Origin of the sequence: Pseudoalteromonas sp. A3, assembly GCF_025942345.1 — a bacterium.
GTDB classification, from domain to species: domain Bacteria; phylum Pseudomonadota; class Gammaproteobacteria; order Enterobacterales; family Alteromonadaceae; genus Pseudoalteromonas; species Pseudoalteromonas atlantica.
The window spans coordinates 115,343-171,413 of record NZ_JAPCKL010000007.1; the positions used below are offsets into that span (position 1 = coordinate 115,343).

General features: G+C 41.1%; 57 protein-coding genes, 7 tRNA genes and 1 pseudogene (2 of these 65 cut by a window edge). 38 read left to right on the forward strand and 27 right to left on the reverse strand.

The genetic code is table 11. The features are described from left to right. The 3 genes in view from OIZ54_RS13635 to OIZ54_RS13645 are tightly spaced (at most 20 nt apart) and all read left to right on the forward strand, a layout consistent with a single transcriptional unit that may run on beyond the window. Positions 1-1,401 carry the 3' portion of an autotransporter assembly complex protein TamA gene (locus OIZ54_RS13635; protein ID WP_408003090.1) on the forward strand. It extends 303 nt beyond the left edge of the window, so 1,401 of the gene's 1,704 nt are visible here — the last part of the coding sequence; its start codon lies off the left edge, out of view; its stop codon occupies positions 1,399-1,401. Next, on the forward strand, positions 1,401-5,084 hold the full coding sequence (locus OIZ54_RS13640; RefSeq protein WP_264390615.1) for a translocation/assembly module TamB domain-containing protein: 3,684 nt from the start codon (positions 1,401-1,403) through the stop codon (positions 5,082-5,084). Before OIZ54_RS13635 ends, OIZ54_RS13640 begins: the two co-directional genes overlap by 1 nt. Before the next feature lie 20 nt (positions 5,085-5,104). Continuing rightward, positions 5,105-5,986 (forward strand): peptidylprolyl isomerase, encoded by an 882-nt coding sequence (locus tag OIZ54_RS13645; RefSeq protein ID WP_264390616.1) that lies wholly within the window; start codon positions 5,105-5,107, stop codon positions 5,984-5,986. A 65-nt stretch (positions 5,987-6,051) separates the two neighbouring features. Here the strand turns inward: OIZ54_RS13645 and queF are convergent, their stop codons facing one another. Beyond that, the gene (gene queF, locus OIZ54_RS13650) at positions 6,052-6,897 is read right to left on the reverse strand and encodes an NADPH-dependent 7-cyano-7-deazaguanine reductase QueF (protein ID WP_264390617.1); all 846 of its coding nucleotides are present in this window, start codon (positions 6,895-6,897) and stop codon (positions 6,052-6,054) included. Between the two features lie 59 nt (positions 6,898-6,956). Between queF and syd the strand changes: the two genes are divergently transcribed. Continuing rightward, the gene (gene syd, locus OIZ54_RS13655) at positions 6,957-7,496 is read left to right on the forward strand and encodes a SecY-interacting protein (RefSeq protein ID WP_054982268.1); all 540 of its coding nucleotides are present in this window, start codon (positions 6,957-6,959) and stop codon (positions 7,494-7,496) included. 226 nt (positions 7,497-7,722) lie between these two features. Here the strand turns inward: syd and OIZ54_RS13660 are convergent, their stop codons facing one another. The 3 genes from OIZ54_RS13660 to OIZ54_RS13670 all read right to left on the reverse strand — a co-directional run bounded on the left by OIZ54_RS13660 (position 7,723) and on the right by OIZ54_RS13670 (position 9,284). Then, the gene (locus tag OIZ54_RS13660; protein WP_004585968.1) at positions 7,723-8,496 is read right to left on the reverse strand and encodes a Zn-ribbon-containing protein; all 774 of its coding nucleotides are present in this window, start codon (positions 8,494-8,496) and stop codon (positions 7,723-7,725) included. A gap of 13 nt (positions 8,497-8,509) precedes the next feature. Then, entirely contained in the window at positions 8,510-8,773 is a 264-nt protein-coding gene (locus OIZ54_RS13665) for a hypothetical protein (protein WP_004585969.1), read from the reverse strand. 271 nt (positions 8,774-9,044) lie between these two features. Next, on the reverse strand, positions 9,045-9,284 hold the full coding sequence (locus OIZ54_RS13670) for a DUF2789 domain-containing protein (protein ID WP_004585970.1): 240 nt from the start codon (positions 9,282-9,284) through the stop codon (positions 9,045-9,047). 211 nt (positions 9,285-9,495) lie between these two features. Between OIZ54_RS13670 and OIZ54_RS13675 the strand changes: the two genes are divergently transcribed. Beyond that, the gene (locus tag OIZ54_RS13675; RefSeq protein WP_024033694.1) at positions 9,496-10,140 is read left to right on the forward strand and encodes a GNAT family N-acetyltransferase; all 645 of its coding nucleotides are present in this window, start codon (positions 9,496-9,498) and stop codon (positions 10,138-10,140) included. 740 nt (positions 10,141-10,880) lie between these two features. Here the strand turns inward: OIZ54_RS13675 and OIZ54_RS13680 are convergent. Both OIZ54_RS13680 and OIZ54_RS13685 read right to left on the reverse strand, forming a co-directional pair. Beyond that, positions 10,881-11,180 carry a DUF3301 domain-containing protein gene (locus OIZ54_RS13680; RefSeq protein ID WP_004585972.1) on the reverse strand — a complete coding sequence of 100 codons (300 nt, stop codon included), beginning with the start codon at positions 11,178-11,180 and terminating at the stop codon, positions 10,881-10,883. Beyond that, a complete protein-coding gene (locus OIZ54_RS13685) occupies positions 11,180-12,208 on the reverse strand; it encodes a DUF3549 family protein (protein ID WP_004585973.1) in 1,029 nt (342 codons plus the stop codon). The genes OIZ54_RS13680 and OIZ54_RS13685 overlap by 1 nt, the downstream gene beginning before the upstream one ends. A gap of 105 nt (positions 12,209-12,313) precedes the next feature. Here OIZ54_RS13685 and OIZ54_RS13690 point away from each other — a divergent pair, with 105 nt between their 5' ends. Genes OIZ54_RS13690 through OIZ54_RS13700 form a run of 3 tightly spaced genes read left to right on the forward strand, consistent with a single transcriptional unit; the run spans position 12,314 to position 13,840 of the window. Further along, positions 12,314-12,634 carry a YqcC family protein gene (locus OIZ54_RS13690; protein WP_264390618.1) on the forward strand — a complete coding sequence of 107 codons (321 nt, stop codon included), beginning with the start codon at positions 12,314-12,316 and terminating at the stop codon, positions 12,632-12,634. Further along, positions 12,627-13,391 (forward strand): tRNA pseudouridine(65) synthase TruC, encoded by a 765-nt coding sequence (gene truC, locus OIZ54_RS13695; protein ID WP_154945286.1) that lies wholly within the window; start codon positions 12,627-12,629, stop codon positions 13,389-13,391. The genes OIZ54_RS13690 and truC overlap by 8 nt, the downstream gene beginning before the upstream one ends. Beyond that, a complete protein-coding gene (locus tag OIZ54_RS13700) occupies positions 13,391-13,840 on the forward strand; it encodes a flavodoxin (protein ID WP_024033689.1) in 450 nt (149 codons plus the stop codon). The genes truC and OIZ54_RS13700 overlap by 1 nt, the downstream gene beginning before the upstream one ends. Positions 13,841-14,113: 273 nt before the next feature. Here the strand turns inward: OIZ54_RS13700 and OIZ54_RS13705 are convergent, their stop codons facing one another. Continuing rightward, the gene (locus OIZ54_RS13705; RefSeq protein WP_096041966.1) at positions 14,114-15,691 is read right to left on the reverse strand and encodes a LysM peptidoglycan-binding domain-containing protein; all 1,578 of its coding nucleotides are present in this window, start codon (positions 15,689-15,691) and stop codon (positions 14,114-14,116) included. Positions 15,692-15,875: 184 nt separating this feature from the next. Next, positions 15,876-16,649, reverse strand: a complete 774-nt coding sequence (gene gloB / locus OIZ54_RS13710) for a hydroxyacylglutathione hydrolase (RefSeq protein WP_264390619.1) — start codon at positions 16,647-16,649, stop codon at positions 15,876-15,878. A 53-nt stretch (positions 16,650-16,702) separates the two neighbouring features. On the opposite strand from gloB, the gene OIZ54_RS13715 reads away from it, so the two are divergent. Further along, positions 16,703-17,479, forward strand: a complete 777-nt coding sequence (locus OIZ54_RS13715; protein WP_004585979.1) for a class I SAM-dependent methyltransferase — start codon at positions 16,703-16,705, stop codon at positions 17,477-17,479. Between the two features lie 77 nt (positions 17,480-17,556). On the opposite strand, the gene rnhA is transcribed toward OIZ54_RS13715, so the two are convergent. After that, a complete protein-coding gene (gene rnhA / locus OIZ54_RS13720; protein ID WP_264390620.1) occupies positions 17,557-18,021 on the reverse strand; it encodes a ribonuclease HI in 465 nt (154 codons plus the stop codon). Positions 18,022-18,089: 68 nt separating this feature from the next. Between rnhA and dnaQ the strand changes: the two genes are divergently transcribed. The 11 genes from dnaQ (at position 18,090) to OIZ54_RS13775 (ending at position 22,234) form a co-directional block, all read left to right on the forward strand. Beyond that, positions 18,090-18,803 (forward strand): DNA polymerase III subunit epsilon, encoded by a 714-nt coding sequence (gene dnaQ, locus OIZ54_RS13725; RefSeq protein ID WP_004585981.1) that lies wholly within the window; start codon positions 18,090-18,092, stop codon positions 18,801-18,803. 8 nt (positions 18,804-18,811) lie between these two features. Then, complete coding sequence (locus tag OIZ54_RS13730) at positions 18,812-20,182, forward strand: TIGR03503 family protein (protein ID WP_004585982.1); 1,371 nt, start codon at positions 18,812-18,814, stop codon at positions 20,180-20,182. A gap of 98 nt (positions 20,183-20,280) precedes the next feature. Next, positions 20,281-20,357: transfer RNA gene (locus OIZ54_RS13735), tRNA-Asp, on the forward strand. A 27-nt stretch (positions 20,358-20,384) separates the two neighbouring features. Then, a tRNA-Asp gene (locus tag OIZ54_RS13740) sits at positions 20,385-20,461 on the forward strand. Positions 20,462-20,502: 41 nt separating this feature from the next. Continuing rightward, positions 20,503-20,579 (forward strand) — tRNA-Asp (locus OIZ54_RS13745). A gap of 22 nt (positions 20,580-20,601) precedes the next feature. Further along, positions 20,602-20,678: transfer RNA gene (locus OIZ54_RS13750), tRNA-Asp, on the forward strand. A gap of 37 nt (positions 20,679-20,715) precedes the next feature. Then, a tRNA-Asp gene (locus tag OIZ54_RS13755) sits at positions 20,716-20,792 on the forward strand. Between the two features lie 37 nt (positions 20,793-20,829). After that, positions 20,830-20,906 (forward strand) — tRNA-Asp (locus OIZ54_RS13760). Positions 20,907-20,959: 53 nt separating this feature from the next. Further along, positions 20,960-21,036 (forward strand) — tRNA-Asp (locus OIZ54_RS13765). A gap of 217 nt (positions 21,037-21,253) precedes the next feature. After that, positions 21,254-21,400: a helix-turn-helix domain-containing protein gene (locus OIZ54_RS13770; RefSeq protein WP_223230549.1), complete on the forward strand. Its 147-nt coding sequence runs from the start codon at positions 21,254-21,256 to the stop codon at positions 21,398-21,400. A 267-nt stretch (positions 21,401-21,667) separates the two neighbouring features. Continuing rightward, the gene (locus OIZ54_RS13775; RefSeq protein ID WP_264390621.1) at positions 21,668-22,234 is read left to right on the forward strand and encodes a transcriptional regulator; all 567 of its coding nucleotides are present in this window, start codon (positions 21,668-21,670) and stop codon (positions 22,232-22,234) included. A gap of 68 nt (positions 22,235-22,302) precedes the next feature. On the opposite strand, the pseudogene OIZ54_RS13780 reads toward OIZ54_RS13775, so the two are convergent. Continuing rightward, a pseudogene (locus OIZ54_RS13780) lies at positions 22,303-24,224 on the reverse strand (alpha/beta fold hydrolase). Between the two features lie 167 nt (positions 24,225-24,391). Here OIZ54_RS13780 and OIZ54_RS13785 point away from each other — a divergent pair. Together OIZ54_RS13785 and OIZ54_RS13790 are read left to right on the forward strand one after the other, a co-directional pair. Next, positions 24,392-24,982, forward strand: coding sequence for an ATP-binding cassette domain-containing protein (locus tag OIZ54_RS13785; protein ID WP_264390622.1), 591 nt, complete (start codon positions 24,392-24,394; stop codon positions 24,980-24,982). Next, positions 24,979-26,091: a DUF6136 family protein gene (locus OIZ54_RS13790; RefSeq protein ID WP_264390623.1), complete on the forward strand. Its 1,113-nt coding sequence runs from the start codon at positions 24,979-24,981 to the stop codon at positions 26,089-26,091. The genes OIZ54_RS13785 and OIZ54_RS13790 overlap by 4 nt, the downstream gene beginning before the upstream one ends. 4 nt (positions 26,092-26,095) lie before the next feature. Here the strand turns inward: OIZ54_RS13790 and fadE are convergent, their stop codons facing one another. Beyond that, positions 26,096-28,552, reverse strand: a complete 2,457-nt coding sequence (gene fadE, locus OIZ54_RS13795) for an acyl-CoA dehydrogenase FadE (RefSeq protein ID WP_264390624.1) — start codon at positions 28,550-28,552, stop codon at positions 26,096-26,098. A gap of 297 nt (positions 28,553-28,849) precedes the next feature. Here fadE and OIZ54_RS13800 point away from each other — a divergent pair, with 297 nt between their 5' ends. Further along, positions 28,850-29,614: a class II glutamine amidotransferase gene (locus OIZ54_RS13800; protein ID WP_004587229.1), complete on the forward strand. Its 765-nt coding sequence runs from the start codon at positions 28,850-28,852 to the stop codon at positions 29,612-29,614. A gap of 73 nt (positions 29,615-29,687) precedes the next feature. Here the strand turns inward: OIZ54_RS13800 and OIZ54_RS13805 are convergent, their stop codons facing one another. The 5 genes from OIZ54_RS13805 to cmoA all read right to left on the reverse strand — a co-directional run bounded on the left by OIZ54_RS13805 (position 29,688) and on the right by cmoA (position 34,028). Further along, positions 29,688-30,425 (reverse strand): DUF3108 domain-containing protein, encoded by a 738-nt coding sequence (locus tag OIZ54_RS13805; protein ID WP_029772580.1) that lies wholly within the window; start codon positions 30,423-30,425, stop codon positions 29,688-29,690. A 16-nt stretch (positions 30,426-30,441) separates the two neighbouring features. Further along, on the reverse strand, positions 30,442-31,089 hold the full coding sequence (purN, locus tag OIZ54_RS13810) for a phosphoribosylglycinamide formyltransferase (protein WP_004588939.1): 648 nt from the start codon (positions 31,087-31,089) through the stop codon (positions 30,442-30,444). Beyond that, on the reverse strand, positions 31,089-32,141 hold the full coding sequence (gene purM, locus OIZ54_RS13815) for a phosphoribosylformylglycinamidine cyclo-ligase (protein ID WP_029772582.1): 1,053 nt from the start codon (positions 32,139-32,141) through the stop codon (positions 31,089-31,091). The genes purN and purM overlap by 1 nt, the downstream gene beginning before the upstream one ends. Positions 32,142-32,321: 180 nt before the next feature. Next, on the reverse strand, positions 32,322-33,290 hold the full coding sequence (cmoB, locus tag OIZ54_RS13820; protein WP_064386948.1) for a tRNA 5-methoxyuridine(34)/uridine 5-oxyacetic acid(34) synthase CmoB: 969 nt from the start codon (positions 33,288-33,290) through the stop codon (positions 32,322-32,324). 12 nt (positions 33,291-33,302) lie between these two features. Next, entirely contained in the window at positions 33,303-34,028 is a 726-nt protein-coding gene (gene cmoA / locus OIZ54_RS13825; RefSeq protein ID WP_064386949.1) for a carboxy-S-adenosyl-L-methionine synthase CmoA, read from the reverse strand. Between the two features lie 116 nt (positions 34,029-34,144). Between cmoA and OIZ54_RS13830 the strand changes: the two genes are divergently transcribed. Continuing rightward, entirely contained in the window at positions 34,145-34,834 is a 690-nt protein-coding gene (locus OIZ54_RS13830) for a DUF3334 family protein (protein ID WP_004588943.1), read from the forward strand. 208 nt (positions 34,835-35,042) lie between these two features. Here the strand turns inward: OIZ54_RS13830 and OIZ54_RS13835 are convergent, their stop codons facing one another. Both OIZ54_RS13835 and OIZ54_RS13840 read right to left on the reverse strand, forming a co-directional pair. Beyond that, positions 35,043-35,540 carry a M48 family metallopeptidase gene (locus OIZ54_RS13835; protein WP_055255240.1) on the reverse strand — a complete coding sequence of 166 codons (498 nt, stop codon included), beginning with the start codon at positions 35,538-35,540 and terminating at the stop codon, positions 35,043-35,045. A gap of 13 nt (positions 35,541-35,553) precedes the next feature. Continuing rightward, complete coding sequence (locus OIZ54_RS13840) at positions 35,554-36,402, reverse strand: DUF72 domain-containing protein (RefSeq protein ID WP_096739850.1); 849 nt, start codon at positions 36,400-36,402, stop codon at positions 35,554-35,556. Between the two features lie 247 nt (positions 36,403-36,649). Here OIZ54_RS13840 and aspS point away from each other — a divergent pair, with 247 nt between their 5' ends. From aspS to OIZ54_RS13855, 3 genes are all read left to right on the forward strand, one after another. Further along, positions 36,650-38,428: an aspartate--tRNA ligase gene (gene aspS, locus OIZ54_RS13845; RefSeq protein WP_029772588.1), complete on the forward strand. Its 1,779-nt coding sequence runs from the start codon at positions 36,650-36,652 to the stop codon at positions 38,426-38,428. A gap of 189 nt (positions 38,429-38,617) precedes the next feature. Then, positions 38,618-38,848 carry a hypothetical protein gene (locus OIZ54_RS13850; RefSeq protein ID WP_264390625.1) on the forward strand — a complete coding sequence of 77 codons (231 nt, stop codon included), beginning with the start codon at positions 38,618-38,620 and terminating at the stop codon, positions 38,846-38,848. 29 nt (positions 38,849-38,877) lie between these two features. Beyond that, positions 38,878-39,474: a pentapeptide repeat-containing protein gene (locus tag OIZ54_RS13855; protein ID WP_264390626.1), complete on the forward strand. Its 597-nt coding sequence runs from the start codon at positions 38,878-38,880 to the stop codon at positions 39,472-39,474. A gap of 90 nt (positions 39,475-39,564) precedes the next feature. On the opposite strand, the gene OIZ54_RS13860 is transcribed toward OIZ54_RS13855, so the two are convergent. Next, complete coding sequence (locus OIZ54_RS13860; protein WP_004588950.1) at positions 39,565-39,888, reverse strand: hypothetical protein; 324 nt, start codon at positions 39,886-39,888, stop codon at positions 39,565-39,567. A gap of 124 nt (positions 39,889-40,012) precedes the next feature. Here OIZ54_RS13860 and OIZ54_RS13865 point away from each other — a divergent pair, with 124 nt between their 5' ends. Continuing rightward, the gene (locus OIZ54_RS13865; RefSeq protein WP_096739848.1) at positions 40,013-40,759 is read left to right on the forward strand and encodes an alpha/beta hydrolase; all 747 of its coding nucleotides are present in this window, start codon (positions 40,013-40,015) and stop codon (positions 40,757-40,759) included. 105 nt (positions 40,760-40,864) lie between these two features. Here OIZ54_RS13865 and OIZ54_RS13870 read toward each other — a convergent pair whose 3' ends face one another. From OIZ54_RS13870 to OIZ54_RS13890, 5 genes are all read right to left on the reverse strand, one after another. Further along, the gene (locus OIZ54_RS13870; protein WP_096739847.1) at positions 40,865-41,437 is read right to left on the reverse strand and encodes a hypothetical protein; all 573 of its coding nucleotides are present in this window, start codon (positions 41,435-41,437) and stop codon (positions 40,865-40,867) included. A gap of 119 nt (positions 41,438-41,556) precedes the next feature. Beyond that, positions 41,557-42,129, reverse strand: coding sequence for a hypothetical protein (locus OIZ54_RS13875; RefSeq protein WP_096739846.1), 573 nt, complete (start codon positions 42,127-42,129; stop codon positions 41,557-41,559). Beyond that, the gene (locus OIZ54_RS13880; protein ID WP_232510928.1) at positions 42,126-42,533 is read right to left on the reverse strand and encodes a M35 family metallopeptidase; all 408 of its coding nucleotides are present in this window, start codon (positions 42,531-42,533) and stop codon (positions 42,126-42,128) included. Before OIZ54_RS13880 ends, OIZ54_RS13875 begins: the two co-directional genes overlap by 4 nt. Beyond that, positions 42,530-42,739 (reverse strand): hypothetical protein, encoded by a 210-nt coding sequence (locus OIZ54_RS13885; RefSeq protein ID WP_232510927.1) that lies wholly within the window; start codon positions 42,737-42,739, stop codon positions 42,530-42,532. Before OIZ54_RS13885 ends, OIZ54_RS13880 begins: the two co-directional genes overlap by 4 nt. A 144-nt stretch (positions 42,740-42,883) precedes the next feature. Next, positions 42,884-44,086, reverse strand: a complete 1,203-nt coding sequence (locus tag OIZ54_RS13890) for a bifunctional alpha/beta hydrolase/OsmC family protein (RefSeq protein WP_064386443.1) — start codon at positions 44,084-44,086, stop codon at positions 42,884-42,886. A gap of 267 nt (positions 44,087-44,353) precedes the next feature. Between OIZ54_RS13890 and OIZ54_RS13895 the strand changes: the two genes are divergently transcribed. Next, the gene (locus tag OIZ54_RS13895) at positions 44,354-45,193 is read left to right on the forward strand and encodes an isopenicillin N synthase family dioxygenase (RefSeq protein ID WP_004589526.1); all 840 of its coding nucleotides are present in this window, start codon (positions 44,354-44,356) and stop codon (positions 45,191-45,193) included. Between the two features lie 279 nt (positions 45,194-45,472). On the opposite strand, the gene OIZ54_RS13900 is transcribed toward OIZ54_RS13895, so the two are convergent. Beyond that, entirely contained in the window at positions 45,473-45,895 is a 423-nt protein-coding gene (locus OIZ54_RS13900) for a DUF1801 domain-containing protein (RefSeq protein WP_264390627.1), read from the reverse strand. A gap of 136 nt (positions 45,896-46,031) precedes the next feature. Here OIZ54_RS13900 and OIZ54_RS13905 point away from each other — a divergent pair, with 136 nt between their 5' ends. After that, positions 46,032-47,423: a DEAD/DEAH box helicase gene (locus OIZ54_RS13905; protein WP_264390628.1), complete on the forward strand. Its 1,392-nt coding sequence runs from the start codon at positions 46,032-46,034 to the stop codon at positions 47,421-47,423. A gap of 102 nt (positions 47,424-47,525) precedes the next feature. Here the strand turns inward: OIZ54_RS13905 and OIZ54_RS13910 are convergent, their stop codons facing one another. Then, positions 47,526-48,269: a DUF3307 domain-containing protein gene (locus OIZ54_RS13910; protein ID WP_154945834.1), complete on the reverse strand. Its 744-nt coding sequence runs from the start codon at positions 48,267-48,269 to the stop codon at positions 47,526-47,528. Beyond that, positions 48,269-48,892, reverse strand: coding sequence for a hypothetical protein (locus OIZ54_RS13915; protein ID WP_264390629.1), 624 nt, complete (start codon positions 48,890-48,892; stop codon positions 48,269-48,271). The genes OIZ54_RS13910 and OIZ54_RS13915 overlap by 1 nt, the downstream gene beginning before the upstream one ends. A gap of 166 nt (positions 48,893-49,058) precedes the next feature. Between OIZ54_RS13915 and OIZ54_RS13920 the strand changes: the two genes are divergently transcribed. The 8 genes from OIZ54_RS13920 to OIZ54_RS13955 all read left to right on the forward strand — a co-directional run. Further along, entirely contained in the window at positions 49,059-49,562 is a 504-nt protein-coding gene (locus OIZ54_RS13920; RefSeq protein ID WP_004589523.1) for an NYN domain-containing protein, read from the forward strand. A 152-nt stretch (positions 49,563-49,714) separates the two neighbouring features. After that, positions 49,715-50,638 (forward strand): NAD(+) diphosphatase, encoded by a 924-nt coding sequence (gene nudC, locus OIZ54_RS13925; protein ID WP_264390630.1) that lies wholly within the window; start codon positions 49,715-49,717, stop codon positions 50,636-50,638. A 9-nt stretch (positions 50,639-50,647) separates the two neighbouring features. Beyond that, positions 50,648-51,829 (forward strand): cystathionine beta-lyase, encoded by a 1,182-nt coding sequence (locus tag OIZ54_RS13930; protein ID WP_138686097.1) that lies wholly within the window; start codon positions 50,648-50,650, stop codon positions 51,827-51,829. 163 nt (positions 51,830-51,992) lie between these two features. After that, complete coding sequence (locus OIZ54_RS13935; protein WP_264390631.1) at positions 51,993-52,817, forward strand: ABC transporter permease; 825 nt, start codon at positions 51,993-51,995, stop codon at positions 52,815-52,817. Next, positions 52,814-53,722: an ABC transporter ATP-binding protein gene (locus tag OIZ54_RS13940; RefSeq protein ID WP_264390632.1), complete on the forward strand. Its 909-nt coding sequence runs from the start codon at positions 52,814-52,816 to the stop codon at positions 53,720-53,722. The genes OIZ54_RS13935 and OIZ54_RS13940 overlap by 4 nt, the downstream gene beginning before the upstream one ends. Next, a complete protein-coding gene (locus tag OIZ54_RS13945; protein ID WP_004589518.1) occupies positions 53,722-54,096 on the forward strand; it encodes a PH domain-containing protein in 375 nt (124 codons plus the stop codon). Before OIZ54_RS13940 ends, OIZ54_RS13945 begins: the two co-directional genes overlap by 1 nt. A gap of 199 nt (positions 54,097-54,295) precedes the next feature. Beyond that, complete coding sequence (locus tag OIZ54_RS13950) at positions 54,296-55,090, forward strand: putative porin (protein ID WP_264390633.1); 795 nt, start codon at positions 54,296-54,298, stop codon at positions 55,088-55,090. 476 nt (positions 55,091-55,566) lie between these two features. Further along, positions 55,567-56,071: the 5' portion of a putative porin gene (locus OIZ54_RS13955; RefSeq protein ID WP_264390634.1), read on the forward strand. The gene runs 299 nt beyond the window's last position; 505 of the gene's 804 nt are visible here — the first part of the coding sequence; the start codon lies at positions 55,567-55,569; its stop codon lies off the right edge, out of view.

Consider the following 56,071-nt stretch of genomic DNA (forward strand, 5'->3'; position numbering starts at 1 on the left):
ACGCTCAATGGTGAGGGTAAAAACGACTCGCAATTACAAAACGTTATTAAAAACTTAAATTTAACCCAGGGCGATGTTCTTAATCATGGCAGGTACGACTCAGCTCATAAAAAAATAGAGTCAATGCTATTAGAGCTAGGCTATTTTGATGCTAAATGGCCAGCCCGAAAGCTTGCGGTATCAGTGCAAAAAAACAGTGCCGTTATTACATTTAATATAGATACCGGCGTGCGCTACACGTATGGCAATATAATCATTGCCAGCGAAACCCCCGCAGAAAAATATATTCGTTCACTGGCACCTTTTACCCAAGGGCAAGCTTATAAAGCCACACAAATTGCCGATTATAACCTTGAGCTCTCAAGCACACCGTATTTTGCAAGCGTGCGTATTTATGCCGATATACCAGCCAGAGCCAACGGACAAGTGCCTATAAATATTGATGTGCTACACAAACCTGCTAATAGCTACGAAGTAGGCGGTGGCTTTAATACCGAGCTGGGCCCGAAAGTGCGTTTTAAATGGAGTAAACCCTGGATCACAGAAGATGGGCATTACCTCGAAAGTAATTTAAATGTAGCTGAGAAACAGCAAGATATTTCTATGGCGTACACCATTCCGGTAGATGACCCTAACGACGATTTATGGCGTTTATCAGTGGGTTACAAGTTAGAAGATGAACTTGCCGATGACATATACAGTGAAATACTGACCGGCCAACTGCAGCGCCAATGGTTAACTGAAGATAAATGGGTACGCACGGCCTTTTTACGTCGAGACCAAGAAACATACCGCATTGGTGATGAACCAGAAGAAAGCACCGAAATGCTTATGCCCGGTATTAGCTATGCCCGTAAAAAGTCAAAAGGAGGCACAACGCCTTATTGGGGTGAGCAGTGGCTAATTTCGGCTGAGTTTGGTTTAGATGATGTACTTTCAACCACCAACTTAGTGCGGGTGCAGCTGCAGCATGCGTGGCTGCGAACCTATTTAGATAAACACTTAGTTTTTTTAAAAGCAAACGTGGGCGCCATGCTGGTCGATAATATTGAAAACGTACCTTACTCGCTGCGCTTTTATGCCGGTGGTGACCAAAGTGTACGTGGTTTTGCTTATCAGTCTATTTCTCCTGAAGATGAAGACGGTGATTTAATTGGTGGTAAATACTTACTAACCAGTACTATTGAATACAATTACCAATTTGCACAAAATTGGCGCGCAGCTTTATTTGTTGATGGCGGTACCGCCACAAATGACTTTTCGGACGACTTTGAAGTGGGCGCAGGCTTTGGTTTTCGTTATTTAACACCCATTGGCCCCGTAAAAGTAGACCATGCATGGGGGCTTACTAAAGAAAGTAAAAGCACACGTTTAAGCATTACCATAGGGCCAGAAATTTAATGTCAGTATTTAAAAAAATATCCGCCGCCGTCATCGGCGTTTTAATCACGCTTGCCGTTATTATATTTTGCTTGTTATTTACTGCGCCCGGTAATCAATTTATTGCTTATAGTGCCAATAAAATGGTGGACGGCTTACATATTGAGATTAAAAAAGGGCGCTTTTTATATAACAACCCGTTTAATGTGAGCTTTAAAAACCAAAGTACAGATTTTAAAGCGCAGCAGCTTAAAATAGATTTATTTTGGTGGCAGTGCGATGGCCTATGTATTGAAAATGTAAGTGCGCGGTCAATCAAACTTGCCCTTGGCAATGCACCCGAAGCCACACAACAAAGCACCTCAGAGCCATTAACTAAAATTACGTTTCCCTTTAATATTGCCGTTAAAAATGTAGCAATAAACGAATTTGTATTAAATCATCCCAGTGCTGATGTAACCGTAAATAACTTTACCCTTGCAGCGAAAGCTGAAGATGCAACCTTAGCACTAAAAAGCCTAACTATTAGTGATGTATTGGTAAAGCTTAAAGAGCAACCCGCCTCATCTAATCAAGCAACGGCTAATCAAGGCCAGGCGCTAACAGCGCTACCTGCGTTACCAGATATAGAATTTATATCGCCCCTTAATTTACGGGTAGAGCAGTTTGACGTTAAAAAGGTGGATATTGAGCAAGGTGAGCAAACTCACACAATCGAAAATATAGCGCTTGTATTAAATGTAGAAGATGAAAAAGTTAACTTACAAACGCTTAGCGCGCAGTACCAACAATGGCAATTAAATACAGAGTTAACTAGTGAGCTTGCAGGTAACTTACCATTAAACGCGAAAGTAGCGCTAAACAGCGACTTGCACCAAGCGAATTTAGCGTTAAGTGGTGATCTATCTGATTTAAATATAAATTTACACACGACTGGTCAGTACCCATTAAATTTAACGGCAACGGCTAATTTAAAACAAAAAAATTATCCGTTTGAACTTACTGGTAAAGTTGAGCAATGGTTGATTGACGCTCAAAGTAACGAGCTAAAAGTAAATAATGTTGATTTATCAGCCTCGGGTAATGCGGATGATTACACGCTAAGTTTAAAAGCGCATAGTCAATTAGGTGCCTATCCAGCTGTAGTATTAAACACGCAATTAAACGGCTCGCTTAGCCAAGCGCAGCTAAGTACCTTAAGCCTAAAAGCAAACGATAGTAGTGCAATATTTAAAGGTAATGTTAATTGGCAAAAGGGCATACAAGCCGACTTTACCGGTTCGCTAAATAGCTTAAAAGCACAATACTTAACAGATGCGCTTACAAGTAATATTTCTGGCCAGCTAGAAGGGCGCTTTAACAGCGAAGGGCAAAACTGGCACTTGCAAATGGATAATACACAACTTGCAGGTACACTGAACCAAACACCGCTTGAATTTGCCTCAAACTTTACACTTAACAATACGCTAAAAGCCAACATAGACAGCCTGTATTTAAGTAGCGGTGCCAATAAATTAACCTTGAGCGGGCAAGTTGACGACACCTGGCAGGTTGACGGAAAAGTAACACTTACAGGAAATGAGCAAACTAATCTGCCATTCGTCGCAAACGGTAAGGCCGATTTAAAAGTTAGAGGACCCCGTTTAACCCCCGCCGTTGATTTATCGTTATTACTCGATAACTTTATGTATAACGACATAAACGTTAACAAACTCGCCCTTAAAGGTCAGCTCGATACAGCCGCAGATTGGCAAACCGATGTGAGCTTAAACGTAGGCTCAGCAATGGTTGCTGATCAGGTAATTAATAGTGTTGAGATAACTGCCGCTGGCGATAAAACCGACCATCAGCTGGTGGCCGCCATAGATGCAGAGCAAGGCGCTGCTGAGCTTGAAGTAACCGGTAAGCTCAATAATGACGTGTGGAATGGCTCGCTCAGTAATATAACGCTAAGTGACAAAAAGCTCAGCTTTAGTAATAGTAAAAAAATTGCGGTGATGTTTAATACCCAAACCAGCGATTTTGATGTGAGTGCGCATTGCTGGCGCTCAAACAAAAGTGAGCTATGTATTAACACCCTTGCGCAAACTAAAAACTTGGGGCAATTTAATGCTACGTTGAGCAATTTAGCGCTTGAAGAGCTTAAACACTTTTTACCAGATAACATGCGTACGCGCGGCGATATAAGCGGCGACTTTGCTGCAAATTGGAACGAAGGCGCATTAAAAACACTTCGCGCTAATTTAAATGCGGATGACCTTGTTGCTGTTCTTACCTCAGAGGAAGATCGGTTTAGATTACCCATCGAGACGCTAAAAGTCAGTGCCTACACTGATTCTCAAACGGGTAAGCTAGAGGCCGATTTACGCTCAAGTGTGCTAGGTAAAATAGCCACCGAAATTAATATTGATGATATTCAAAATCAGCAAACATTAAACGGTCATCTTAATATAGATAAAATATTGCTATCAGACTTACATCCATTTCTCGAAACCCTTGAGCAATTAAAAGGCGATATAACAGGAAACGTGGCAGTAGCCGGCACTTTGCAAGACCCACTATTAAATGGTGAGCTAAATGTCAGTGATATCAATTTAGAAGGTGAGCAGTTGCCGGTGGTGCTGCAAAAATCTAACATAAACATTTTATTTGATAAAACCACCGCCACAATTAAAGGTAATTTAAACGACACCCAAGGCGGTAAAATCAACCTAACCGGCGACGTAGATTGGCAAGGGGCACAGCCTGAGGTAAATGTAAGCGTTAACGGCGAGCAGTTTTTTGTACGCGCGCAGCAAGGCGTGACGTTTAAAGTATCGCCTGATTTAACCATTGGACTTGCAAATAATGCATTAAAGCTGTCTGGCGAAGTGATTGTGCCTTATGGCAGGGTAATGATTGAAGAGCTGCCAGAGGGCGCCGTTCAAGTGAGCGACGATGAGATTATTGTTGATCAACAAACTGAAACAGCAGAAAACGTGCCGTTTGATTACGATGTAAATTTAAAAGTGATTGTTAAAAACGATGTAAAAATAGAATCGTTTGGTCTTGAGTCGAAAATAGCGGGTGATTTAGCCATCAAAATGAGACAAGGTGCCCCTATAATTGCCACCGGCGAGCTAAATTTAATTGATGGTACGTATTTAGCTTTTGGCCAAGATTTAATTATTAGTACTGGGCAAATAGGGTTTAGTGGCTCAATTGAGCAACCATTTTTAAATATTAAAGCCATACGTAATCCAGACACCACAGCAAACGATGTTGTGGCTGGTGTTACGCTTACTGGTAACGTTGAGCAACCTACCTTAAAAGTATTTTCTGAGCCGGCAATGGATCAAGCACAAGCGCTGGCCTATTTACTCAATGGGCAACCGCTAGGCGAGGGCGACAGTTCAAGCGATGCCATGCTTACTCAGTTATTGCTCTCACAAGGGGTGAGCCGCAGTGAAGGCGTTGTATCTAAAGTTGGCGAAACCATTGGTTTATCTGATGTAAGCTTAAGTTCAACGGGCTCTGGCGATAACACTAAGCTTGAAATATCGGGCTATGTAGCGCCTAGCTTACAAGTTAAATACAGCGTTGGGGTATTTGACTCGCTCAGCGAGGTCGCTATTCGCTATCAGCTGCTTTCGCAGTTTTATGTAGAGATCACCAGTGGTTTAAATCAAAATGTTGATTTACTCTATAAGTTTGATTGGGACTAAATAGGCAGTATAAGGATTATATGAAAGGACTATATTTAGCAGCACTAATAACAGGGTTAACTGGCTGCGCCCAATACACAGAGCAACACGCGGGCACTCAACAAACCCCAACCCGTAGCGCAAGCGAGGTAATAAAGCATGCTAAAGCGCACGAATGGCGAAATGTAGACAAGCAAAATGTTTTAAAAATTACGCTGCCTACAGGGGCGGCTTATGTTGAGCTTAACCCACAGCTTGCAGCTAAACATACTGCGCACATAAAACAACTTGCACGAGAAGGCTTTTATAAAAATACCCGTGTTTATCGTTTTGTTGAAGGGTTTGTAGCACAAGGTGGCGACAGCTCAGGCAATAAAGCAATTAAAAAGGCTAATAAAACTGTGCCTGCGGAGTTTTACCATAGCACCGCACAGCCGCTTAAAATTACAGAGCTACAAGGCGATGGGTACGCGCCTGTAACGGGGTTTTTAAACGGTTTTGCTGTCGCACAAAACGCCTCTAATACACAAACTTGGCAGGTACATTGCCACGGTGTGTTTGCCATGGCGCGTGGCAATGAGATAAACAGTGCAAGCACTGAATTTTTTGTCACCATTGGCCAAGGACCGCGCTACCTTGATAAAAATATTACCGTATTTGGAAGAGTGCTTGAAGGTATGCAGCACTTTAATCGTTTACAGCGTAAGCCTGTTGCTAATACGCCATTTAACCCAATTACAAACATTGAGGTGTTAGCCGATATTAAGCGTGATAAAAGCACCTTTAATGTTATGAAAACAGACTCGCAATCATTTAGAGAATTGATTGAGGCGCGAAAAAATCGTACCGAACCTTGGTTTGTATACGCCCATAATTATGTTGATGTGTGCGCAATGCCTATTCCGACTAAGCGCATTGACTAGCTTATAACGGGTATAAAAAAGGAGCTTAAGCTCCTTTTTTATGGTGATATTTAAGTCGATTGGTATTACTGGCGATTAATTTTTACCGCAAAAGGCGTATCGTTATAGTGCGTTGAACGATACGGATTTATATCCAGCCCACCGCGGCGCGTATAACGCGCATAGACTTCAAGCTCTTTAATGTTTAGCTGCGTGGTTAAATCACTATAAATACGCTCTACACATTGCTCATGAAACTCATTGTGGGTTCTAAATGAAATTAAATAACGCAAGAGTGCCTCATGGCATATTTGCTCGCCAGTGTAACGAATAATTATACTGGCCCAATCTGGTTGCGAGGTAATTAAGCAGTTAGATTTAAGCAAATGGCTGTGCAGGGTCTCAGTAACTAGGGTGTCACTTTTTGATTTAAGTGAGTAGGCGTCAATATCGTAGTTATCTATTTCAATATCTAAATCGTCAATACATTGCCCAGGTAATGGCGTGCAAGGTAAGCAGTTATAGTCATCAGGTGCGTATAACGTTACCGCTACATCGCTATTTACCGCATTTGATAAGTCTTCAATTAAATGCTGTCTTACCACCTCAGTACTTTCAAAGCGGGTTTGATTAAAGCTATTTAAGTAAAGTTTTAACGACTTAGACTCAATAATATGGCTGCTTTGGCACGCAAAAGTTAACAGCGCCACGGCAACCTGCGGTTTACCTTTAGCGTTTAACCACGAAAGCTCATAACCTGTCCAAATATCTTGGCCTTTAAAGGGCAACTCGGCTTCGTCAATATTTAAAGCATCACGATTTAACTTGCGGGCAATAGGAAAAAGCAAGCTAGGCGAATATACATCTACGTATTCAGTAGATTGTCCTAACACACTACCTTTAAGGTCTGGAGAATTGCTGTAATCTGTCATGTTTGCTCTTAAATAGTTACAATAGGGACATTATATCTAATTTAAATGAGTTTCGCAGTATGTCTGTTGCAATGCAAATGGCCCAACTTCACACGCAATTTTGTGAAAAAACCGTTAAAAACACCGCTAAATATCCGCTTATGGCACACGATGAACAATGGCCTAGCCCTTGCGAGTTTGGCGAGGTAGACGCACAAGGCAATATTCAATGGAAAAGTGCTTTGCAAACCCCCGCAGGTTCATTATCAGATTTAGCTAGCGCGCTTGAGCTGAACTTCCCAGCAGGGGTTGATGAGTTTTATGGGCACATGTATGGCGGTAGCATTTTAGCTAGTATAGATGGTCACCGTGTGGAGTTATTACAAGCTTGGAATAAAGATGATTTTGACCTGCTGCAACAAAATATTACCGGTCATGTATTAATGAAACGAAAATTAAAGCAGCCAGAAACCCTGTTCATTGGTTTAACTGAGCAAGATGACTTACTGGTTACCGTGCAGGTAAATACCGGTGAGGTATGTTTAGAGTACGTAGGTAAAAAGCCGCATCATGTACTTGCACCCAATATAGAATCTTTTTTAAAAGCGCTTGAGGTTTAGATTAATTAAACCAATGTGCAGTAATCGTTAATTATTGTGCAGGATAAGCCCTTTGCAAGACGCGTTAAAGGTTGCTCAGTTATTACAGAAAAAAGTAACAATATTGTAGCCTTACTCGCCGCCTTTACTTAATTTAATTGAGCATTAAAAAATCAGCTTAGTGCAATGCATTAAGCTGATTTTGTATAAGGTGTGTAACTTTATTTTGCAAAGTGCAGGCTTTTAGTTACTGAAAATCCCACGAAACATTAGATACCAACCCACACGGCTCACACCTAAAATCAAATAACCCAAACCACGGCTCTGGTAATTTCCACTCACTATTGCAGCTAGGGCATTTACGCTCAAGTTCTGAGGCTTTATCTACACCGCCTACACGGTATAAATAATAATAAACCGGTTTTTGAGTTAAAAAGCGGATACGTTTAGCAATGTCTTTACCGCGGCGATATAAGTCACTTTGTGTGCTTGATATTTCTTCAAGCGCTGGAAATTCACAGCGAGTAGCGCCGTTAATTTGTATTTGATCGCAAGCTTGCCAATCTTCTTGCCATTTTATGAGTGTTTTATAATCCCCATTAGCAATGGCCGGAATAGTAAATAATGGCACGGGTAAAAAGTCATCACCACAATACAGTGGGCTACAGGTATGCACATAGGTTGTGTATAAAATATAGCTTGAAGGCGATTTACAGGTATCGGCACCGTTTGAGTGAATGTCTTGGCCAATAACTTTTATTTTAGGAGCAAGTAGACCTGCACTGTGCAGCTTCTCAATACTGTGTTTTACAAAAGGGCTATTATTTAATGGGTGCATGGCGTCTTCGGTTGGGCACATTACACGGGTAATAAAATAGCCATCTTTTAGTACAGTTGGGAATTCTTCACCCATAATTTGGCCATTAAAACGCAGTGCATTAACTAATCGGTTAATGGCTTGCTCAGCGTGCTCTAGGGTGGTGTCTTGGTAGCAGTCAAACGTTAAATCAACAACGAACATTTATAGTCTCAAATTATTTTTGCTCTAACAGGGCTAGCAACCTATCGAGTTTTTTCTCAATGCGATCGAGTTGAGATGTTTTAGGCTCAACGATGCTCTGCTCAGGGTTTTTCATTAAATTATGAATTGAATCAGGGTTATTTTTATATTGGCTTACTGCGGCAATAATAACCGGCATAGGCACAGGTTGTGCTAAACGGCTTTTAGTTAGGGCAACAGTAGGGGTTTTGCCTTCATCAAGAAGGACTTTAATTGCATCAAATACAACTGCATTCATTAGATTTGTAACTCTTTAATATATAAGCGCAGCAAGTGTTTGCTGCGCGGGTGCTATAGTAGCAACAATACCAAGGCGCATAAAGCCTTGGTATAAGCAGAGGGGGGATTATACCAATTCGCAATAATACTTAATCATTTTGCGGGGCTAAACGGGTCGCTACCTGTGTTAAAAAATTTTTCATTTAGAACAAGCAAATAGTTAATTTTTGCTTAGCTATAAACACGTTTATCGAGCCTCAAAATAGGTCGCATAATTAAGCAAATTAGTATTACTTACCTTCTTGGCGAAGCCTCACATCAAGTTCATCAATTACTTCGCTCCACGCGCCATCTTCTGCTAGCGATTCTGCTAAAAAATGCTGCTGTGATTCATCCCAAAAAGGAGCTTGTTGTAAAAGCGTTGTGTCTTCTAGTGAGTGAGAAGCAATAAAATCGTCAATCTGTTGTTCTGAGCTAGGTAAACCCAATTGTGCAAACAACGTTTTCATATCGTGTTTTGTCGTATCCATATTATTACTCCATCTGATTAAATTAAACCAAGCTTAGAGCCAGACTATAGGCTTTGCTAGTTAAACTCTCGCTGAATTGACGGTATTTTTGCTTTAGGTATATAGTTAACTTGCAGTATAGATAAACATTTTCGCCATACAATTACCAATTACTTTATATACGGTAAATAGTTTGGCAACGTTGAGGGTAGTAAAGCAAAAAGGATACACAATGACAGTCACCTCTAATGAGCACACATTAAGCGTACAATACCTTGCCCCTGAAGATATAAGCACTGCAGGGAGTTTAATCTATCAGGCCTATCATGATGATCCGCTACTTCAAAATTTATTAGGTTATGATCAACATAATATGGCTGCCTACGAGAAAAAATTACGCTCAGTGATACGCGAAGAGCTCAGTGCTTTTTGGCAAGAAAAACTGCCATTAATAGGCTTGTACCGCGATGATAAATTAAAAGCGGTGGCGTGTGTATTTGAGTCAAGCAGCCAATTACAACCAGAGCGTTATTGGCATTGGCGCTTAAAGTTAATGCTGAGCGCAGGGTATTTGCAAACCAACCAACTAATAGAAAAAGAGCAAACAATACGCACTGCGCTTAATGAGATTGGCGATTACTACTATTTAGCGTTTATTGCGGTAGACCCGCACGTGCAAGGCCACGGGCTTGGGCGCTACCTGTTACGAGGCTTAGATGATTTAGCAACTAAAAACACAGGGGCTAAAGGGCTTGCCGTTTTTGTTACACGCCAAGAGCATAATACGTTTTTTAAATCAGAAGGATTTAGCACTTATAAAGCACTTGCCTTTAATAAAGTATCCGGAGAGCTTCTTTTTAAACCATATGCAAAGTAAGTCTGTAAGCGATAAGCGCCATTACGGACATATGCCCGTGAGACATATCTTACATTGGCGTGCGCATTATCAGTTACGGTCGTTCATAAATGCAGCTTTAAAAGGGTAAGCTTTTGTTTAGTATTGGGTTTTATATTTTTTCATATATATTACGAAAAATTAATTTTGTTTACCTAGTAGGATGAAACCCAAACTCGCGTAGTATTTAACTTGTCAAGACGACATAGCTTAATGACTAAGCTACTGCCAAGGATACGGAATAGGCAACATAGCAGATGCTAGCAGGAAGCATAAAGGACAAGTTAAAAAGGACGCAAGGACGAACTAGGAAGTGCATGAGGCGCTTAGTAGTTGGAACTACTTAAGGATATTTACGGATGAGGCTACAGGAAGTAGCAGGAGCGTTAGTTTACGCAGGATGGCCAAGGCGGCAAGTGGAAAATGCAGGATGCATTTAAAGTGGCAGGAGCTACTTAAAAGGATGACCAAGGATGATGCTACAGTAAGTAGCCAAGCGTTAGTTTACGTGGGTTAGCCAGGATGGTTATGGATTTTGCAGGATGCAATGTTGAGGGTAAATAGGGTTGTTTACTCGTTCAGGGGATGATAATACGGATTTTGGGTCAAGGATAACAAGCAGGATGCTGTAAGAGTGGGGCGTAACTTTTGTTACGCCTTAGTTTTATGTATTAACTTATTTTAGTGGTTCACTTTAACCCCACCGGTTTTAACGATTAGAGTTAAATTTTGTGTGGCGGCACAACAACGCTTTTTAGCATTTCATTTTCCATAATTAAAATACCTTGATAGGCATTTTCGCCATCACTTGAAAACTCAAACATAAATTCGCTTTTGATCCCCGGTTTGCCATTTTTTAAAATGCCAAAGCGGCGTTTTGTGCACGCTACGCTCATTAACTGAACCTGTAATTGCTCAGCTTGGCGCGCGGCATGACTGTTAGCAGCTTCTGCCACTTTTCGATTTAGCCAAAATAAGTAAATTACAGCGCCAATGGCGATAAACGTCCACAAAGTAGCCATTAAGAGAACAACCTTCCAATTGCGCGAGCGAGCGTTTCGCTGCGATTTTCTTTACGTAATAAGCCTAGTAAGTGTGGGCGTATAGTGGGTATTGCAACTAAATCAGCAAAGATACTCGGGAATAGCTCGGCAATTTGTTGGTGGTGCGCACAATTATCCATAAAAATATGTAAGCGCTCAGGCTCTTCTAGTTGAGAAAAGCATCGCCCTGCAATCGTTAAAAGTACATCTGAATCAGTGCCAACAGATGAGCTTAATGCAGCATCTACTAGTTGTGTACACAGCCCTTGCGCTTGACCTTTTGAAAGCGAGCGCAGTGCGGCAGTTAGTGCAATTGTATCGTTATTTTCAATGGCAGTGTGGCCATAGGCAACTAAAAGCTCACTGAGTGATGGCGGTATTTCTACATGTTCAAGCATGGCGCTCAAAGGCTGCAATACCTCTAGTGGTAAATGCGGCCAAGCTTTTTGCAAGTTTGCTAAGTTGTTGTCGTTATTTAGGCGCAGTGCAAAATCGGCAATACCTTGTAGCGCAACGCTTTGCCAATCATCAAAACCTAAAGTGCCACTAAAGTACAGCTGCGTGTGCTCGTAATATTTAGAGGCTGGTTGCTTTAACAATACTTTAAGTTGGGCGTTAAAAGCCGCTAATTTATTTGCATTAGGGGTAAACACATAAGGGTTATTATCTAGCTTACCATCGGCTTGCTCGCCGGTAATTTCGCTGCCTAGGGCTTCAATTACCATATTAGCGAAATGATCGCGGCTCGCGCTCACTAATTTACTTTGCTCATCAAGTGGAAACTTTAAAAACCATACATAAGGTTCTTTACTTGCTTTGCTATCCCAAAATTGAATAGCCAGCCATGCATGCCCCGCAAGCGGATAAGGATAAGGAACTTGTGCTTGCTCAATAGCTAAAAACTGTTTTTTATCAAGCTTAGTAATATGCCTGCCAATATCAAAAGCACGCCATTGTGTACCGGCGCCATCTAAGAGTTGGCCAAGTGTCGCTATGTGTTCGCTCATCGTTATCTCAATTGTTTTTACTGCAAAATTGCCTCAATTATACGCCATAGCAGGCATTGAGGGAACAGGGTATAATTGCCCTATAACGTAAAAAGAAGAGTGGTTATGTATCAGCAAACGCAGGCTTATTTAAACCAATTAAGCACACTTTTAAAAAAACATAAACTGTGGCAAAGCACGCTAATAGAGGCGCATAAATTACAATCTCAAGTGCCTTTTTGTCACGATACCATGGCATTTGAGCAATGGTTACAGTTTGTATTTATTGAAAAAATGCAGCAATTAATAACGCTTAACCAACCATTGCCACAAAATTTTGCCATTGCGCCTATGGCAGAAATGGCGTTAGTGGGTAAAACCGGCAGCGGCGAAATTATAACGCTACTTAGTGAACTTGATGCTTTTTTGGGTAAACCCCATGACTGAAAAGGGAGAACCTGTAGAGTACGGCGAGCTTAATATTCTTTACCAAGACGAATACTTTGTTGCCATAGATAAGCCCGCAGGCTTATTGGTTCATCGCTCTTTTTTAGATAAACACGAAACCCAGTTTGCAATGCAAATGCTGCGCGACCAATTAGGGCAACATGTATTTCCGGTGCACAGGCTAGATAGACCAACATCAGGTGTGCTGCTATTTGCTTTAAGTTCAGAATCTGCCCGAGACATGAACAAACTATTTATTGAAGGCACTATAACAAAACGTTATTTAGCGCTTGTACGTGGTTTTGCGCCTGAATCGGTGTTTTTAGATAAACCGTTAAAAGAAGAGCTTGATAAAATAGCTGACAAATTTGCCACGCAAAATAAAGCGCCACAAGCGGCGCAAACACAATTTAATTGTCTGCATCAAGCCACGCTACCAATTCCTATTGGTAAATACCCCACGGTGCGTTACTCGCTCGTAGAGTGTTTTCCAAAAACAGGGCGAAAGCATCAAATTAGGCGCCACCTTAATCATTTATCAATACCTATTATTGGTGATGTAAATCATGGTGATAACCAGCATAATCAATTTTTTAGGGAGCATTTTGCACTGCGGCGGTTAATGCTATTTGCAACGCAGCTTAGTTTTGTGCACCCTTACACGCATAAACCCATCGTAATTAAAGCGCCACTAGGTGAAGACATGCTTAGTATATGTAAGCAACTAGGTTGGCCACAGCAAGAAAAGGATTATTAATGGCACATATTAGTATTTTTGTAGGCAGCGTTAACGGCGGCGCAGAACGTTTAAGCTACGACGTTGCAAATACAATTGAAAAAGCGGGGCACACTGCGAGCGTTATTAGTGAGGCCTCACTTGATGATATAAAAAACGCCTCACATATATTAGTTGTTACCTCTACCACAGGGCAAGGCGATGTACCTAGCAATTTAGCAGGGCTCTACTTTGCTATGAATAGCACATTTCCGATGCTAACTGATAAGCCATTTGGTGTTATAGCCATGGGCGATAGATGCTACGGCGATACGTTTTGCGGTGCAGGGCGCAGCTTTGATGAGCTACTACGTGACTTGCAAGCTAAGCCGGTAGGAAACCGTTTAGAAATAGATGCCTGCGAAGACTTTGAGCCATGGCCTGTAGCAGAGCCGTGGTTAAAAGCATGGCTTGAAAAATTACCAGCTTAGTAACACCAATGCGCAATAATGCTTAATCATTTTGCGGGGTTAAACGTGTCGCTAGCTGCGTTAAAAAATGCTCATTTACGACCGCATGGATGCAGAAGGCAGAACCATGCAGGAGCAATTGCCGAGAACAACTAAATAGCGAATTTATTGCCTAGCTATTAACACGTTTTTCCGGCCTCAAAATAGAGCATTTAATTAAGCGAATTGGTATTAACTGCTTATATGTACAAAAAAGGAGCGCATGCGCTCCTTTTTTAATTATTAAACCGTTGGTTAACTACTTCTTACATCAACCTTAAGCTTTAACTTTTGGCCAGGCTGTAAATACTTTTGGCCGGCTAAGTTATTCCACTTAATAATTTCGTTTACGGTTAAATTAAATTTAGACGCAATACGTGCAAGCGAGTCACCACGGCGTACTTTGTACGTAATGGTGCGATTAGTACTTGCAGTTGCTTGTGGTTTACTCGCTGATTTATAAACAGTGAGCTTTTGATTTAAGCGCAATACTGAATTTTTCTTCAGTTTATTCCACGAAGCCAGCTCATCCATCGTGACATCGTATTCGCGACTAATGTCCCACAGGGTGTCGCCACTTTTAACCGTGTGCGACAGCTTAGTACGGGTGGCTTTATTAGCAGCTAAACGCATTTGCTTAGGTAAATGTTCGCTATTAATTGCCCCATCGGTTAAGGGTACTAATAACTGTTGGCCAATACGTATGGTGTTTGACTTTAATTTATTAAGCGAGCGAATAGCACTAGTGCTAGTGGTAAACTTTTTAGCAATAACCGATAGGCTATCTCCGCTCGCCACAGTGTATTGCTGCCAGCGTAAGCGGTCTTTAACATCGGTTTGCGCCAGCTTTTGGCTGAATTGTTCCGCTTTATCGGTGGGTAATAGTAAAAAATGCGGACCGTTAGGGTCGGTCGCCCAGCGGTTAAAGCCTGGGTTTAACCTGTATAGCTCAGTAAGAGTCATATCGGCCATATCTGCGGCCAGTGCAAGGTCAATCTGCGTGCCTACATCAACTACTTCTACAACTTGCGCGTTGATAACCGGTTTCCACTTTACATTAAACTCATCAGCGCGTTTTAATAAATCGGCAAGGGCTAAAAGCTTTGGTACATACGCGGTGGTTTCGCTTGGTAAGTCGAGAGACCAAAAGTCTGTTGGTAAATGCTTTTTACGATTTTTCTTAATCGCACGCATTAAACGCCCTTCGCCTGAATTATAAGCGGCAATGGCGTTTAACCAATCGCCTTCAAGGGTTTTGTGTAAATACGATAAGTAATCAAGGGCAGCACGCGTAGATTGCACTATGTCGCGTCGTCCGTCGTACCACCAGTTTTGTTTTAAATCAAAACGCTCGCCAGTGGCTGGCATAAATTGCCAAATACCCGAAGCACTGCGATTAGAGTAGCCAAATGGGTCAAACGCGCTTTCTACAATAGGTAAAAGGGCAATTTCGATAGGCATTTCGCGCTTTTCTACTTCTTCAACAATAAAGTGTAAGTAAGGTTCTGCGCGTTTTGAAATGCGGTCCAAATAAGCTTGATGACGCGCATAGTAATTACGCTCGGTAACAACAGGGCGGTTTTGCGGTACATCAATAGACAGTTGGTAGCGAATGCGCTCCCACACATCATCAAAAACGGGGGCGTCTTCGCTCTGCTCAACGTGTTGATATTGGGCGTTTACCATCAATGCATTGTTAATATCGTTAGGGCTTGCGCCTTCTAAGCGCTTATTTGCTTGGGTAGCAGCTTGTGCGTCTGAATCTACGGTTGTTAATGTTTGACAACCACTTAGCGCAAGCGCCAAGGCAATTAATAGAGGAGATTTATTCATATATACCAATACATCAGGTAAAAAAACTCGGCGAATACTACCCGTTATGAGTCAACATTGCCACTTAACGACCAACTTTAACATGTTGATAAAACCATTCGCTATTTTTAAACCAATGGTTTTACCTAGGATATACCTAACCACGATGCTGCAAAATTAATTACAACAGGTCAACATATCTTAACTAAAAGTTGTCTTTGAATCGTCTCAGACTTGCAAAGTTTTCCCATGGTTCATTGTTTTTTGTAACCAACACAAATTCTTTTGGAATTAACTCTGTAATAGTAGGTAGGTCGCTGCGCATAAATGGATTAACTTTAAGCTCTTGGCCTATTGTACTTGGCAGTGTAATTTCGCCCTTAGCACACTGTGCATCTACTTTGTCGCTGTATTGGAGTAGCTCAGGGTTACGCGGCTCAACGGCTTTTGCAAATGCTAAATTAGCTTGCGTATATTCATGCGTGCAATACACTTTGCAGGTTTTAGGTAGCTCACGCAGCTTATTAAACGACTCCCACATTTGCTCAGGCGTCCCTTCAAATAATCGCCCACAGCCCCCACTAAAAAGCGTATCGCCGGTAAAAGCCAACTCTTCATGAATATAACAAATGTGATCAAGGGTATGGCCAGGGGTGGTAATAATGTTAAAACGCGTACCCAATACCTCAATGCTATCGCCATCAACCAGTGTATTGGTGATCCCCGCAAACGGACTGTTAATAGGACCGTACACTGCAATGTTTGAAAACTGTTTTACAAGCTCGGCTACGCCACCGGTATGATCGCTGTGATGATGGGTAATTAAAATGCCATCAAGTTGTAAGTTATGCTCTGCTAAATGCGCTATAACGGGCTGAGCATCGCCCGGGTCAACCACCCATGCTAGGTCGCTATTATGGGTAGTTAAACACCAAATATAATTGTCAGAAAATGCTTTAATTGCTTTAACTTGCACCATATTAATTTGCTCTATAAAGTGACGGGTAACACCTAGTATAACGAGCTATAAAAATGAAACCAGCCCTTAGTTTTCAAGAAGGACCCAAACCGCTGTCATGGCAGCAGTTCCCTCATGGGGATTATTTACGTGCTGACATTGAACAAAAAATGGATCAATGGCTGCCGCGTATGTTTGGTTACCATATGCTTAAATTAGGTAATTTAAGTGGCGAGCTTAATACCAGCGTAAGCACTATAAAACACCAAGTATGTGTTGCCGAAGAGGGGCCTTACACAGGTGTGATAGCCGATATAGACGAACTGCCTTTTTATGAGCACAGTGTTGATGCGTGTATTTTAAGCCACTGCTTAGAGTATCACTCAGACCCACATCACATATTACGCGAGGCGCATCGCACACTTATACCCGGTGGTTACATTGTTATTACCGGATTTAATCCGTTTAGTTTATGTGGATTGGCGCAAATGTTGCCCTTTAGCGGCCAAAAGCTGCCGTGGACGGGGCGTTTTTTTACGCCTGCGCGGGTAAAAGATTGGCTTAATTTATTGGGGTTTGAAATTATTAGCGATGAGCGCTTTATTTACTCATCTCTTGCGCGTGGTAACAGGCTTTCGCGGTTTGCATTTTGGCGCAGTTTTGCCAAACAGTATTTAAAACCTATGGGGAGTGTGTATATGCTGGTGGCGCGAAAACGTGTGGCTCCGCTTACGCCTATAAAACCTAAGTGGCATGCAAGGCCGCAGTTTTCACCTGTAAAAGGGGCAGGGCTCAGACAAACCTCAAAGCAGCACTTTAAACAGTGTGAGCAAAAAAATAATAATAGTTAAAAAATGTAAGTAGGCACTTTTTAACCCAGCCATGAGCCTTACACTCATGGCATTAAAAGTGCGAAAGCTTTGACGGGTTAAGGCTGATACCCTACATCATCAAGTAGGTTGCTACTGCCTGCAGCGACACGTGCCAAATCGTCAACTATTTCGTTATATTTATGCCCGCTATGTCCCTTTACCCATTTCCATGTAACCGTGTGCTCGCTACAAGCGCTATCAAGTCGCTTCCATAAATCAACATTTTTAACCGGTTTTTTTGCCGATGTTTGCCAGCCCCGTTTTTTCCAATTTGCAATCCACGACTCAATACCCTGCTTAACATATTGGCTATCTGTGGTGAGGTTAACGGTGCAAGGGCGGGTAAGTGATTCAAGGGCAACAATGGCAGCGAGCATTTCCATACGGTTGTTTGTGGTGAGCTTATACCCTTGGCTTAATTTTTTTTCGTGGCCGTTATAAATCATAAAAATACCATAACCACCAGGGCCCGGATTACCTAAACATGAGCCATCGGTGTAAATCTCTACGGTTTTTTGCACTGTTTTACCTTGATATTATGTACAATAAAGTGATTATAGAAAGATACCAGAGTCAGGCTAAATTCGATATGGCACGTAGACAAATAGTTTTAGATACAGAAACCACCGGCATCGACCCCAAACAGGGGCACCGCATTATAGAAATTGGGTGTGTAGAATTAATAAACCGACGTTTAACCGGTAATAATTTTCATGTTTACATTAACCCACAACGCAGCATTGAAGAAGAAGCAATAGATGTTCACGGTATTACCAACGAGTTTTTACGTGATAAACCACTTTATCGCGATATAGCGCAAGAGTTTTTTGACTACATTAAAGGTGCAGAGCTTGTAATACATAACGCCCCGTTCGATGTGGGCCATATGGATAACGAGTTTGCGCTGCTTAACCAAGGCTACCCAAATACGCACGAGTACTGCCAAGTTCTCGACACCCTTAAAATGGCGCGTGACTTGCATCCTGGTCAAAAGAACAACCTAGATGCTTTGTGCCGCCGTTACGATATAGACAACGCAAAACGAACATTACACGGCGCATTACTGGATTCTGAAATTTTAGCCGATGTTTACCTTGCCATGACGGGCGGGCAAACCAAGCTAAACTTAAACCAAAATAAAGATGACGGCAGTGAGCAACAGACTGGTGGCATAAGACGCTTAAGTAGTGACCGAGCACCTTTAGTTGTATTGCGCGCAAACGACGCTGAGCAAAGCGCACACGAAGCACGACTCGATCTTGTAGACAAAGAAGGCGGCCACTGTTTATGGCGCGCTGAATAAGGCCAACTATGAAAACGATGTATTTTATAACTGTATTGTGCGCCACCTCGCTGTTTAGCGCCAGTGCGTTTGCCGTTAAGCAAGTAGAGCTGCTTAAACGCGACGGCGAACAAAATGAAATACCGCTGCTAGATAACCGTTTTCGTATAGACAGCCAATTAGACGAAATAACCTTACTATTTTTTAGAAAGCCAGGTTCGCCCGCGGTTATTTTAGTCAGGCCCGATGGCAGCAAGTACTTTGCCACTAACGCCGTTAAAGATCCCAACCTCGATTGGTTTGATGAGCTTAGTTACGACTTAATCACCATAAAAAAACCGATGGCTGGCCCATGGCAAGTTATTGGCCGCATTTTGCCCGACAGCCGCATTGTGGTGTTAGGGGAAGTGTCTTTAAAAGCACAGCCATTACCTCCTATGTTATTTAGAGGCGAGACAATAAAAATAACGGGCGAAATTTTAAATGATGATGAGCCTATCGATGCTAACTTATTCACAGATGTAGTTAGCCTAAACGTTGACTTTGTAAGTACCAACGATGAAAGCTATGCAAACTTTGGTGCAGGCACTCAAGAAGTTGCCGAATTTAAAGACGATGGCCGCGGCTTTGATGAACGCCCTAACGATGGAGTGTTTACTGGCGAATTTAAATTAGACTTTCCTGCAGGGCAGTGGACACCAGAACTCTATATAGCGACCCCCTTATTACAGCGACGCATTGTGCAAGACCCTATCATTGTGCATGAACCGCCATTTAAATCTGAGGTCGCACTGGCAGAGCTTGATACTGACGATCACCAGCTAACTATTAATATAGATAGCAACATAGTTAAACCTGAAACCGTTATTGTGCAGGGAAAAATTTATTACCCTAATAATGAAGAGCAAATGTTTACAATTGACGCGCAAGCGGGTGATACACGCCAACTAGCAATTAAAAACTATGATTGGGGAAGATACAGCGTTGAACTGTCTGTTTTTGGCACTAATATAAACGGTCGTGAGTTTATGGCCACAATACCAACATACAAATTTGAGATAGAAAGGCCAATAGAAGCAGTGCCCGAAATAGACCCTGCTACGCTTATTGATCAAAACCTGGCCTTGGAAGCTGAGCCCGTTGAAGAAAAAATGGCCACTTCTACATTAGTGACTTTAATCGTGGGCTGTAATTTACTCATTTTATTGTTAGGGTGGTTAGCAATTCGTATTTTTGTACAGAAAAAGCCAATCAAATTTAACTTTAAACTGCCTTTTTTAAACAAAAAGAAAGTAAACGATGAGAGCAACGCCGATGCAGAAAAAAATCAAGTCGGCAAAAATGGCTCAAAAAGTGACAAATCAGGTGAAATTTTAAACCTTTCGATGTCAGATGACTAAAAAACCTGTAAAAAAACAAAAAAGCCCTTGACGAAGTAGGGGCTGATTCGTATTATTCACGCCGCTGCAAAGGGAGACCTAAGCAGAAACGAAAATGCGGAGTGGTAGTTCAGTTGGTTAGAATACCGGCCTGTCACGCCGGGGGTCGCGGGTTCGAGTCCCGTCCACTCCGCCAATTTTCGACAATTTGTAAGTAGACGCTGGAGTGGTAGTTCAGTTGGTTAGAATACCGGCCTGTCACGCCGGGGGTCGCGGGTTCGAGTCCCGTCCACTCCGCCAACACTTACACAACATATGGTTGTAAAACATATTCTTATTATGGAGTGGTAGTTCAGTTGGTTAGAATACCGGCCTGTCACGCCGGGGGTCGCGGGTTCGAGTCCCGTCCACTCCGCCAATTAACAGTTTAAATACGCGCTGGAGTGGTAGTTCAGTTGGTTAGAATACCGGCCTGTCACGCCGGGGGTCGCGGGTTCGAGTCCCGTCCACTCCGCCACTATTTAAACACTGTTATGTTACAAAATTTGTATGCTGGAGTGGTAGTTCAGTTGGTTAGAATACCGGCCTGTCACGCCGGGGGTCGCGGGTTCGAGTCCCGTCCACTCCGCCAACAAATTTAGTAATGACAAGTAATATGATATCTCTGCGGAGTGGTAGTTCAGTTGGTTAGAATACCGGCCTGTCACGCCGGGGGTCGCGGGTTCGAGTCCCGTCCACTCCGCCATTTGATATCGTAACAAAATTAGTAAGTGCATTACCCCATGCACATACCACTGCGGAGTGGTAGTTCAGTTGGTTAGAATACCGGCCTGTCACGCCGGGGGTCGCGGGTTCGAGTCCCGTCCACTCCGCCACTTGTTATTTCCTCAATAGCAAGCTTATAAAATCCTTGGTTAAATAATTGTATAAATTACCCTTTGGCTATCAGCTATCAGCTATCAGCTATCAGCTAAATAATCGACTACTTAATGCTAACCTGCTAATATTCCTGCCTATTCTTTAATATTCAGCTTCTTATACCTGCATGAATAGCCAAGAATCTAGTCTCACTTTAAAAAAGGAAGCACTAAAATGAGCACACTAGGTCAACAAGTAAAGCAGCTAAGAAATAATAAAAAATTGAGCCAACCTGAATTTGCCCAGCAAGTAGGGATAGAGCAAAATCATACCCAAACTACCTCAAGATGCGAGTTTCAGTTGGAATTAAAAGCGATTTAGGCAAGGCATTGCTTGCAATTAATAGTGGTTCTATTGTTAAAATCAATAACGCAGTATCAATCGCTTTTAAACCAACCCTTTGGGCGTTTCACAGGCACTTACTCTCATCGTTGTTACTTCTTAAAAGGGACTGCCATTGTTGCAAAGTAACGCCTTGATATTAAGCCCCTGTGAGACGCTGAATTCTGCATCTTGAGGTGGTTTGGGTATATATCAAAACTTGAAAACGATAAATCAATTCCCTCGAATGAAATATTTAGAGCCTTATTGATAGCATTAGATCTTTCAATTGATGAGTTTATGAAGCCGCTTGTATCAAGTCATGATAAAGCCAGGCTTATGCAGATACCGGATGTTGAGCAGTGGTATAAAAATAAAGCTGTGAGCACTTCAGTAACTCAGCGTAAATTGATTTATTTAGCAATGTTTTTAATTTCGTTTGGGTGTGCACTATTTTATGCAGGCCATAAAAATTATGTGTTTAACGAACATTTTTATGAGTATCGCTCAATTGGAATTATTAAAAATGATGAACCACTCAATGTTTTCAATCATTGGAAAGATTATATAATAGATCCCAGTGCTGAAAAGCGTACAGCAAAACTTAAAGAGATGCTTGCTAGGCGTGTTGAACTTTTTAAATTAATGGATGAGTATATCGGTGAATCATTTGTCGAAGAAGTGACGGGTGGTAAACGTGTTTATACAACAAATGCTGTCCCACGCTACATATCACATCCAGGTAATACTTGGCTTGAGTTTATTGGATTATTTGCAGCTGTTTTAGGTTTAGCTCTGGCGGTATTAGAACCAAAATTAACGCGTCACGCATAAAAAACTGTATGCGAACAAGCACACAGCTTTTATCTTAAATTTAGCCCATAGTTGTATGGGCTTAAGCGCTATTTTAGATAGGTATCTAAAAAGTTTAAGTAAGCGTTAGAGGCTGTTATACGGTTTTCTTTTTTAGTAAAACCATGCCCTTCATCATCAAACAATACATACTCTACTGGCACGCCATTGGCTTTGACTGCGGCAACGAGCTCATCGCTTTCAACTTGTAAAACACGTGGATCGTTAGCGCCTTGTATTACCATTAAAGGTTTAGTGATATTTTTAGCATGAAATAGTGGCGATATAGCCCGATGACGCTCACCATCTGTTGCAGGGTCGCCCATTTCATCGTACAACGCCTTTTTAAAACTCTCCCACCAGGGTGGAATTGAGTTTAGCGTTCTTACCCAGTTAGTAACCCCAAAAATATTAATACCGACTTTGAATTCTTCCGGCTCAAAAGCAAGGGCTGCAGCAGTCATAAAGCCGCCGTAGCTGCCCCCTATGATGCCAATTTTATCTGCATCAACCCACTCTAAACTCTGCAGGTGCTTTTTACCGTACACAATATCTTGTAAGTCGTCAGTGCCGTGCTTTTTATCATCCAAATGAAAAAATGTTTTGCCATACCCTGAACTCCCCCGGTTGTTAACTGCAAAAATAGCATAGCCATGATTAACTAAATGTTGTTGCATTGCTCTGTAACCAGTACGGCTTTGCCCACCAGGACCACCATGTACCCACACCAGCGCAGGTACTTTATTGTTTCTGTTGGCTTGTTTGGGTTTATACAACACGCTTGGTATTTCTAGAGCATCAAAACTTTTAAAGCGTACAATGGTGCTCTCTACTAAGTCGTTTTGATCTATGTCTTTACTTAATGTGTTAGTAAGCTGCTTAGCTTTATTACTACCCACTTGCCAAACAAATAAATTGCTTGGTGAGGTGTCTGAGGTTAAATAAAACGCCATGGTTTTCTCGTCACTTGAGAAATTCACACCGTGTAAATTACCATTGGGTAGGGCGGGCATAGCAACTTGTTTACTTGTCAGAGTATCTAAAATAGACACTTTGGTACTGGCATCGGCATTGACACCACTTACTTGGTAGCGACCAGATTTAGAAAAATAGATAAAGGTTACATCCCACTCATCTTCTAAGGCCGGCGTGTGCTTACCTGTGGCTAACTCATAGCGCCACATTTGTGAAAACTCGCCTTTTTCGTCTGTAGAGTAATATAAATATTTACCATCAGCAGAGAAGGTTTCAGGCATATATTTTGCGGGATCATCATGCTGGGATATAAGTTGTGGCTTGAGGGTTTTTTTATAAGTGTCAGAATGTATGTATCACTGTCTTTATTGCTATTATTTTTAGATAAAGCAATAAAGCGTCCATCGGGGCTAATGGCGCCAACAACTAATCCGAGCTCATTTTGATAAACAGGAGACACTTTATAGGTTTCACTATCTACACGATATAAATCCATAAATTTGGCATCACGCTGATTACTTGAGATAAAAAACTGGCTGCCGTCTTTTGTAAAACCTGCAAAGCCAGCTCGTGTTTCATCGCCAGGGGTTAAATCTTTGATTGAACCGTCAACTTCACGCACGTAAACATGGTACCGTTCGTTACCGCCTGAGTCTTTGGTAAACAATATACGCTCATCATTAGGGAAATAGCGTACTGGGTAAGTACTGTCTTCAAAATTAGTTAAGCGGGTTTTACTACCGGTTTTAACATCGACTTCGTATAAGCTGTAAATGCCGCTTTCATCGCTACTGACTAACACTTTATCACCACTTGGTGAAAAACTACTGCCCATAATAGAGGTGGTGTCAAAAAAAGTTTTTGCGTCGTAGGTTTTTACTTGTTGTGTTTGCTCAGTTTTTACAGCGCTAGAGCCTAAACTATTAGATTGATTGCAACCCGCTAATGCAAGAGATACAGCACAGGTAATACAGGCAAGTTTGAGGGCTTTTTTCATAGGTACATTCCTTGGTTTATAGTTATGTTTTCATTTAGAAGTGTTGACCTAACGTTTTTCAAACGCAAGTATTTCTGATATGCAAACAGTAATAAAGTGTTACAAACCATAAATCGTTTTTATATAAGTATTCGCTATAATGATAACTCGTTGAAAAGTGGGTATTTATGATAGAAGTCATTGGGTTACATAAACAGTTTGCTGAAAACATATTGTACAACGGTTATAACGTGCGATTCTGTGCACCTAAAATATGCATCGAAGCACCTAATGGCCAAGGGAAAACAACTCTATTGATGATGTTAGCGGGGCTTGAAACTTACGAAAGTGGTGAGCTTTTGTTTTCTGGAAACACATTAACCGAACCACATAAGCAAATTGCTATTGCCTCTGACAGTATTGCTTTACCCGACTTTTTAACAGCAAAGCAAATAATTAACTTATCCTCAAATACATTTGGTTGTTGTTGGCCAACAGCTATAGTCGATGGATTTAATTTTAATGAATTTCTAAATACGCGCTTTGACGCTCTATCATCAGGGAACCAAAAGAAGTGTCAGTTAATTTTAGCGCTTATGCGCGATGCACCGTATTTACTGTTAGATGAACCCAGTGCAGCGCTTGATCAAGCGAGTATTGAGTATTTATTAATTTTACTTGATGAATATTTAGTAAATAAGCCACAAGGTCAAATAATTATTACCTGTCACGAGCCCGAGCCTTTTTTACTGCATGGCTTTGAGTGTATTCCTTTATGATTGCAAATTTAAAACAATCAATTGGCCAATACCGCTTTTTTATGGATTATCGTTTTCAGGCATACAAGACTGAACTTACACAATTATTATTACAACTGAAAAGCTTTGGGGTGTTATTTTTAGTGGTGTTAGGCTCGTCAGTGTTGGGTTTGATATTGCTACTTTTTTTAGGGCTTGGAAAAATTATTGATAGTAGTGATGCACCTCAATATGGTGCGCAAATGGCTTGGCTGTATTTATTGCTACAAAGTGTAATGTTAAGCGCAATGAAGTCTGCAATAAAAAACTCAGCCCAACGAGCATTTCAACAGACATTGGTAAAGCGGTATTGGCTTGGTTTGGTGGATATAAAGCTTTTGCTGTTAAGTAATGGCTGGTTGATTGCAAGCCTTGTTATTGCGATTGACCTGAGCATAGACCAGTGGCTTAGGGTGCCGCATTTTTTGGTGTTTTTACTATTACAATTTATCCTCGGCATTTTATGCTTATACAAGCCAATAGCGCTTGTTTATGGATTTTTGTTATCTGCAATGTGGCTAATGTTACCGTTTGATGTAAGTCCACTGAGTTATCAGTGTGTCTTTGTGCTGTTATTTGCCTTAAGCACCTTAATGGTACCTTTTAATTTTGCAGCTAAGTTAGATCTAAGCTCACTTACAGGCTTTTGGCTAATGTTTTTTATACACAACAGCTGGACTTTGATTTGGCGAGGTGCTTTATTGTTGTGCGTATTTATGGCATTTGAGGTACTACTACAAGAGCGCGCTAATTTAGCTGATATATTTAGTATTTTGTCACTAGCTTTTGTGGTGTTGTTTAGTAGTTCATTACAATTTGATTGTAGTCATCTACATCAACAATATAGTGTGTTTTTTAAAATGCAGAATAAGCAAACAGCATTTTTTATTGGCCAATTTGTTCCTAGTTTAATTGTGCTCTTACTTTCGCTTATTGGTTTTTTTGCTTTATTCAACCAAGCAAGTGGCTTGTTGCTATTAACTGGCATTATTTGGTGCGCAATCCAACAAGCTATCGTGCAAAAAAAACCAGCGCATTACGCGCTGGTTTGGATGATCACAACAGGCGGACTGTTGGCTGCGTTAACCTAACGGGTTAAGCTGCATCTGCTTTGCTGTCTTCACTTTTACGTGCGGCTTTGCCTGCTAATAAATCAGCTGGGTCAAAGTCATCAACGTTAATCACATCTAAGCGTGCTTTTTCAACAGCGGCTAATTTATCAGCTTCTGCTTGGCTTAATATGCCAGCTTCAAGGCCCATTTGCGCTACTTTATCAAGTTGGAAGAATGGCAGTTTAAGGCCTTTTTCTTTACATACTCGTTCAAATAACGGCTCTACAGCCAGTACGTCTTTAAGTGTTTGCTCTTGACGGCCAACTAGGTTTAGTGGCTCATCTTTTAAGTAAACATAGCTTGCTAAACGGTTACGCGTTTCGCTAGGTACTTGGAGTAGTTGTGCTAATTTATGCTCAAGTTTGTCGGTAGGTTTACGAACCGGGCGGCCAAACGGGAATAACAATACTTTTAATACGCCACGTAATGGGGCAGAGGGCATGTTATTAATTAAATCAGCAAGGGCACGTTGGCAGTGGTAAAGATGATCCTGACAGCTCCATTTTACTAGGGCTAAATCTTCTTGTTTACGGCCTTCGTCGTTATAACGTTTAAGCGTTGCAGACACTAAATATAAGTAGCTTAGTAAGTCACCTAAACGTGCTGAAATGCGCTCTTTACGTTTAAGCGAGCCACCAAATACCGCCATGCTAATGTCAGACATAAGCGCAAGCGATGCACTAAAGCGTGATGCTATACGGTAAAACTCTGCGGTGTCGTCTTTGTACGGTACGCTAGTAAAACGTGCACCACTAAGCGCAAGCCACTTAGTACGTACAAGGTTCGACATTGTAAAGCCAATGTGGCCCATTAGCGCTTTATCAAATACGTTAAGCGCTTCTTCGCGGTCTTCAATTTCACAAGCACCAAGCTCGGTTAGTACAAATGGATGACAGCGAATTGCACCTTGACCATAAATAATCATATTACGGGTCAAGATGTTGGCACCTTCTACTGTTATAGCAATAGGGGCACCTTGATAGCCACGACCTAAATAGTTATTTGGCCCAAGCATAATCCCTTTACCGCCAAGTACGTCCATTGCATGAATGGTCGACTCGCGCATTTGCTCGGTAAGGTGGTATTTAATAATAGCTGAAACAACCGATGGCTTTTCACCTAAATCTACCGCACCGGTTGACATACTAACCGCTGCATCTGAGCTGTAAGCGTAACCTGCAAGTTTAGCCAGTGACTCTTCAACACCTTCCATTTTACCAATAGGTAAACGGAACTGACGACGAATACGGCTGTATGCACCTGTTGCTACGGCAATTGTTTTAATGCCACCGGCAGAGTTTGATGGCAATGTAATTGCACGGCCAACCGATAAACATTCAACCAGCATGCGCCAGCCTTGGCCAGCCATTTCTGGGCCACCAATAATGTAATCAAGGGGTACAAAAATGTCTTTACCGCGAGTCGGGCCATTTTGAAATGGTACGTTAAGCGGGAAGTGGCGACGACCAATTTCAACACCTGGCGTGTTAGTTGGAATAAGTGCACAGGTAATGCCTGGCTCTTTGTTGTCGCTTAGTAAACCATCTGGATCTTGTAGTTTAAAGGCAAGACCAAGTACTGTAGCCACTGGTGCAAGAGTAATGTAACGCTTGTTCCAGGTAAGGCTAATACCTACTACTTCTTCACCGTTCCATTGCCTTTTACACACAACACCGTAATCAGGAATTGAGCTTGCGTCAGAGCCTGCTTCTGGCGAGGTTAATGCAAAACATGGAATTTCTTGGCCTTGGGCTAAGCGCGGTAAATAATGATTTTTTTGATCTTCTGTACCGTAGTGCTGTAGTAATTCACCTGGGCCTAACGAGTTAGGTACACCTACAATTGATGATAGTAAGGTCGATTTACTGGTTAACTTTTGCAGAACACATGATTGTGCAAACGCAGAAAACTCTAAACCGCCGTATTCTTTTTTGATGATCATGGCAAAGAATTTATTATCTTTTAGATATTGCCATACATCTTGCGGTAAATCGGTAAGCTCGTGTGTTGCTTCCCAATCATCTAGCATGCTACATACTACTTCTACAGGGCCATCAATAAAGGCTTGCTCTTCAATAGTCAGCTTTGGTACTGGGTATTGGTGTAGCTTTTTCCAATCTGGGTTACCACAAAATAAATCAGCTTCCCACCACGTAGTACCGGCATCGATTGCTGACTTTTCAGTGTCAGACATGCTTGGCGTTACTTTTTTAAAGGTAGTAAAAATCGGCTTGATTATATATTGCTGACGAATGCCAGTAACAGAAAGAGGAACTGCGATGATCAAAAAGATCAACCAGCTAATTAAACCAAAAGCACCTGCAAAGGTACCAATTAATAATGTTGCGGCAGAAACACCAAGTGCTGTGTTCCAACTCGCTCTGTGGTAAACCGCGATGCTGAGCAGTGCGATTAAACCGAGTGTAAATATGAGTGTCATTGCTTATTCCTTAATAGAGGTCAGACCACCTCAGTTAGAGTAGCGCTAGTGAGCGTAAGTTTCAAGTACATTACAGCGTTAAATTAACGACAAACTAGCTATTATGCTTATCATTATTCCCTTTTTAAGGAACAAGCATGCACCACTGCTGTGTTTAATTCAATCGCAGCGATTATTTAAGCGCTAAAAATCAGTAAATCAGCTAGCCAAAAAAGTTTTTTTAAGTAAGTATGTCTGTTGTAGCGCACAGCAAAGTACAGCGCTATTTATACGTTTTTTTTAAGGGTTAGTTTATTAATGTGTGAATTACTTGGCATGTCAGCCAACGTACCTACGGATATTTGTTTTAGTTTTTCAGGTCTATTAGAGCGCGGTGGTAATACCGGCCCGCATAAAGATGGCTGGGGTATTACGTTTTACGAGGGTAAAGGGTGTAGAACCTTTAAAGATCCTGAGCCAAGCTATCAATCAGAAATTGCCAAGCTAGTAAAAGCTTACCCCATTAAAAGCGTGTCGGTAATTAGCCATATTCGCCAAGGCAACCGTGGTCGAGTGTGCCTTGAAAATACCCACCCGTTTACTCGTGAGCTTTGGGGGCGCGAAATTACCTATGCACATAATGGCCAGTTATCTAACTATCACGATTTAAAACCACAATATTATCGCCCTGTGGGCAACACCGACAGTGAGCTGGCGTTTTGTTGGTTGCTAGATAAAATTCGTGAAAAATACCCAAAACGCCCCTCTAATATGGCCTCTGTATTTAGATACGCGGCTAAGCTTTCGCATACGCTACGTGAAAAGGGCGTATTTAATATGTTATTGACCGATGGCGTATTTGTATTGGCGTACTGCACGAATAACTTACACTACATAACGCGCCGAGCACCATTTGGTAAAGCAACGTTAATTGATGCCGATATGGTAGTTGATTTTAACGAAGAAACCACCCCAAACGATGTAGTAACAGTAATAGCTACACGGCCATTAACCAACGACGAACGCTGGCAAAAAATGCAGCCAGGGGAGTTTGCGTTATTTAAAATGGGCGAACTAATTTAGTTAAATAGCCTAAAAGTAAACACAAAAAAACGCGATATAAAATCGCGTTTTTTTGTGTTTGCTATCACCGTGTTTACGGCGCTTCTGATCTTACTTCGCTGCTTTCGCTTACTGGAGTAGAAACAGGCTGGGTAACGGTAAATGAATTCATTTGTACTTCAAACTGCTCCATGCCTTTTTCGCCTTTCCACATACGTACTAGCATGTAGTCCATTTCTGGTGCAAACCAGGCAAGGGCTTGGCGTTTATCGTTATCGTATAAACGTTTTACTTTTATAGCTTCTACGTTACCAATTGGCAGCGAAATCATTTCTTTGCCAACCACTTCAAAGTTGTAGTCGCGGCGATTGCCTTTTTTATCAATAAGCGGAAACGAAAAATAAGTTTCGCCTTTTTTTAAGCCTTCGCGTACTTGTACTTGATACGAAATAGCATCTTGAAATTCGTCAGTCCATTCGCACTTTAGTGGGTATTCGCTAGTGCTGCTGGTGACCACTTTATTTTGTGTATCAAAGTCTATTTTATAATCTTTATCTGGGCCGGTGCCGGTACGCACCATATTGTAATGATGAGGAGTGACTTTGTTATCTAAAAAAGTAAATACTGAGGTTTCTTCTCGCTTGTCAGAGAAAATCATCCACTCAATATTGCTGTGATAAGTAAGTTGATATGTTTGCTCGCCAACTTTTTTAAGTTCGCGTACTGCCTCGCCATGATTTTTACCTTTGCGTAAAATATCGTAGCTGGCTTGATACTCTGTTAGTTCGCCTGCAATTAGGCTAGTAGGAAGTAAAGCGCCCACACATAACAGCAGGGCACTTATTTTTTTATTGTGGGTAGTGCGCGCCGTGTGCAGGAAGTTGTTTTTCGTCAAGAACTGCATAATCTGCTTCCATAGTAAGTCTGTGTTCACTGAACCACTTGACCACCAAAGGATAAATTATATGCTCTTGTTCGTGCACGCGTTTAGCTAATGTTTCTGCTGTATCATCCTTGAGTACAGGTATTTGCGCCTGAAGAATAACGGGACCGCCGTCTAACTCTTCAGTTACAAAATGAACACTTACGCCATGAACATCGTCTTTTGCATCAATTGCTCTTTGGTGGGTATTCAGCCCCTGATACTTAGGCAACAAAGATGGATGAATGTTCAACATTTTTCCAACATATTTTTGCACTAAGCTAGGAGTAAGAATACGCATAAACCCAGCTAATACAACTAGATTTGGCATAAAAGAGTCAATAACGTTCATTAATTGCGCATCATAGGCCTCGCGCGAGTCAAAATCTTTGTGACTGAGCACTTTTGTAGCAATACCTGCTTGTTTTGCACGCTCAAGGCCGTAAGCGTCTGCTTTGTTACTTATAACAGCCGCTATGTGTCCGTTTATTTCGCCGCGTTCGCAGGCATCAATAATGGCTTGTAAATTAGAACCACTACCCGATATTAATACCACTAAGCGAATGGGTGCCATTACTTAGCACCACCTACAATTTCTACTTGCTCTTCGCCGGCAACAGCATCTTGAATTTCACCAAGGTGCCATGCGTTTTCGCCAAGCTCTTTTAAAATGCTTAAGCTTTGCTCTAGCGCATCGCCTGGTACTACTAATACCATGCCTACACCACAGTTAAATGTACGGTACATTTCGTGCGTAGTAATATTGCCGTTTTCTTGTAACCAGTTAAAAACGGTTGGCCACTGCCAGCTATCGCCTTTAACTACTGCTTTTGCAGAATCGGGTAATACACGCGGAATGTTTTCCCAAAAGCCGCCGCCAGTAATATGCGATAGGGCATGCACGTCTACTTGCTTAAATAACTCAAGTAAAGGTTTAACGTAAATACGGGTTGGCTCTAGTAAGTGCTCGCCTAGAGTTTTTCCGTCAATAACTTGGTTCGTATCGGCGTTTGATACTTCAAGTACTTTACGAATTAAAGAAAAGCCGTTTGAGTGCGGACCGCTAGAAGCAAGGGCAATAAGTTGATCGCCGGCTGCTACTTTTGTGCCATCAATAATTTTAGATTTTTCTACTACGCCGGTACAAAAACCGGCCATGTCGTAGTCTTCACCATCGTACATACCTGGCATTTCAGCTGTTTCGCCGCCAATCAGGGCACAGCCAGAAATCTCACAGCCTTTACCAATACCGGTTACTACATCGGCCGCTGTGTCTACATCTAGTTTACCTGTTGCATAGTAATCTAGAAAAAACAGGGGTTCAGCGCCTTGTACTATTAAATCGTTTACACACATTGCAACTAAATCAATACCTACAGTGTCGTGTTTTTTTAAGTCGATAGCTAAACGTAGTTTAGTACCTACACCGTCAGTACCTGCTACTAGTACTGGCTGTTTGTAACCTTCTGGAATTTCGCAAAGAGCGCCAAAACCACCAATTCCGCCCATTACTTCTGGACGACGCGTTTTTTTAACTACGCCTTTAATACGCTCAACAAGTGCATTACCAGCGTCGATATCTACGCCCGCGTCTTTATAGCTTAATGACTGTTTTTGTTCGCTCACAGGTTTTCCTCAAATAATTGCTTGGGGTTGCTTTTCGATAGCTTAGAAACGCGCGTATTTTACAACAATTGCAACTGCGCGGCTAGCTCAAATATAGTTTTGAAATAATTAACAAGGACACTTGTCCGCTATTAGTTTGTTAATTGCACAAAAAAAGCACCCTGGGTGCTTTTTAGTTATTTATGCTTTGGCAGTTAGTATTGCTCTAAGTGGAGCAGGATAACCTTCAATGGTTTTACTGGTATCGTTTGGGTCTAAAAAATCAACTAACGATTCGTTTTCCATCCAGTCGGTCCTGCGTTGCTCATCAAGCGTGGTAATTGCGCAATCTTTTATTTTCACATCTTTAAAGCCAACGCGTTCCATCCACAGTTTTAGTGCAGCAGTACTTGGAATAAACCAAACGTTGCGCATTTTTGCGTAGCGGTCGGTAGGTACCAGTACGGTGTTTTCATCGCCTTCAATTACTAACGTTTCTAGTACGAGTTCGCCACCTGGGCGAAGCTGCGCTTTTAACTGCGCTAAAAAATCGATAGGCGAGCGGCGGTGATACAGCACCCCCATAGAAAAAACCGTATCAAACGCTTTAAGCTCGGGTAGTGCTTCTACGCCTAATGGTAATAAATGCACGTTTTCGTCTGGGTTGTAATGTTTAATGGCCTGAAACTGACACAAAAATAAATCAGAAGGGTCAATACCCACTACAAATTCAGCGCCTTCACCGCGCATACGCCATAAGTGATAGCCAGAGCCACAGCCGATATCTAATACTGTGCGGCCTTTCAATGGCTCAATATGAGGAAGTAGGCGGTCCCACTTCCAATCGCTGCGCCACTCAGTGTTTATTTCAATACCGTGTACAGTAAAGGGGCCTTTGCGCCATGGCATCATGCGTTTTAATAAATGCGTGGCTTGTTTTTGCTCGCCATCACTCATCTCCCCCGGTGCGCCAATTTCTACTTTAGTGGCGATATCAACGTGGGTTGTTTTTACTTCTGGCAGATTTTTAAGTACTTTTTGCCATTTTGGTAAATCGCCATGGCTTGCCTCGTTTTGCCAATGCTTTAATTGAGCGGGCAGGGTTTCTAGCCAGTGGCTAAGTGGGCTTTGTGCAATTGCTGCGTAAAATTGGTTAAACCATTGAGACATAAGTCACTCTCTTTATTTAATTGCTACCATTGAGCAAAAATTAAAACATTGATACCACACCTGCGTTTGGCTAAAACCAATGTCGCTTAAACGATTAAAGTGAGTGCTTAGCGTATCGGGGCGCATCACGTTTTCAATGGCAGTACGTTTTTGGCTTATTTCAAGCTCTGAGTAGCCATTGTGGCGTTTAAAGTCGTGGTGCAAATCAATTAACAAATTATCGCACTGCTCGTTTTCGGCTTTAATTTTTTCGCTAAGTAGCAGTACGCCACCGGGTTTTAAGTTAGCGTAAATTTTTTCAAGCACGGCTTGGCGCTGTAAAGGCGGAATAAATTGCAAGGTAAAATTCATGGCTACTACCGAGGCATTTTGAATCTCAAGCTCATTAATATCGCCTAAAGTTACTCTAACAGGCACGTCTGATTTAAAGCCTTGTAAATGAACCTTACAACGCTCAACCATAGCTTGTGAGTTATCTACAGCAATAATGTGGCAGTTATCGGTGCGAATATTACGGCGCATACTTAGGGTAACTGCACCAAGCGAGCAGCCTAAATCGTAAAGGTTTGAATTACTTTGCGCATATTCACCGGCCAATTTACCCATAGTGCTTACAATGGTGGCATACCCAGGCACAGAGCGCTGAATCATATCTGGAAAAACCTCAACCACATTTTGGTCGAAGCTAAAATCTTTTACTTGTTGCTCAGAGGCGTAAATACTGTCTTTTATACTCACTAAGGCAGTCTCTTTAAAAATAATGGCACTATTTTAACATTTTATACTGGATAGTCAGTGATAAATTCAGTAGCTTGGCTAGAATTATGAATAATAAGTATAAAAGAGAACGTTAAATGAGCAAAAGTAAGGTAATTAGCACAGACGATATATTAGCAACCCTATGTCATTCAGTGACGGGTGTTCTGTCATCAGCCAGTGGTAACGAAATTAGCTACTCGGCTATGGTGCAAAAAATAACGCGCACCTGTATGCGTCCAGATATTGGCTGTTTTGTATTATTTGATGGTGGCTTTACAGGGCTAGTAGTCACTAATTTTACAGCGCAAGCGGCAATGGAAATTTACGGCGATTACATGCGCAATATGGGCATGCCTGAAGAAGAAATTGCCCACAGTCATTTATCAGATGACGTTTCAAATGTAATGGGCGAGCTGATGAATCAAATTGTTGGTGACTTCACTTCTAAAGTGCGTGAGCAGTTACATACCTCTATTACGCAAAACCAGCCAAAAATGATGGCAATTAATAAACAGGTGCAAATATCGGTTGATACCACAATGGACCGTCCACAAGCACGCCGCGTAACCTTTACTACGCGCAACCAAAATATCTTTTACCTAGAGCTGGCAATGGATAAAACAGAGTTTATTAAACTACATGACTTTGACATTGTAGAAGCGATAGACCCTGATGACATTATCGAAAACGAAGCTAAGCAAAAGGCTGAAAAAGCAAAAGCTAAGTCAAAAGAAGCAGAACAAGATGATGCCGATGATGACTTTATGGCTGAGCTAGGGCTGTAATGTAGGTTGGGTTGAGCGAAGCGAAACCCAACGTGCTTTTGAGCTGTCAGTTTTAAGCTATCAGCGGTCAGTAGAAAAGCTACTAAAGAGAACGCGATTTTAAATCGCGTTTTTTTATTGAGAACTTTGATTACGAGTTAGGTTGTATTTATTTTTCGCTGACCGCTGACCGCTGACCGCTGACCGCTGACCGCTGACCGCTGACCGTTCATGAATAAGGATTCTCTCCCATCGCCACCACCACACAAAAAATCCTCAAATCTAACTCTAACTGATGGTATTGCGGCTCCATATGGCAGCACAGTTTATAAAAGCTTTTGTTGTGATCTTTTTCTTTAAAGTGGGCGAGTTCGTGTACGACTAGCGCTTTTAACAGTGGCTCGGGTGCGCGCAGTAAGTCACTGTTTATGGCTAAATCGTGCTTACGGGTTTTACCCTGCATGCGGTAGGTGTGAGTACCGAGTGCGTTGGTAACCATATCCCCTTGTTTTTTAAATGCAGCGCGGCCAAACGGTGGGGCGTTTTTTAAATACTGCTTTTTTAAATCAGTGGCGTAGCTGTAAAGTAGTTTGTCGGTGGTGATGGTGTGCGCATGTGGGTATTTTTTAAGTAAGTAGTCACATACCTTGTTGTTATTTATAAGGCTTAATACTTGCTCAACAATGTTAGCTGGGTAGCCGGTAAAGTAACGTGCGTATTCACTCATTTTTATTCTCTATTTAAAAAAGCGTTGGCTGGTGGGCTTCTTTTTCGCCGCTGAATGGATTTAATACTGGGTGATTATACCCTAGGTCTTCACAAAACTGCCTAGCAAGGAGTGGAGATTCACGGTTATCAGCAGTATGAAAAAACACATACGGGGATTTACCCTCATCAAGCCATTGTTTTACTTTATTGAGCCACGGTTTATAAAAGGGTTTATAGTCGTTTTGTAAATCGGCTATTACAAAGCGTGCCATCGGCTGCGAGCCAGTAGCTATTGCATGTACCGGTAAGTGGGGCTTTTTTTGTTGTGCATCTATTAAAGCCTCGGTGGTGGGCTTTACTGCAAAAAGCGCACGGGTATCCATAGAAATACGGTTTATATTATTTGCCATTAATAGCTGATTAAGGGCAATTTCGGCCTCACCTTTTTTAAAAAAACCACTATGGCGTACTTCTACGCCGTAATTTAGCTCTTTGGGGAGCAAGCTAATAAATTGCGTTAATTTAGGTAAATCGCTTGGACCAAACGCTTTGGGTAATTGCAGCATTATTTGCCCTGTTTTTTCAAGTATTGGGGCAAATAACGTAAGCCAGTCATTAAGTTCTGTTTGAACATTACTAAGCGCAAGCTCGTGGCTAAAGCGACGATGAAACTTAAACGTAAATTTAAAGTCCTCGGGTACGCTTTGAGCCCAGCGTAAAACAGTGCTTGGCGCTGGGTCTGCGTAAAAGCTGGTATTGCCTTCAACTGAATTAAAATGCTGGGCATATTGGCTTAGCATATCGGCATTTTTACATTGGCGGGTAAATAAGTTGCCTTTCCAGGCGCTGCTCGACCACTGAGGGCATCCAATATATAACATAAAAAGGGTGGCTTAATGACTTCGTGGCGTAAGTGTACCAAATACATACGGTGCTTGCTGCAAATTCAACCACCAACGTTCAACACGCCCTAGCATCTTGATACTACTTGGGTATAATGCAGGGCTTAATTTGATTATTTTTAGATTGCTAGCGGCTTTATTTGTATTGTGGTGACCAGTTTTTTAAATCACACGCCTTAAAACAAATAAATATAACCGTTTAAGCCTTTTATCTGACAGGAAAACTATGCGCTCTATATATTGCGGACAGCTAAATAAAACTCACGTAGATCAAGAAGTTGAACTATGTGGCTGGATCAACAAACGACGTGACCTTGGTGGACTTATCTTTGTCGATTTACGCGATAGAGAAGGGTTAGTACAAGTTGTATTCGATCCAGAGGTTGAAGGACTAATGGATAACGCTAACAAACTTCGCCAAGAGTTTTGTGTGCAGTTAAAAGGGGTTGTACGTGCGCGCCCAGAAAGCCAAGTAAATAAAGACATGGCAACAGGCGAAGTGGAAATTTTAGGTACTGAGCTAACTATTATTAATCGCTCTGAGCCGCTACCGCTTGATTTTAATCAAACCAATTCAGAAGAGCGCCGCTTAAAGTACCGCTACTTAGATTTACGCCGCCTTGAAATGAGCGACCGTATTAAACTGCGCGCTAAAGCAAGCAGCTTTGTTCGTCGCTTTTTAGATGACAATGGCTTTTTAGACATTGAAACACCTGTACTTACAAAAGCAACACCAGAAGGTGCACGCGATTACTTAGTACCAAGCCGTGTTCATAAAGGTAGCTTTTATGCATTACCACAGTCACCACAGTTGTTTAAGCAATTGTTGATGATGTCGGGTTTTGACCGTTACTACCAAATTGTTAAATGTTTCCGTGATGAAGATTTACGTGCCGATCGCCAACCTGAATTTACCCAAATAGATTTAGAAACCTCGTTCATGAGCTCTGATCAAGTACGTGGTATGACTGAAAAAATGATCCGTGAAATGTGGCAATCATTATTAAACGTTGATTTAGGCGATTTCCCAATTATGCCTTACAGCGAAGCAATGAGCCTTTATGGTTCTGATAAGCCAGACTTACGTAACCCAATGAAGCTTGTTGATGTAGCTGATTTAGTAAAAGACGTAGAGTTTAACGTATTTTCAGGCCCAGCTAATGACGAAAAAGGCCGCGTTGCTGTATTAACAGTACCGGGTGGCGCTAAGCTTTCGCGTAAGCAACTTGACGATTACACTAAGTTTATTGGCATTTACGGCGCTAAAGGTATGGCGTGGATGAAAGTAAACGACCGCGATGCAGGCGCTGAAGGCGTTCAATCTCCAGTTGCTAAGTTTTTAAACGAAGAGGTAATTACCCAGTTACTTGAGCGTACTAACGCACAAACGGGCGACATTATTTTATTTGGTGCCGATAAACGCAACGTTGTAAACGAAGCAATGGGCGCGCTTCGCTTGAAGATTGGTGTTGATTTAGAAATCACTAACCTTGATAGCTGGGCGCCACTTTGGGTTGTTGACTTCCCAATGTTTGAAGAAGATGACGAAGGCACGTTACATGCTGTGCATCATCCATTCACCGCACCAAAAGATATTAGCGCAGAAGAGCTTGAAGCAAACCCTGCCGCGGCTATTTCAGATGCTTACGACATGGTATTAAACGGCTACGAAGTAGGTGGCGGTTCGGTACGTATTCATAATGCTGATATGCAAGAAGCAGCATTTAGAATTTTAGGGATTGATGCGCAAGAGCAACAAGACAAGTTTGGCTTCTTACTTGATGCCCTTAAATACGGCACACCACCACATGCTGGTTTAGCCTTTGGTCTTGACCGTTTAGTTATGCTTTTATGTGGTACCGATAACATTCGTGACGTTATTGCATTCCCTAAAACCACTCAAGCATCGTGCTTATTAACCGATGCACCTAGCAAAGCTAATAGCGACTCGTTAACTGAGCTTGCAATCAGTGTGGTAGAAAAAGCAATTCCTAGCGAAGAGTAATACCGCTCGCAACAAATGCGCTTAGCTAGATTTAAAAACCCTTAGGAGTATGCCTAGGGGTTTTTTTATGGTTAAATTTAAACCAGTTCATACCAATCGTGTTAAGTTATTAGTCTATTTAGCACGCTAGAATAGTTAAATATTTAAGTTGCTTGGTATCAAATATTATTCAATAGAGAGGGAGTTCTTATGTCGTTTAGTCTGACATTATTTGGTGAATTTTTAGCTTTTTTTATTTTGTTTTGCATTCCAATTTTTGCGCTGATTAGCTACAAAATAGGTAAACGCAAAACCACCATGCCGGGCGTTTTAGCTTTTGTGGGCGGATGCTTAGCGGTATTTCCGCTCTTTGGCTTAATTTTTATCGCCTTATTAGCGCTTAAACAAGATTTGCCAAAAACCAGCCCTTATGCCCATTAAACAACCCTAAATACGGACACGTAGTCACAGTGCCAATTTCTAATAATAACTATTATTGCGATCAGCAATTTAGTGCCTTACAGCTAGCAAAACACACTCTCGAAAACACAGAGTTTGAAGCATGTACGTTTATAAATTGCGACTTATCTCAGGGGCAATTTAAAACGTGTCGATTTATAGAGTGCAGCTTTGAGCATTGCAATTTATCGAGCATTGATTGGGGATACAGCTCGCTTGAAAATGTAAGCTTTAGCCATTGTAAGTTAAACAGCGTGCAATGGAGCAATGCTTATTGGGGAGCGCTAAGTATTGATGCGCCGGTGAGCTTTAATAGCTGTGAGCTTAGTAACAGCTCTTTTTATGAATTAACTTTAAAATCACTAAAATTAATTCACTGCTTTGCAAAAAATGTTGATTTTAGACATGCCAATTTAAAGCAAAGTACATTTACAGGAAGTAATTTTCGCGATAGTGAGTTTTTTCAAACCACTTTAACTGAGTGTGACTTTGTAGGGGCTACAGAATTTAATATAGATTTAAACAGTAATACGTTAGCGGGGGCTAAGTTTGAGCGCTTTGAAGCCCTTAATTTACTGACAAGCCTTAACATTGAGCTTTGCGATTAATATGTGAGGAGCGTTTAGAAGCTGCATATTGCAAGCCTCTAAACAATGAATAACCTTTAATAAGATTAAACAGTGGCCTGTAGCTTGGTATTAACAGCTAGGGCCATTTTTATTACGTGCGTTTGCCAATGTGCGGGCAATTTCAAGCAGTGCAGGGGTGATGTCATCAGCGCCGTCTTTGATTAATTTGGTTACATCACCTGATGAATATAAGCTATCGCGCGGCGACTTAATACCAAGTTCGCGGACAAAGTCTTTTGTTTTACCTGTGCTGCCTGTTTCAATAAATTTAAAAATAATACGCTCGTTGTTACTTTTTGGCTCGGCCTGTAACACGGCAATTTCTTCTTTATAGGCTTCTATTCGACTTTGCAAAATGTCGATACGTTGTTCAATAGTGCTGTATGATTTCATGGGGTACTTTTCTAAATTAACTAAAAATAATACCCGTATTATCGCATACATTAGCAATGGCGCGCGCTAACCTTTATAGTAAAAGTTATTTTTATTTAAAAACAATAATTTATATAAGTACAACATGCATAAAACAATAAAAAAGTTACTAAAAGTAAGTGCATTTAGCCTAAGCGCGAGTTTAATATCACCATTAAGCTTTGCTAATGACGATGTAATAGTGGATCAAAGCCGCAATCGGACCATCCCTATAAATATCACATACCCCAATGAGAGTAATCAATGCAGCGTACACGCAAAGTGCCCTGTAGCATTTGTAAATGCAGGCTACGGCATTAGCCACAATGACTACACGTTTGCGAGTAAGCTATTTAATGCACAGGGTTATTTAAGCATTGCAGTCGCGCATGAGCTAAAAACCGACCCCTCGCTTAATCGCATACAGCCTTATTTAACCACCCGCATGGAAAACTGGCATCGCGGTGTGGTAACGCTTAAGTTTTTAGTTAATGAGTTATCGAGTAAATACCCAGCGTATGATTTTACTAAACTCACTTTATTTGGCCACTCTAACGGCGGTGATATATCAGCTTTATACGCTTCAATTTATCCAGGGGAAGTAAGCCAAATAGTGACACTTGATCACCGCCGCATGTTGATCCCACGTAATAAAAATATACGCGTACTGACACTGCGCGGTAGTGATTACCCAGCTGATGCTAACGTGCTATTAAACGATACAGAGCTTAAAGAGTTCCCTGTTAGCCAAATAAAGATAGAAAAGTCGCGCCATAACGATATGCACGACGGTGGGCCAACATGGCTGGTGGATCAAATGAGTAAAGAAGTAGGGACGTTTTTAGATAATTAGCCAAGATATATAATCAAGCCAACTTTAAGCTGGCTTGATATATAAAGGTTTAAGCTGACGCAGAATTTTGAGTGGCATTAAACAAAGTATGTATATTATTGCAGGTTACCCTTGCGGCGTAGCAAACTGTTTTATTGGCCGTTCCTTTATTTCCATATCTTTTGTAGGAATAGCTAGGAGTGAATATTTCGTTCTTATGGTAATGATATCAACAAACTTACCGTTAATGTACAAGTTGACGAACGGTGTAATTGTACTTACTAAGTATTTTTTTTCAGGGTTTAAAGCAAACCTCTCTTCCATGCCTTTTAGCTCAATAAACTTTACTTCAAGCGGTTCGAACTCTATCGAGGATAATTTTGTGTGTGCACGCCGGCGCCCTTGTATAGGTTGTTCAGGGACCTTTGCATTGGGGTTTTCTGCTCTTATTGAGAAGTATTCATCCACTTCATATATGAACATTGAGTTTAAGTCGATACCTTGTTCATTGAAAGCGAGAGAGCTTAATTTAACTTGATAAGGCGAAGTATTTGCCAACCTTATACTAGTTATACATTTAGTATCTATATGACAAAATGTATAAGAAGATGCAGCAATAGGACTTTCGATAACTTCTTCAGAGTTGGCAAAAGTAGAGTAACTAATTAAAAAAAGTATAATATTCACTAAAATTTTCATTAGGCTGCTCGCACTGCATTTTCAAAAAAGATATGGTCGGAATAACAAATTTGTTCTGCCACTATCATCCTAACTCACTTCATATCCACTAAACAGAGCTAGTGGATTATTACTACTGATTACCCGTGTGGCGTAGCAAACTGCTTTATTGGACGTTCTTTTATTTCCATATCTTCTGTAGGAATTGTTAACAGTGAATAGTTTGTTCTAATTGTGATGATATCGGCAAATTTACCATTAATGTACAAGTTTACAAATGGAGTAAGTGTTCCTACCATATACCTTTTCCCAGGCTCTAATGCAAACCTCTCTTCTATGCCCTTTAGCTCTATAAACTTGACTTCTAGTGGCTCGAATTCTAATGATGATAATTGCTTGTAGGCACGTCTGCGTCCCTGTAAGGGTTGCTCTGAAATACCTGTATCTAAATTATTCTCTTTTAAATCGTAGTATCTACTTTCTTCAAATACATACATCGAATTTAAATCGATTCCTTGTTCATTAAAAGCGAGAGAGCTTATCTTAACTTGATACGGTGTTGTGTTAGCTAGTCTAATATTCGTTGTACACTTAGTATCTAGATGACAAAAAGTGAAAGAGGAGGTAGTGATAGGGCTTTCTTTAACTTCTTCAGACTTAACAAGAGATGAGTAACTTATTAAACAAACGATGGGAATAATAATTTTTTTCATTGGGCTGCTCGTACTGCATTTTCAAATGCGTATGAAGAGGATAGAATTTCTTTCCTATATTGGGCGTTTTGATTTATTCGTGCGTTTCGCGCGATTATATTAAGCTCTTTCATAGCTGTTCTAGCGTTATATGCCGTATCTTCAGAAGTCCATACCGCATGACTAAACTCGTGAACGATAGTATCAACTTTTCTGTCAGTTCCTACTTCGAAAAAGCTCTTACCAAACCCTATAATTCCATATCTCTCATAATAGGTAGCATCGCCAAACTCAGCACATTTATACAATTTTTGTGGAGTCAAATACATAGAACCAATAAGGTTAATTACTTTACGCGCTTGGCGGATTAAAAATGTTCGTGTTGCTTCAAAATTAATTGAATTAACAAAACCATATTGTTTCATAATTGATTCGAATTTTTCTTTTTATCTAAGTTAGCAGGGTTGTGCAATATATTAATAAAAGTTGTTAATGCTTTTGGGGTAATTAGCATAGCCAATTCAATTTGTTTTAGCTCAGATAAAGTTAACTCGATACCTGTTTTGTTTGTTACTTCGTAAATTGAAAAGTTGTTGCGCTCATAGTAAGTATTTTTATTCATACTATTCATACCTATCCTTGGTTGTATAATTTTTACTAACAAACTACTAGAATTGTACCTATTATTCAACCTCTATATTTTATCTCAGATTGTGAGATTGCTTTATTGAACATCTAAAATAGCGCAGCCACAGCTGCGCTATTTTTGTTTTAGTTACTCAACTAATTCACTTACTACAATTGGGCTGTTATGCAGGGTTTTATGCACAGGGCATTTGTCGGCTATTTCTAGCAGGCGTTGGCGCTGTGCTTCGGTTAAGTCGCCGCGTAGGGTAATTTTACGGGTAATGGCCTCTAGGTTTTGGGTGCATTCGCCGTTGTCGCAATCTTTGTAATAGTCGCGGGTGTGTTCAAGCTCTACTTTTATATGATCAAGCGGCAGCTTTTTTAAGGTTGCATACATACGCAGTGTCATTGAGGTACACGCGCCTAGGCCTGCGAGTATATGGTCGTAAGGATCGGGGCCTAAATTACTGCCACCTACTTTTAATGGCTCATCGGCAAGCCATGTATGATCTTTAGTACTTACGTGCTGAGTAAATATATGATCTTTTTCTTCAACCAGTACTTTGCCGTTTTCTAATTTTGCGCTGTAGTTGCTTTGCTCATATTTAACGTAGCGGTTTGCCCAATTAGCAATTAGCGTAGCAGCGTACTCGGCATCGTTTTTATTACTCAGTAAGTGGTCGGCGTTATCGAGGCTAATAAAACTTTTTGGGTGTTTGGCTGATGCATAAATTTTCTCGGCTTCTGAAATATTAACCGTGGCATCAACAGGGGAGTGCATAACTAAAAGTGCGCGTTTTAATTTACCTATATGGCTACGGTCGTACTTTGCTATGTCCTCTACAAATTGTTTTTTTATGGTAAATTCGCGCCCAGCTAAGCTAACTTTAGCTTCACCTGCGGCGTTTATTTCGTCTAAATGGGCTTCAAAGTTATGTGCAACGTGTTGCGCATCTGAAGGAGCGCCAATTGTTGTAATAGCCGATACCTCAGGAATATGCTCTGCAGCAGCCAGTACGGCAGCGCCGCCTAAGCTGTGGCCAATTAATAACTGCGGCGCATCAAAGTAAGTACGCAGGTGATCGGCTGCGGCCACTAAATCTTGAATATTTGATGAGAAGTTACTGTTTGCAAAGTCGCCGTCGCTATTGCCAAGGCCGGTAAAGTCAAAGCGCAGTACGGCAATACCCTGTTGGGTAAGGGCGCGGCTTATGCGCGTAGCGGCAGCAATATCTTTGCCACAGGTAAAGCAGTGTGCAAATAAAGCATAAAACTTTACATCGCCGGCTGGGCGTTCAAGCTGGCCTGCAAGTTCTAAATCGCCGCTTTTAAAAGATACTTTTTGTCGCATAGAAGAGCCTTAGTGTTTCATTAAAATACGTTACAATAATAGATAAGATATAAGCACTAACTAGTGTAATTTCAATGTTTATTATGCTTTGATCTTGATCAAGTAAACTGTTTACTATTTCATCGTGAGGACATTTGTCCTTATGTTTTTTGGGTGGTTTGTCTATCCTCGCACAGCGCTATAATGAAGGTTTTGCTACTTTATATTGGCTAATTAGTTATATTTTAAAGCAGCTCACTTCTAACAACCTATTCACTGGAACGTACAATGCAATTACCTACTGTTGATTATAAAGCTCCCGATGCGGCTGCTCACTTTGTTGAATCGTTAAGAAACACCGGTTTTGGTGTATTAAAAAATCACCCAATCCCGCAATCTTTAGTTGAGTCTATTTACGAAAAATGGCAAGACTTTTTTAATTCAGAGCAAAAGCACGACTTTTTATTTTCTAAAGAAACGCAAGACGGTTATTTCCCGCCTTCTGTATCTGAGGTAGCTAAAGGCTTTACAGTAAAAGACATTAAAGAGTACTTTCATGTTTACCCTAAAGGTCGCGTGCCTGCAGAGCTTGAAGCCGACGTGCGTGAGTACTACCGCTTAGCTAACGAATTTGCAGCAACGCTTTTAAGCTGGGTTCAAGCAGAGGCACCAGCCGATGTACGTGCTAAGTTTTCTATCGATTTAAAAGACATGATTGCTGATTCTGAGCAAACATTGTTACGTATTTTACATTACCCGCCAATGACAGGTGATGAAGAGCCAGGTGCAATTCGCGCTGCGGCCCATGGTGACATTAACTTATTAACTGTGTTACCTGCATCGAACGAGCCAGGCCTGCAAGTTCAAAAAACTGATGGCGGTTGGTTAGATGTGCCATGTGACTTTGGTAGCTTAATTATTAATATTGGTGACATGTTACAAGAAGCGTCGGGCGGGTACTTCCCATCGACTATTCACCGTGTAATTAACCCAACGGGTAAAGCGTCGACTAAGTCGCGTATTTCTTTACCGCTGTTTTTACACCCACGCCCTGATGTTGTGCTTTCTGAGCGTTACACGGCAGACAGCTACCTACAAGAGCGTTTACGCGAGCTAGGTGTTAAATAACGTTATATTTATTGAGTTAAATATAAACCAAAAGCGGCTTTTAGCCGCTTTTGTTGTTTTTAAGCAAGGTTATACCAATCCGCAATAATGTTGAATCATTTTTAGGGGCTAAACGTGTCGCTATCTGCGTTAAAAAATTCTCATTTATGACTATATGGATGCAGAAGGTAGAGTAATGCAGGAGCAATTGCCGAGAACAACTAAATAACGAATTTATTGTCTAGCTATCAACACGTTTATCTATTCTCAAAATAGATCACTTAATTAAGCGGATTGGTATTAATTTTTAGGGTAAGTTTGTTTCATTATTAAAACCGACTCAGCAATTATTTGCTCAAGTATAGCTAAATCGATATTTTCCAATTTTGTCACGTACAAACAGCTTTTACCTAGGCTATGTTTACCAAGCTTATTTAATAATGCCGCTATTTTGGGGTGAACAAAGCCAGGCATAATATAAATAGAAAGCTTAGTTTTGCGTGGTGAAAACCCTGTGATTGGCCATTCACCTGTGCGGCCGGAGTCGTACCTATAGCTGTATTGGTCAAACCCTATAATATCTTTACCCCATACAACAGGCTTTGCCCCTGTGACTTTTTCAAACAGGGTTAGTAAGGTTTGTGTGTCTTCAATACGCTTTGAATCTATACTTTCTAGGCATTGCTTAAGTGTTATTTGGTTTGCTTTAGTTTTTAATGTCATAGCGTTGATTTGTATTGTTATTAGCTACTCTAAGGTTAGCACTTAATTTGCTAAGTGAATATTTCCATGCATTTCTAAGTTAGTTGCGTATAATGCGCCCTTGGCCGGTTTGGCCTTTATTTTATTGAGAGATTTTATGAGTTTTGATGGTTTAGGTTTATCACAGTCTTTAGTTAACGCGGTTTTAGAAAAGGGCTATGAAACGCCAACGCCTATTCAGGCTCAAGCAATTCCTGCAATTATTGAACGTCGCGATGTAATGGCGGCTGCACAAACAGGCACAGGTAAAACCGCTGGTTTTACGTTACCGCTAATTGAGCTGTTATCTAAAGGCAGTAAAGCAAAAAGTAACCACGTACGTGCCCTTATTTTAGCGCCTACGCGTGAGCTGGCTTTGCAGGTAAGCGAAAACGTTGAAGAATACGCTAAACACTCTGATGTAAGTTCGTTTGTAGTGTACGGCGGCGTAAAAATAAACCCACAAATGCAGCGCCTTCGTAAAGGGGTTGATATTTTAGTGGCCACGCCTGGGCGTTTAATCGATTTACATAATCAAAACGCGGTTAAGTTTGATAATGTTGAAGTGCTGGTACTTGATGAAGCCGACCGCATGCTTGATATGGGCTTTGTTCACGACATTAAACGCCTGATTGCTAAAATGCCGCCTAAACGCCAAAACTTAATGTTTTCGGCAACGTTTTCAGATGATATACGTGCATTAGCAAAAGGGTTAATTAACGACCCTGTTGAAATATCAGTTGCGGCAAAAAACACCACTGCTAAAAGCGTAACGCAAAGCGTTTACGCTGTTGATAAATCGCGTAAAACCGCATTACTTAGCCATTTAATTCGTAGCAACGATTGGCAACAAGTATTAGTGTTTAGCCGTACCAAGCACGGAGCAAACCGTTTAGTTAAACAGCTTGAGCGCGACGACATAGTAGGCGCCGCTATTCATGGTAATAAATCACAAGGCGCTCGTGTTAAAGCGCTTGATGGCTTTAAAAGTGGTGAAGTACGCGTACTTGTAGCGACTGATATTGTGGCACGTGGTCTTGATATTGTTGAGCTTCCGCATGTGGTTAACTACGACTTACCAAACGTATACGAAGATTACGTTCACCGTATTGGCCGTACAGGCCGTGCTGGTGCATCAGGGCATGCTATTTCGTTTGTAACAGCCGATGACGCCGCTGATTTATACGGTATTGAACGTTTTATTGGTGAGCTAATCCCTCGCGCTGAAGAGCCTGGATTTGAACCAACTAGCCCAGTACCTGAGCGCGCATTAGATGCTCGCCCAATTAAACCTAAAAAGCCTAAAAAAGCAAAGCAGCCGTTTAACAAGCCTAAGTCTGATAAGCCGAACAGCAAAAAACCAAACAATGGGGGAAGCGGTACAGGCCCTCGTCGTGGTGGTTCTAAAAAACCAGCAGCCAAAACCGATGACAACGCACAAAGCCCATGGGCAAAGCGCCAATCGGTAGGTGGTAATGGCCAGCGCCGTCGTCGCCCAAATAATGATTAATCATTATTAAAGATTGTATTGGCCTTTAATTAAATGCCAATACAAAAAACGCGCTACCTTTTTAATAGAAGTAGCGCGTTTTTTATTTTCTGTAATTTATACTTACCTGATCAACGAATTAACGCCTAATCCTACAAACAAGGTGACGCTAACGCTTAGTAAGGTGCCTAGCATAACGTACTCGGTGAGCTTTTTATCTTTACTGGCACTTAAATCGCCAAACCTAAATACCGACTTGGCAGCTAGCAAAAAGCCAAGCCCAGCAAATTGATCAAGTAATATAAAGCTCAGCATAAGTACTCGCTCTATCATGCCAATGCTTTGTCCGGCCAACGGTAAGCTGCCCTCACTTGAAAAGTTAGCGGTGAGCCTTTCAAGCATCATTCTTATAAATACGGCACTTGGGCTTAATATAATTAAATATCCGCATACAACCCACAGTACTTTAGGGTTTATGGCAAGTGCGCTTACGTACGCGATTAAACTTTGGTTATCAGTTATATAAATACACAGCGCTATTATTACGGCTATATGCGCGATTTGGTCGAGTAAAAAGGGCACAACCCCTTTATTTGAATACGACTTAGCAATATCTATTAGATAGTGGCTAAGCATAATTGCAGCGGCTGAAAGTAACACGGTGCTTAGTTGTTGCCAGCCATAGCTATATTCCCAAAGCGCTAAAATAACGGCGCTAACCACACCGTGTACTAATACATGCAGGTAGAGCTTTTTAGCTTTAAAGTGGTGGGTGTTTCTATCGTTTACCCAGCTCATTGGTTGTAAAAAAAAGTCACTGACTAGGTGGCCTATAATTAATGTCACTAATAATAACGAAAACCCCATTACTCACTTCCTTTTGTAATCGTTGTTATGACCTGTTTAGCGTGTACTATAAATCGCTCTATAAGCTGATAATTTGCTAAATTAAGCAATTTAGTGACATTTTCGCGACTGGTGTTAAGCTCTTTTGCCAGTGCTGCATGGCTGTTATCGGCCTGGGTTAAATACACGTAAAGTGCATTGGCTTGTTTTTGCGTTATTTTGCTAAGCAAGGTATCAATAAAGGCAAGGTTAAGGCTAAAGCCCTCATCTAGGGTGTGCTTTGCTACCTGTAAGGTAAAGCGTTGGTTGGCTATTTTATCAAGGCCTTGCCCTGAGAGCACAAAGGCCGAGCCGGTGGCTGTTTTTATATCGCTGCGTGGGTTGTCTACCTCACCTAAGGCCATACTTTGGCGTAGCTCGTAACCTGCCGACTTTAAATGCAAATAAATGATAATAGCGGTTTTAATTAACTGCTCGCTTTGATTTATTTGTAACTGAAAAGCATCACCTCGGTATATGGTCCACAGGGATGTATTATCACTAATTGCACGCAAACTTTGCTCTAGCTGATAAAGCATGGCATCGTATTGCTGCTTAGGTATTTTTTGCGATTTAATTATATCGCCGCTGATCACACCAATCATAAAAATCCAAAAAGTAACTTAATGCAGTTACATAGAATCAGGTAACCAAATTTGGTTACATTTAGTTAAGTAACCAATTTAGGTTACTTAAAACAAAATTGCAAGGTTCACTCGTTAATGGCGTTTTATTTCAGCTGCGCTGAGCTGTGAGCACTTAAGGAAACAAATGACTTTACAAAACGATCAGCAAATCAGTAAGCCACGTGTAGGTATTTTTGTTGATGTACAAAACATTTATTACACGTGCCGCGAAAGTTACCGTAAAAACTTTGATTACAATGCATTTTGGGCGCACATGAAGCAGCAGTATTCTATAGATTGTGCATTTGCGTATGCCATTCACCGCGGTGATGAAAAACAAAACCAGTTTCAAAATATTTTGCGTGCTATTGGCTTTGAGGTAAAACTAAAGCCGTTTATTCAGCGCCGCGACGGCAGCGCAAAAGGGGATTGGGATGTAGGCATAACGATAGATATGCTAGAGCAAGGCAAAAACCTCGATAAAGTTATTTTGCTCTCTGGTGATGGCGACTTTGCGTTATTGCTAGGGCATTTAAAAAATCAATACAATGTACCGTGCGATGTGTACGGCGCCGATAAGTTAACCGCTGAGGTGCTAAAACAAAGTGCAGAACAGTTTCATTTAATTGATGATAGCTTGCTACTCTAAAGCATAAAATATAGCGGCTAAGTGCCTGCAACATGAGAGTTTTTAATAAAGAGCCTATATAGCTAGTATAGGCTTTTTTTATTGCTGTAATAAATTGGGTTTACTCAGCGGTTATGGTAATTTTACGCCATACCATGTTATTGAGGACTCACATGCTTTATTACAGCGACATGCCATTAGACCGCGGGTCTAATTTTCGTAAAAACGCGGCGTGGTTAAACGCGCAAATGTCGGCACAAAGTAAGTGGCTTTTGGTGAATAATAACCACACTTTGTTTTATAAAGACGCAGCTCAAGTGTGCTACTTAACGTATCAGCAAATTGCCCATTTAGATTTATCAAACGCTATTTACTTAGGCTCAAATACTGAGCAACAGGGTGTGTTTGCGTTAGATGTTTCAGCCATACACGATGACGAACTCAAGCGCGTTATAGGCGACGCACAGTTTTTTGATATACGCCAATATGGCCCTCACGTTGATATACAAGATGGCTCTATAGCCGCACTTGCACGTGGCTTATGTTATTGGCATGCAACGCATAGTTTTTGTGGGCGTTGTGGCAGTAAAAATACATTAATAGAAGCAGGGCATTCACGCCTATGTGAAAACGAGCACTGCAAGCACCCTACATTTCCACGCACTGACCCTGCAGTAATTATGGTGGTTACTAAAGTATTTGAAGATGGAATAGAGCGTTGTTTATTGGGTCGCCAAGCAATATGGCAACAAGGTATGTATTCATCATTGGCAGGCTTTGTAGATCCAGGTGAAACACTAGAGCAAGCTGTAGCGCGCGAAGTTAAAGAAGAAGCAGGCATTGACGTTGATAATGTACGTTATATTGCCTCACAACCTTGGCCATTTCCTTCATCTATTATGTTGGGTTTTATTGCTCAGGCTAAAACTGAGCAAATAAACGTAGATAAAGACGAATTAGACGATGCCAAATGGTTTACGCGCGAAGAAGTTAAGGCGTTTGGCAATATGGGCGATGAAGGCGATCATTATAAACTCCCTCGGGTCGATTCAATTTCGCGTTTTTTAATTGAACAATGGCTTTCTAATAAGGTTTAAGGATTGGTAATGTCGACAAGCAAAAATAAAAATACCCAGTTAGTATCAACGGGGCGTAAAAAAGCCTACACCCATGGTGTGGTAAACCCCGTAGTACAGCGCGCTTCTACAATTGTATTTGACAGCGTGGCCGAATTAAAAGAAGCCGCTAAAACCCGCGGAGATAAAACATTATTTTATGGCCGCCGTGGCACAACTACACATTTTGCACTGCAAGAGGCGATAACCGAGCTTGAAGGCGGCGAAGGCTGCGCACTTTACCCATGCGGCGCTGCGGCAATAAGCCAAGCGTTATTGTCGTTTGTAAAGGCGGGCGATCATATTTTAATGGTTGATAACGTGTATGAACCTACGCGTGATTTTTGCGATAAAATTTTAGCGGGGCTAGGTGTTACCACCACTTATTACCCACCTACAATTGGCGCAGGTATTGAGGCGTATATTCAGCCAAACACAAAAGTGCTGTTTTTAGAATCGCCTGGCTCTATAACCATGGAAATACAAGATGTACCTGCCATGGTTAAAGTAGCCAATGAGCATAATATTATGACCATGCTTGATAACACCTACGGCAATGGCTTGCATTACCGCCCACTTGAACACGGTGTAGATATTAGTATTCAAGCAGCAACTAAGTACATTGTTGGCCACTCTGATGTAATGATGGGTGTAGCAGTGGCAAATAAAAAGTACTGGCCAACCCTACGTGAGCAGTCGTACTTATTAGGGCAATGCACCAGCGCAGATGATGCCTATTTAGCGCTTAGAGGCTTACGTACTATGGCAGTGCGTTTAAATCAGCACGAAAAGGCGGCTATAGAGGTGGCAAAATGGCTTGAGCAACATGAGTTAGTTGATCATATTCGCCATCCTGCATTTGAAAGCTGCCCTGGGCATGAATTTTTTAAGCGCGACTTTGATGGCAGCAATGGATTGTTTTCATTTGTAATGAAAACTGGTAACCAAAAAGCCATTGATGCGTTTTTAGATAGCCTTGAGCACATTAAAATGGGCTTTTCGTGGGGCGGCTTTGAAAGTTTAGTCACCGCCAATTTAACCATGAAAGGTTTACGTTCGAACACCGGTTGGGATTTAGGCCCTGTTATTCGCTTGCATATTGGCCTTGAAGACATTGATGATTTAATTAATGACTTAAGCCAAGCGCTTGAGGTATACCAACAGCATTTATAAAAATAGGCTAAATAAACAAAGTTTGGCCTGTTACATTTAAACGGTTTGTTACAAAGCTCACTTATGGTGAGCTTTTTTTTGCTGGTAATTCAAGGTGTTTACACTTACTGTTGTTACATTACGCTTTATTTTAAAGCATGAGCAACGTCATTAAGGAAAGCCAATGGCAACATCATCAGTGAACATAGGGCGATTAACCCAAATAGCGGGTTTTGAGCTAGTACGTATGTTTTTAACCAAGCGCGGCTTAATTGCAATGGCCGCCTTTGCCCTTGTTTGGTTACTTATTTTACGCTACCCGATAGGCCAAGCCGTCAGCATTATTAGTGCGCCCAATTTTGAACAAATGGCACGCGATATTTCAGGCAGTATTGGTTTAAGTAAGTTGCTTGATTGGCCTGAGGCCGAATTTGCTATGTACTGGCTAGTCGCTTTGTATAGCTTTCCGCTGTTTGCTATTTTTATATCAAGCGATCAAACCGTTGGCGATAGAGAGCGCGGCACATTACGGTTTTTATCATTGCGCTCTACACGGTTTGAAATTTTATTTGGCCGTTTTTTAGGTCAGCTTGGCGTGTTAGCGTGTTTATTAGCTATTACCCTAGTGGCAACCCTTGGCGTACTTGGTTACAGAGAGCCTAGCCTATTAATGGGTGGGTTAAGCCGTGCGGTTTCTATATTTATAATAATGGTGGTGGTACTTAGCCCGTTTGTAGCATTAATGAGTTTGATTAACACGTTTGCTCGCTCGTCGCGTTTAGCAATTGTATTAGCCATTTTATATTTTGCTGGTGGCGGCATTATTGTGGGTATATTGGCGTGGCAAGTACCGGCTCTAAATGCGCTCGATTACCTTTTCCCAGGGGTTAATTCTGAACTTTTAGCTGGGCAAAACCTACCTTTATTGAGTGCCTTAGGTGTGCCGCTTATTCAAAGCGCTGTATTTATAGCGATTGCGCATCGAATATTTACAAGGAGTTCGCTATGAGCGTATTAATAAAAGCCAGCGGCTTGAGTAAATCGTATGGCGCAAAGCAAGCACTTAACAACGTAAGCTTTGAAATTCAAAAAGGCGCACCTGTGGCGTTAGTGGGCCCTAATGGCGCCGGTAAAACCACATTATTTAGTTTATTGTGCGGCTATATTAACCCAAGCCACGGTGAGCTCAGTATTTTAGGGCATAAGCCTGGTAGTGCCGCGTTGTTCAACCAAGTGAGTGCATTACCGCAAGATGCGCAGTTAGATCCGCGTTTTAATATAGATAAGCAACTGGCGTTTTATGGCAAGCTTCAAAGCATGGGTGCTAAACAAAGCCACAATGAAGCGCTGCGCGTACTTGATTTGGTTGGCTTAAAAGAAGTCGCTAAACAGCGTGCAGGCGATTTATCTCACGGTATGCGCAAACGGGTAACGATAGCGCAAGCGCTGATTGGCTCGCCGAAAATAGTGATGCTTGATGAAGCCACAGCAGGGCTTGACCCTATTCATGCCAGGGAGGTGCGAGAGCTGGTATCGAGCTTAAGCGATGAAGCCACCTTTATTTTAAGTTCGCACGATTTAACCGAACTTGAGCGATTATGCTCCCAAGTGCTTCACCTAGATAAGGGCATTTTGAGCGAGCACCAAACAAAAGACAACAATACGCATACTCACTTTTATACCTTAATGCTCAACGAGGCGTATCAAAATGTGGAACAACAACTGCAGGCGTTATCAGGTGTAAACCGCGTGTATATGAGCCAACATAAAGAATACGTGATTGAGTACCAGCCAACCGGTGAGCCACTTGATATTGCTTTATTAAACTTTTGCCATCAACAAAACTGGCAATATAGGCAGTTAGTAAATGGTCACACCTTAGAAAATCAAATATTTACACAGGAGAAAGTATAATGGGACTACTCAGTGGTTTAATGGGAAATGCAAGCGAAGTAGATGATTCTGATTTAGAAAAAGTACTTGCTAATACCCTAATAGATGGCGAACAAGTAGAAAAAGCCTATAAGGTGATTCGCGATATGTTTATTTTTACTAATAAGCGTTTAATTTTAATTGATAAGCAAGGTATGACCGGCTCTAAAATGGAAATGGTGAGTATTGCTTATTCTAAAATTACTAAGTTTAGTAAAGAAAGTGCAGGGCACTTTGATTTAGATGCCGAGCTTAAAATTTGGATTGGCTCAGACCCAACGCCTATTAGTAAAGAGTTTAAATCGGGCGATAATATTAACGAAGTTTATCGTGTAATAAGTCAGCATGCGCTTTAGTTTGCTGAACATGTTTTAAGTAGTTGTTGACTATATGTTGCAACTACTTTAAATTTACAGTTTCTTACACCTACTTACAATTAACTTAATAAATACAACTGCTTAATTAAGTTTTCATTCAGTTTCTCAGCGTTAGCATGTCCCCACTTTAGTCAATGAGCTAAAGCATAAAAAGCAATGCACAAAGGGAAGTCTTACAATGAAAAAATTAGCAGTTATTATTTCAAGCATTTTATTATCTAGCACTGCGGCTGCTGCAGACAGCTACAATTCAATCAGTAATTTAAGCTACAAAGATAGCGATAACAACGACACCGTTGCTGTAGACTCTATTTATTACCTATCTCCTAAAAAAACATTAGGTCCGTACGATCAGTTTGAGTACATTAATAAACAAACTAACGTTTACGGCGGTTATGCTGATGACGACTTTGGCGATGTTACTAACATTGGTGGCGAATACTTTATTAATGAATTTGTTGTTGGCGCATCTTACGAAAACCTTGACCCAGATTCGGGTTCTAACGGTGAGCTTTACAAGCTAACTGGTGGCTACTTCTTTAACCCTGATTTATTAGCAAAAGTAACGCTTGTTGAAAACAAAGACGGCGATGACTTTGCTTTGTTTGATTTAGCATACAATCACATGCTAAACAGCACAGACTACGTAGGTATAACACTTACATCTGATGACGACTTTGATTACCGCGCTGTTGCAGCTAAGTACTTTATTGACTTACAGCAAGGTAACTTTTTAACGTTTGAAGGTAAATACGAGAGCATTGAAGATGCAGAAAACCAGTGGGTAGCAGAAACTAACTACTACTTCTCAAAAGCAACCTCGGTATTTGCTAACTACAACAAGCAAGATACATACAGCTTTGGTGCTCAGCACTTCATCAATAAAAACATTGGTCTTAAAGTAGGTTACGAGAACAATGCAGATGACTCTGATAACGATGCATACTTTGCAAACATGCGTTTTCAGTTTTAATTAAGCCCTGTACTTAATTAAAAGCATAAAAAGCCCGCTACTGTAGCGGGCTTTGTTGTTTTTAACTTAAATTAACCGAGGTGAATTTTTACCAGCCGCAATTACGGTCTTTGTTCTGCTCATCTAAATAGCATCTTTTAAATTAAAAATAATAATTTTTTTGAAAAATGAGAAAAATATAATGAGGGATAGTTATATTGATGAGGTTTATCGAATAGTTAAGTTGTATTCAATTTAGCGACAGTTTGTACCTTATTTATTACTTTTGAAGTTTAAATACTGAGATATAATTCTACTGTAGATTTAAGGTGTGCTTTATATTTACATTTGTACGGAATGATTAACAATTTAAGTTGTTGATATTGTGTTTAGTTTGTTCTCTCATTCATTTTTTGTTCATTATTTATTGTTAGGATGCGGCCCGACTTTGGCTACACGGCCCAAGCATAGAAAATAACATTTATAGGGAATTTAAAATGAAAAAATTAGCCGTTATCATTTCGAGTATTTTATTATCAAGCGCTGCAACCACTGCAATGGCAGCAGATACTTACCAATCTATCAGCCACGTAGGATACATGGACATTGATGGAGATGACACGGTAAGTGTTGACTCAACTTATTACTTTTCTCCAAAAGCGACGTTAGGTCCTTATGATCAATTTGAGTACATCAATAAGCAAACAAATGTTTATGGTGCATACAGTGATAATGATTTTTTAGACGTTACTAGCATTGGCGGTGAGTATTTTGTACAAGATTTTGTACTAGGTGCACAGTACAATAACTTCGATAGTGATTTTGGCTCAAGCACGGATGTAATTGAACTTTCAGCTGGTTACTTCTTTAATCCAAACCTTGTATTAAAAGCAACGTTTGTAGATGTTGAAGATGCTGACAATCAGTTTGTGTTTGACCTAGCATATAACCACGAATTAAACAGCACTGATTATATCGGCTTTACAGTAACAGCAGATGACG

What these genes read in the sequence shown, in the direction of transcription:
- OIZ54_RS13640 (WP_264390615.1), top strand. Translation starts at nt 1,401, where the DNA reads ATGTCAGTATTTAAAAAAATATCCGCCGCCGTCATCGGCGTTTTAATC.
- OIZ54_RS13645 (WP_264390616.1), top strand. Translation starts at nt 5,105, where the DNA reads ATGAAAGGACTATATTTAGCAGCACTAATAACAGGGTTAACTGGCTGC.
- queF (WP_264390617.1), bottom strand. Translation starts at nt 6,897, where the DNA reads ATGACAGATTACAGCAATTCTCCAGACCTTAAAGGTAGTGTGTTAGGA.
- syd (WP_054982268.1), top strand. Translation starts at nt 6,957, where the DNA reads ATGTCTGTTGCAATGCAAATGGCCCAACTTCACACGCAATTTTGTGAA.
- OIZ54_RS13660 (WP_004585968.1), bottom strand. Translation starts at nt 8,496, where the DNA reads ATGTTCGTTGTTGATTTAACGTTTGACTGCTACCAAGACACCACCCTA.
- OIZ54_RS13665 (WP_004585969.1), bottom strand. Translation starts at nt 8,773, where the DNA reads ATGAATGCAGTTGTATTTGATGCAATTAAAGTCCTTCTTGATGAAGGC.
- OIZ54_RS13670 (WP_004585970.1), bottom strand. Translation starts at nt 9,284, where the DNA reads ATGGATACGACAAAACACGATATGAAAACGTTGTTTGCACAATTGGGT.
- OIZ54_RS13675 (WP_024033694.1), top strand. Translation starts at nt 9,496, where the DNA reads ATGACAGTCACCTCTAATGAGCACACATTAAGCGTACAATACCTTGCC.
- OIZ54_RS13680 (WP_004585972.1), bottom strand. Translation starts at nt 11,180, where the DNA reads ATGGCTACTTTGTGGACGTTTATCGCCATTGGCGCTGTAATTTACTTA.
- OIZ54_RS13685 (WP_004585973.1), bottom strand. Translation starts at nt 12,208, where the DNA reads ATGAGCGAACACATAGCGACACTTGGCCAACTCTTAGATGGCGCCGGT.
- OIZ54_RS13690 (WP_264390618.1), top strand. Translation starts at nt 12,314, where the DNA reads ATGTATCAGCAAACGCAGGCTTATTTAAACCAATTAAGCACACTTTTA.
- truC (WP_154945286.1), top strand. Translation starts at nt 12,627, where the DNA reads ATGACTGAAAAGGGAGAACCTGTAGAGTACGGCGAGCTTAATATTCTT.
- OIZ54_RS13700 (WP_024033689.1), top strand. Translation starts at nt 13,391, where the DNA reads ATGGCACATATTAGTATTTTTGTAGGCAGCGTTAACGGCGGCGCAGAA.
- OIZ54_RS13705 (WP_096041966.1), bottom strand. Translation starts at nt 15,691, where the DNA reads ATGAATAAATCTCCTCTATTAATTGCCTTGGCGCTTGCGCTAAGTGGT.
- gloB (WP_264390619.1), bottom strand. Translation starts at nt 16,649, where the DNA reads ATGGTGCAAGTTAAAGCAATTAAAGCATTTTCTGACAATTATATTTGG.
- OIZ54_RS13715 (WP_004585979.1), top strand. Translation starts at nt 16,703, where the DNA reads ATGAAACCAGCCCTTAGTTTTCAAGAAGGACCCAAACCGCTGTCATGG.
- dnaQ (WP_004585981.1), top strand. Translation starts at nt 18,090, where the DNA reads ATGGCACGTAGACAAATAGTTTTAGATACAGAAACCACCGGCATCGAC.
- OIZ54_RS13730 (WP_004585982.1), top strand. Translation starts at nt 18,812, where the DNA reads ATGAAAACGATGTATTTTATAACTGTATTGTGCGCCACCTCGCTGTTT.
- OIZ54_RS13770 (WP_223230549.1), top strand. Translation starts at nt 21,254, where the DNA reads ATGAGCACACTAGGTCAACAAGTAAAGCAGCTAAGAAATAATAAAAAA.
- OIZ54_RS13785 (WP_264390622.1), top strand. Translation starts at nt 24,392, where the DNA reads ATGATAGAAGTCATTGGGTTACATAAACAGTTTGCTGAAAACATATTG.
- OIZ54_RS13790 (WP_264390623.1), top strand. Translation starts at nt 24,979, where the DNA reads ATGATTGCAAATTTAAAACAATCAATTGGCCAATACCGCTTTTTTATG.
- fadE (WP_264390624.1), bottom strand. Translation starts at nt 28,552, where the DNA reads ATGACACTCATATTTACACTCGGTTTAATCGCACTGCTCAGCATCGCG.
- OIZ54_RS13800 (WP_004587229.1), top strand. Translation starts at nt 28,850, where the DNA reads ATGTGTGAATTACTTGGCATGTCAGCCAACGTACCTACGGATATTTGT.
- purN (WP_004588939.1), bottom strand. Translation starts at nt 31,089, where the DNA reads ATGGCACCCATTCGCTTAGTGGTATTAATATCGGGTAGTGGTTCTAAT.
- cmoB (WP_064386948.1), bottom strand. Translation starts at nt 33,290, where the DNA reads ATGTCTCAATGGTTTAACCAATTTTACGCAGCAATTGCACAAAGCCCA.
- OIZ54_RS13830 (WP_004588943.1), top strand. Translation starts at nt 34,145, where the DNA reads ATGAGCAAAAGTAAGGTAATTAGCACAGACGATATATTAGCAACCCTA.
- OIZ54_RS13835 (WP_055255240.1), bottom strand. Translation starts at nt 35,540, where the DNA reads ATGAGTGAATACGCACGTTACTTTACCGGCTACCCAGCTAACATTGTT.
- OIZ54_RS13840 (WP_096739850.1), bottom strand. Translation starts at nt 36,402, where the DNA reads ATGTTATATATTGGATGCCCTCAGTGGTCGAGCAGCGCCTGGAAAGGC.
- aspS (WP_029772588.1), top strand. Translation starts at nt 36,650, where the DNA reads ATGCGCTCTATATATTGCGGACAGCTAAATAAAACTCACGTAGATCAA.
- OIZ54_RS13850 (WP_264390625.1), top strand. Translation starts at nt 38,618, where the DNA reads ATGTCGTTTAGTCTGACATTATTTGGTGAATTTTTAGCTTTTTTTATT.
- OIZ54_RS13860 (WP_004588950.1), bottom strand. Translation starts at nt 39,888, where the DNA reads ATGAAATCATACAGCACTATTGAACAACGTATCGACATTTTGCAAAGT.
- OIZ54_RS13865 (WP_096739848.1), top strand. Translation starts at nt 40,013, where the DNA reads ATGCATAAAACAATAAAAAAGTTACTAAAAGTAAGTGCATTTAGCCTA.
- OIZ54_RS13870 (WP_096739847.1), bottom strand. Translation starts at nt 41,437, where the DNA reads ATGAAAATTTTAGTGAATATTATACTTTTTTTAATTAGTTACTCTACT.
- OIZ54_RS13875 (WP_096739846.1), bottom strand. Translation starts at nt 42,129, where the DNA reads ATGAAAAAAATTATTATTCCCATCGTTTGTTTAATAAGTTACTCATCT.
- OIZ54_RS13880 (WP_232510928.1), bottom strand. Translation starts at nt 42,533, where the DNA reads ATGAAACAATATGGTTTTGTTAATTCAATTAATTTTGAAGCAACACGA.
- OIZ54_RS13885 (WP_232510927.1), bottom strand. Translation starts at nt 42,739, where the DNA reads ATGAATAGTATGAATAAAAATACTTACTATGAGCGCAACAACTTTTCA.
- OIZ54_RS13890 (WP_064386443.1), bottom strand. Translation starts at nt 44,086, where the DNA reads ATGCGACAAAAAGTATCTTTTAAAAGCGGCGATTTAGAACTTGCAGGC.
- OIZ54_RS13895 (WP_004589526.1), top strand. Translation starts at nt 44,354, where the DNA reads ATGCAATTACCTACTGTTGATTATAAAGCTCCCGATGCGGCTGCTCAC.
- OIZ54_RS13900 (WP_264390627.1), bottom strand. Translation starts at nt 45,895, where the DNA reads ATGACATTAAAAACTAAAGCAAACCAAATAACACTTAAGCAATGCCTA.
- OIZ54_RS13905 (WP_264390628.1), top strand. Translation starts at nt 46,032, where the DNA reads ATGAGTTTTGATGGTTTAGGTTTATCACAGTCTTTAGTTAACGCGGTT.
- OIZ54_RS13910 (WP_154945834.1), bottom strand. Translation starts at nt 48,269, where the DNA reads ATGGGGTTTTCGTTATTATTAGTGACATTAATTATAGGCCACCTAGTC.
- OIZ54_RS13915 (WP_264390629.1), bottom strand. Translation starts at nt 48,892, where the DNA reads ATGATTGGTGTGATCAGCGGCGATATAATTAAATCGCAAAAAATACCT.
- OIZ54_RS13920 (WP_004589523.1), top strand. Translation starts at nt 49,059, where the DNA reads ATGACTTTACAAAACGATCAGCAAATCAGTAAGCCACGTGTAGGTATT.
- nudC (WP_264390630.1), top strand. Translation starts at nt 49,715, where the DNA reads ATGCTTTATTACAGCGACATGCCATTAGACCGCGGGTCTAATTTTCGT.
- OIZ54_RS13930 (WP_138686097.1), top strand. Translation starts at nt 50,648, where the DNA reads ATGTCGACAAGCAAAAATAAAAATACCCAGTTAGTATCAACGGGGCGT.
- OIZ54_RS13935 (WP_264390631.1), top strand. Translation starts at nt 51,993, where the DNA reads ATGGCAACATCATCAGTGAACATAGGGCGATTAACCCAAATAGCGGGT.
- OIZ54_RS13940 (WP_264390632.1), top strand. Translation starts at nt 52,814, where the DNA reads ATGAGCGTATTAATAAAAGCCAGCGGCTTGAGTAAATCGTATGGCGCA.
- OIZ54_RS13945 (WP_004589518.1), top strand. Translation starts at nt 53,722, where the DNA reads ATGGGACTACTCAGTGGTTTAATGGGAAATGCAAGCGAAGTAGATGAT.
- OIZ54_RS13950 (WP_264390633.1), top strand. Translation starts at nt 54,296, where the DNA reads ATGAAAAAATTAGCAGTTATTATTTCAAGCATTTTATTATCTAGCACT.